The 57,671-nt window shown below is 59.2% G+C and carries 49 protein-coding genes; 35 read left to right on the top strand and 14 right to left on the bottom strand.

Features of this window, described 5'->3' with window-relative positions:
• Positions 1-140 precede the first annotated feature (140 nt).
• The 27 genes from QMX93_RS07415 to QMX93_RS07285 all read left to right on the top strand — a co-directional run bounded on the left by QMX93_RS07415 (position 141) and on the right by QMX93_RS07285 (position 35,896).
• Positions 141-416: an HU family DNA-binding protein gene (locus QMX93_RS07415; protein WP_003213368.1), complete on the top strand. Its 276-nt coding sequence runs from the start codon at positions 141-143 to the stop codon at positions 414-416.
• 641 nt (positions 417-1,057) lie between these two features.
• Positions 1,058-2,620, top strand: coding sequence for a type VI secretion system protein TssA (gene tssA, locus QMX93_RS07410; protein WP_212545369.1), 1,563 nt, complete (start codon positions 1,058-1,060; stop codon positions 2,618-2,620).
• Positions 2,621-2,652: 32 nt separating this feature from the next.
• A complete protein-coding gene (gene tssB, locus QMX93_RS07405) occupies positions 2,653-3,156 on the top strand; it encodes a type VI secretion system contractile sheath small subunit (protein WP_053125115.1) in 504 nt (167 codons plus the stop codon).
• A 26-nt stretch (positions 3,157-3,182) separates the two neighbouring features.
• A complete protein-coding gene (tssC, locus tag QMX93_RS07400) occupies positions 3,183-4,658 on the top strand; it encodes a type VI secretion system contractile sheath large subunit (RefSeq protein ID WP_042561804.1) in 1,476 nt (491 codons plus the stop codon).
• A gap of 9 nt (positions 4,659-4,667) precedes the next feature.
• Positions 4,668-5,075, top strand: a complete 408-nt coding sequence (gene tssE, locus QMX93_RS07395; RefSeq protein ID WP_053125113.1) for a type VI secretion system baseplate subunit TssE — start codon at positions 4,668-4,670, stop codon at positions 5,073-5,075.
• An 11-nt stretch (positions 5,076-5,086) separates the two neighbouring features.
• Positions 5,087-5,605: a PAAR domain-containing protein gene (locus QMX93_RS07390; RefSeq protein ID WP_212545366.1), complete on the top strand. Its 519-nt coding sequence runs from the start codon at positions 5,087-5,089 to the stop codon at positions 5,603-5,605.
• Positions 5,598-6,518 carry a hypothetical protein gene (locus QMX93_RS07385; protein WP_212550335.1) on the top strand — a complete coding sequence of 307 codons (921 nt, stop codon included), beginning with the start codon at positions 5,598-5,600 and terminating at the stop codon, positions 6,516-6,518. The genes QMX93_RS07390 and QMX93_RS07385 overlap by 8 nt, the downstream gene beginning before the upstream one ends.
• Positions 6,519-6,523: 5 nt before the next feature.
• Entirely contained in the window at positions 6,524-6,961 is a 438-nt protein-coding gene (locus QMX93_RS07380) for a hypothetical protein (protein WP_212550336.1), read from the top strand.
• A 152-nt stretch (positions 6,962-7,113) separates the two neighbouring features.
• Complete coding sequence (locus QMX93_RS07375) at positions 7,114-7,428, top strand: hypothetical protein (RefSeq protein ID WP_212545363.1); 315 nt, start codon at positions 7,114-7,116, stop codon at positions 7,426-7,428.
• A 59-nt stretch (positions 7,429-7,487) separates the two neighbouring features.
• Entirely contained in the window at positions 7,488-9,275 is a 1,788-nt protein-coding gene (gene tssF, locus QMX93_RS07370; RefSeq protein WP_053125099.1) for a type VI secretion system baseplate subunit TssF, read from the top strand.
• Positions 9,239-10,246, top strand: coding sequence for a type VI secretion system baseplate subunit TssG (gene tssG, locus QMX93_RS07365; RefSeq protein WP_053125097.1), 1,008 nt, complete (start codon positions 9,239-9,241; stop codon positions 10,244-10,246). The genes tssF and tssG overlap by 37 nt, the downstream gene beginning before the upstream one ends.
• Before the next feature lie 11 nt (positions 10,247-10,257).
• Positions 10,258-12,915, top strand: coding sequence for a type VI secretion system ATPase TssH (tssH, locus tag QMX93_RS07360; RefSeq protein WP_282354143.1), 2,658 nt, complete (start codon positions 10,258-10,260; stop codon positions 12,913-12,915).
• A 10-nt stretch (positions 12,916-12,925) separates the two neighbouring features.
• On the top strand, positions 12,926-14,446 hold the full coding sequence (locus tag QMX93_RS07355; RefSeq protein WP_053125093.1) for a sigma 54-interacting transcriptional regulator: 1,521 nt from the start codon (positions 12,926-12,928) through the stop codon (positions 14,444-14,446).
• 330 nt (positions 14,447-14,776) lie between these two features.
• Complete coding sequence (locus QMX93_RS07350) at positions 14,777-14,917, top strand: hypothetical protein (protein ID WP_053125091.1); 141 nt, start codon at positions 14,777-14,779, stop codon at positions 14,915-14,917.
• 18 nt (positions 14,918-14,935) lie between these two features.
• Complete coding sequence (gene tagH / locus QMX93_RS07345) at positions 14,936-16,132, top strand: type VI secretion system-associated FHA domain protein TagH (RefSeq protein WP_212545361.1); 1,197 nt, start codon at positions 14,936-14,938, stop codon at positions 16,130-16,132.
• Between the two features lie 5 nt (positions 16,133-16,137).
• Complete coding sequence (gene tssJ, locus QMX93_RS07340) at positions 16,138-16,638, top strand: type VI secretion system lipoprotein TssJ (protein WP_053125087.1); 501 nt, start codon at positions 16,138-16,140, stop codon at positions 16,636-16,638.
• 2 nt (positions 16,639-16,640) lie between these two features.
• Entirely contained in the window at positions 16,641-17,972 is a 1,332-nt protein-coding gene (tssK, locus tag QMX93_RS07335; RefSeq protein ID WP_212545360.1) for a type VI secretion system baseplate subunit TssK, read from the top strand.
• Positions 17,973-17,977: 5 nt separating this feature from the next.
• Entirely contained in the window at positions 17,978-18,853 is an 876-nt protein-coding gene (icmH, locus tag QMX93_RS07330) for a type IVB secretion system protein IcmH/DotU (RefSeq protein WP_053125083.1), read from the top strand.
• A 13-nt stretch (positions 18,854-18,866) separates the two neighbouring features.
• Positions 18,867-22,406 carry a type VI secretion system membrane subunit TssM gene (gene tssM / locus QMX93_RS07325; RefSeq protein ID WP_282354133.1) on the top strand — a complete coding sequence of 1,180 codons (3,540 nt, stop codon included), beginning with the start codon at positions 18,867-18,869 and terminating at the stop codon, positions 22,404-22,406.
• Positions 22,406-23,134, top strand: coding sequence for a PP2C family serine/threonine-protein phosphatase (locus QMX93_RS07320; RefSeq protein WP_053125079.1), 729 nt, complete (start codon positions 22,406-22,408; stop codon positions 23,132-23,134). The genes tssM and QMX93_RS07320 overlap by 1 nt, the downstream gene beginning before the upstream one ends.
• The gene (locus tag QMX93_RS07315) at positions 23,131-24,132 is read left to right on the top strand and encodes a serine/threonine-protein kinase (protein ID WP_282354132.1); all 1,002 of its coding nucleotides are present in this window, start codon (positions 23,131-23,133) and stop codon (positions 24,130-24,132) included. The genes QMX93_RS07320 and QMX93_RS07315 overlap by 4 nt, the downstream gene beginning before the upstream one ends.
• 28 nt (positions 24,133-24,160) lie before the next feature.
• Positions 24,161-26,641: a type VI secretion system tip protein VgrG gene (locus tag QMX93_RS07310; RefSeq protein WP_282354130.1), complete on the top strand. Its 2,481-nt coding sequence runs from the start codon at positions 24,161-24,163 to the stop codon at positions 26,639-26,641.
• Positions 26,638-30,030 (top strand): hypothetical protein, encoded by a 3,393-nt coding sequence (locus QMX93_RS07305; RefSeq protein WP_282354127.1) that lies wholly within the window; start codon positions 26,638-26,640, stop codon positions 30,028-30,030. The genes QMX93_RS07310 and QMX93_RS07305 overlap by 4 nt, the downstream gene beginning before the upstream one ends.
• A complete protein-coding gene (locus tag QMX93_RS07300; protein ID WP_282354125.1) occupies positions 30,030-31,376 on the top strand; it encodes a T6SS immunity protein Tli4 family protein in 1,347 nt (448 codons plus the stop codon). Before QMX93_RS07305 ends, QMX93_RS07300 begins: the two co-directional genes overlap by 1 nt.
• An 80-nt stretch (positions 31,377-31,456) precedes the next feature.
• Positions 31,457-32,851 carry a TIGR01777 family oxidoreductase gene (locus QMX93_RS07295; RefSeq protein WP_282354123.1) on the top strand — a complete coding sequence of 465 codons (1,395 nt, stop codon included), beginning with the start codon at positions 31,457-31,459 and terminating at the stop codon, positions 32,849-32,851.
• A 9-nt stretch (positions 32,852-32,860) separates the two neighbouring features.
• Positions 32,861-35,311 carry an alpha/beta hydrolase gene (locus QMX93_RS07290; protein WP_282354120.1) on the top strand — a complete coding sequence of 817 codons (2,451 nt, stop codon included), beginning with the start codon at positions 32,861-32,863 and terminating at the stop codon, positions 35,309-35,311.
• Positions 35,312-35,458: 147 nt separating this feature from the next.
• Entirely contained in the window at positions 35,459-35,896 is a 438-nt protein-coding gene (locus tag QMX93_RS07285) for a hypothetical protein (RefSeq protein ID WP_282354118.1), read from the top strand.
• Positions 35,897-36,028: 132 nt separating this feature from the next.
• Here QMX93_RS07285 and QMX93_RS07280 read toward each other — a convergent pair whose 3' ends face one another.
• The gene (locus tag QMX93_RS07280; protein WP_282354116.1) at positions 36,029-36,394 is read right to left on the bottom strand and encodes a DUF6124 family protein; all 366 of its coding nucleotides are present in this window, start codon (positions 36,392-36,394) and stop codon (positions 36,029-36,031) included.
• A gap of 434 nt (positions 36,395-36,828) precedes the next feature.
• On the opposite strand from QMX93_RS07280, the gene QMX93_RS07275 reads away from it, so the two are divergent.
• A complete protein-coding gene (locus QMX93_RS07275) occupies positions 36,829-37,212 on the top strand; it encodes a helicase (RefSeq protein WP_212545352.1) in 384 nt (127 codons plus the stop codon).
• Positions 37,213-37,366: 154 nt separating this feature from the next.
• Here the strand turns inward: QMX93_RS07275 and QMX93_RS07270 are convergent, their stop codons facing one another.
• From QMX93_RS07270 to exbB, 6 genes are all read right to left on the bottom strand, one after another.
• Positions 37,367-38,767 carry an aminoacyl-tRNA deacylase and HDOD domain-containing protein gene (locus QMX93_RS07270; protein WP_282354112.1) on the bottom strand — a complete coding sequence of 467 codons (1,401 nt, stop codon included), beginning with the start codon at positions 38,765-38,767 and terminating at the stop codon, positions 37,367-37,369.
• A gap of 79 nt (positions 38,768-38,846) precedes the next feature.
• The gene (gene recG / locus QMX93_RS07265) at positions 38,847-40,922 is read right to left on the bottom strand and encodes an ATP-dependent DNA helicase RecG (RefSeq protein WP_053125064.1); all 2,076 of its coding nucleotides are present in this window, start codon (positions 40,920-40,922) and stop codon (positions 38,847-38,849) included.
• A 9-nt stretch (positions 40,923-40,931) separates the two neighbouring features.
• Positions 40,932-41,861, bottom strand: a complete 930-nt coding sequence (locus tag QMX93_RS07260; protein ID WP_282354110.1) for a hydrogen peroxide-inducible genes activator — start codon at positions 41,859-41,861, stop codon at positions 40,932-40,934.
• 258 nt (positions 41,862-42,119) lie between these two features.
• On the bottom strand, positions 42,120-42,866 hold the full coding sequence (locus tag QMX93_RS07255) for an energy transducer TonB (protein ID WP_038359287.1): 747 nt from the start codon (positions 42,864-42,866) through the stop codon (positions 42,120-42,122).
• On the bottom strand, positions 42,863-43,291 hold the full coding sequence (gene exbD / locus QMX93_RS07250) for a TonB system transport protein ExbD (protein ID WP_053125060.1): 429 nt from the start codon (positions 43,289-43,291) through the stop codon (positions 42,863-42,865). Before exbD ends, QMX93_RS07255 begins: the two co-directional genes overlap by 4 nt.
• A 6-nt stretch (positions 43,292-43,297) precedes the next feature.
• Positions 43,298-44,278, bottom strand: a complete 981-nt coding sequence (gene exbB / locus QMX93_RS07245; protein ID WP_282354102.1) for a tonB-system energizer ExbB — start codon at positions 44,276-44,278, stop codon at positions 43,298-43,300.
• Positions 44,279-44,466: 188 nt separating this feature from the next.
• On the opposite strand from exbB, the gene QMX93_RS07240 reads away from it, so the two are divergent.
• A complete protein-coding gene (locus tag QMX93_RS07240; RefSeq protein WP_053125056.1) occupies positions 44,467-45,324 on the top strand; it encodes an SDR family oxidoreductase in 858 nt (285 codons plus the stop codon).
• A 211-nt stretch (positions 45,325-45,535) separates the two neighbouring features.
• On the opposite strand, the gene QMX93_RS07235 is transcribed toward QMX93_RS07240, so the two are convergent.
• The 6 genes from QMX93_RS07235 to QMX93_RS07210 form a co-directional block, all read right to left on the bottom strand.
• Positions 45,536-46,276 carry a hypothetical protein gene (locus QMX93_RS07235; protein WP_159814951.1) on the bottom strand — a complete coding sequence of 247 codons (741 nt, stop codon included), beginning with the start codon at positions 46,274-46,276 and terminating at the stop codon, positions 45,536-45,538.
• Positions 46,277-46,345: 69 nt separating this feature from the next.
• Complete coding sequence (locus tag QMX93_RS07230) at positions 46,346-46,726, bottom strand: RidA family protein (protein ID WP_003229509.1); 381 nt, start codon at positions 46,724-46,726, stop codon at positions 46,346-46,348.
• Between the two features lie 24 nt (positions 46,727-46,750).
• Entirely contained in the window at positions 46,751-48,856 is a 2,106-nt protein-coding gene (gene spoT, locus QMX93_RS07225) for a bifunctional GTP diphosphokinase/guanosine-3',5'-bis pyrophosphate 3'-pyrophosphohydrolase (RefSeq protein ID WP_282354098.1), read from the bottom strand.
• A 57-nt stretch (positions 48,857-48,913) separates the two neighbouring features.
• Complete coding sequence (gene rpoZ / locus QMX93_RS07220; RefSeq protein WP_016985812.1) at positions 48,914-49,177, bottom strand: DNA-directed RNA polymerase subunit omega; 264 nt, start codon at positions 49,175-49,177, stop codon at positions 48,914-48,916.
• Between the two features lie 167 nt (positions 49,178-49,344).
• Positions 49,345-49,965: a guanylate kinase gene (gmk, locus tag QMX93_RS07215; RefSeq protein WP_053125052.1), complete on the bottom strand. Its 621-nt coding sequence runs from the start codon at positions 49,963-49,965 to the stop codon at positions 49,345-49,347.
• A 12-nt stretch (positions 49,966-49,977) separates the two neighbouring features.
• Positions 49,978-50,841, bottom strand: a complete 864-nt coding sequence (locus QMX93_RS07210; protein ID WP_053125050.1) for a YicC/YloC family endoribonuclease — start codon at positions 50,839-50,841, stop codon at positions 49,978-49,980.
• A 270-nt stretch (positions 50,842-51,111) separates the two neighbouring features.
• Here QMX93_RS07210 and rph point away from each other — a divergent pair, with 270 nt between their 5' ends.
• The 5 genes from rph (at position 51,112) to gltS (ending at position 56,003) form a co-directional block, all read left to right on the top strand.
• A complete protein-coding gene (gene rph, locus QMX93_RS07205; RefSeq protein WP_282354093.1) occupies positions 51,112-51,834 on the top strand; it encodes a ribonuclease PH in 723 nt (240 codons plus the stop codon).
• 28 nt (positions 51,835-51,862) lie between these two features.
• Complete coding sequence (locus tag QMX93_RS07200) at positions 51,863-52,231, top strand: DUF4870 domain-containing protein (RefSeq protein WP_053125048.1); 369 nt, start codon at positions 51,863-51,865, stop codon at positions 52,229-52,231.
• A 29-nt stretch (positions 52,232-52,260) separates the two neighbouring features.
• A complete protein-coding gene (locus QMX93_RS07195) occupies positions 52,261-53,145 on the top strand; it encodes an AraC family transcriptional regulator (RefSeq protein ID WP_282354089.1) in 885 nt (294 codons plus the stop codon).
• Between the two features lie 103 nt (positions 53,146-53,248).
• Entirely contained in the window at positions 53,249-54,439 is a 1,191-nt protein-coding gene (locus QMX93_RS07190) for a Xaa-Pro peptidase family protein (RefSeq protein ID WP_282354087.1), read from the top strand.
• A 355-nt stretch (positions 54,440-54,794) separates the two neighbouring features.
• Entirely contained in the window at positions 54,795-56,003 is a 1,209-nt protein-coding gene (gene gltS / locus QMX93_RS07185; protein WP_282354085.1) for a sodium/glutamate symporter, read from the top strand.
• A gap of 80 nt (positions 56,004-56,083) precedes the next feature.
• Here the strand turns inward: gltS and QMX93_RS07180 are convergent, their stop codons facing one another.
• A complete protein-coding gene (locus QMX93_RS07180; RefSeq protein WP_007920349.1) occupies positions 56,084-56,863 on the bottom strand; it encodes an exodeoxyribonuclease III in 780 nt (259 codons plus the stop codon).
• Positions 56,864-56,945: 82 nt separating this feature from the next.
• Between QMX93_RS07180 and pyrE the strand changes: the two genes are divergently transcribed.
• Positions 56,946-57,590, top strand: a complete 645-nt coding sequence (gene pyrE / locus QMX93_RS07175; RefSeq protein ID WP_008078597.1) for an orotate phosphoribosyltransferase — start codon at positions 56,946-56,948, stop codon at positions 57,588-57,590.
• The last annotated feature ends 81 nt before the right edge of the window (positions 57,591-57,671 follow it).

Below are 57,671 nucleotides of genomic sequence, written 5' to 3'. Positions count from 1 at the left end.
GTGAGACTGGCGCAGGCTTTAACCGCGTGCCATCCTCACTCCCGTCTGCCGCAGAGTAGAGCACCTGCGGCGCCTTGGGCGCTGTTCCAACGAGGACAGCACGGACATAACAACAAAAAACCGTCAAAGGGGCTTCACTAATGCGTAAACCAGAACTCGCCGCTGCAATCGCTGAAAAAGCAGATCTGACCAAAGAACAGGCCAACCGCGTTCTCAACGCCGTTCTCGAAGAAATCACCGGCGCTCTGCACCGCAAGGACAGCGTCACGCTGGTGGGCTTCGGCACCTTCCTGCAACGCCACCGCGGCGCCCGTACCGGCAAAAACCCGCAGACCGGCGAGCCGGTGAAAATCAAGGCCAGCAACACCGTTGCGTTCAAGCCAGGCAAATCGTTGAAAGACAGCGTCAATCCTTAATTGCAACGAACTCCCTGAATAATGGGGAGAACGGTTGCGGAAAAATGGGCATACCGATTGAATCGGATGCCCATTTTTTATGCCTGATGGTTTCTACATATCGTTGTATGGCGATCGCCATTAATACTCTTGCAACAATATGCACATTGTATGCAATCCACTCGGCTGATAATCCCTTCTATATAAAAGCCATCATTGTGATGGCACTTTTTTAATTGTCTGTTGTCACGCGGCGTTTAATTGAAACAGCAATGAAGTCTTTCAGAATTTTCCTACATCGGGATTTTTCAAAACTTGTCATGCTCCGCACTGCTTCCGGCGACTCGTTCGGCTCTTGTTTTCAAGGGAGCTGGCGACCGCTCTGGATCGACGCTTTGCGGCCGGTTCGACCAGAGCGATGCTATTAAAATGGCATCGGGGATTCCCTGACGGAATATAGGGAAACCTCCTACGTGATTTAAAGAACACTTCGTCTTGTTGTTTAATCAGATGCTTGCTAGTGGCCATCATAGTGATTACGATGCGCGCACTTGAAAGAGCACAAACTCAATTGGATGAGTCCCGTACCCGCTCTTCGATACTGTCCCGCGCCGATGCAATTCCAATAGGCGCATGACCGTAATCCTTAATAAAGGCCATGGATGTCCTACTCAAGCAAACTTTCCGCTCATTACCTCGAACTCGCAAAAGTCTCTGTTTCCAAAGAGAATTTCGCGGGCGAAGACGTTCGTTTTTCGAGCGAATTCGAGGCATTGGAAAGCGAACTGAGCAAAGCCTCGTCGATGCACGAAAGCGGGCAGATCGACTGGCTGAAAATCCGCGAAAACAGCGAAAACCTGCTGCGTACTCAATCCAAGGATTTGCGTGTCGGCGCCTGGCTGACCTGGTCGTTGTACCAGCGTGAATCCTTCCCCGGGCTGCTGGCCGGCCTCGGTTTGCTGCACCATCTGTCGGAAAACAACTGGGCCGACGTCCACCCGCTCAAACCCCGCACCCGTGCCGCCGCCATCGGCTGGCTGGTGCCGCGTCTTGAGCAGGTCATTACCGAAAACATCGCGATCAAAGAGCAGTTGCCGATGTTCCGGCAGCTCTCCGATCACCTCACCGGTCTTGAAGCCGCTTGCGCTGAGCACTTGGGCGATGAGTCGCCGTTGCTGCTGCCGATCTCCCGTCGCCTGAAAACCATGATCCAGCGCGCTGCCGACAATCAGCCGGCCCCCGGTGTGGTGGGCGCAGCGGTGGCGCAGGTCAAGCAGGCCGCGACCCAGTTGCTCACTCCCGGCGCGCCGATCGATAACGAAAAAGACGCGCACAAAGCATTGCGCGCCCAGCAAGACAGCGCTCGCCCGTTGTGTGCCTGGTGGCTCAAACAGAAAGCCACCGACCTGCGCGCCTTGCGCCTCAACCGCACGCTGTTGTGGATGACCATCGACGCGGTGCCCGAGCGCAACGCCGAGCAGATCACCATGCTGCGCGGCCTGCCGGTCGACAAACTCAAGCTCTATCAGGATCGCTTCGATCAGGGCAAATACGCGGATTTGCTGGTGGAACTGGAGGCGAGCCTGGCGAAGGCGCCGTTCTGGTTCGATGGCCAGAGGATGGTCTGGGAATGTCTCCAGAACCTCAACGCCGAGCTGGCCATGCGCGAAGTGGAAATCCACTTCGCGCTTTTGGTTCAACGGCTGCCCGGCATTATCGAACTGCGTTTCCATGACGGCGCACCGTTCGCCGATCCCGCTACTCGGGCGTGGATCGCCGCTAACGTCATGCCGCATCTGCAAAGCGCCAGCGCGCCGCGCAAGGTCGAAAGTGACAACGTCGAAACCCAGCCTGCCTGGGAAAAAGCCCTCGAAGAGGTGCTGCCGATTCTGCGCAAGGAAGGCCTCAAGCCTGCCGTGCAGATTCTCAAGCAAGGACTGCAAGCCGCCCAGGGTGGGCGCGTGCGTTTCTTCTGGCAGTTCGCCCTCGCACGGTTGTGCTTCATGGCCAAGAAATACGAACTGGCCAAGAACCAGCTGGAAACCCTCGATCAGACATTACAGGACTCAGGCCTGCACGCCTGGGAGCCCGATCTTGCATTGGAAGTGCTGCATTTACTGCATAGCTGCTGCGAGTTGTTGCCGCAGAACCATGCCGTACGTGAACGCAAGGAAGAGATTTATCGCAGGCTGTGCCACCTCGATCTCGAAGTGGTACTCGAATAGGCCCCAGGGCCACAACCGCAAGGAGAAAAGCCATGGCCAAAGAAGGCTCGGTAGCCCCCAAGGAACGCATCAACGTCACCTTCAAACCCGCCACCGGCGGTGCTCAGGAAGAGATTGAACTGCCGCTGAAGCTGCTGGCAATCGGTGACTACACCCACCGCAAGGACGAACGCAAGATCGAAGATCGCAAGCCGATCAGCATCGACAAGGTGACCTTCGACGAGGTGTTGGCCAAGCAAGAGCTGAGCCTGTCGATGAACGTGCCGAACCGTCTGCAGGAAGAAGGCAGCACGGAAGAGTTGGGCGTGCAACTGCGCGTCAATTCGATGAAGGACTTCAACCCGGCCAGCCTGGTCGAGCAAGTGCCTGAGCTGAAAAAACTGATGGAACTGCGCGATGCGCTGGTGGCCCTCAAAGGCCCGCTGGGTAACGCCCCTGCGTTCCGTAAAGCCATCGAAGGCGTGCTCGCCGACGACGAATCCCGCGGTCGCGTACTCGGTGAGCTGGGCCTCAACGCCGCAGCCCCGGACGCCTGAACCCAGCAGCCAAGGAAGCCTACACAATGAGCACTAGCGCAGCACAAGAGAAAGGCGCCGCGAGCGGCGAGTACAGCATTCTCGACAGCATCATCGCCGAAACCCGTCTGACCCCGGACGACGAAGCCTACGACATCGCCAAACGCGGCGTGTCGGCCTTCATCGAAGAACTGCTCAAGCCGCAGAACAACGGTGAGCCGGTCAAGAAGGCCATGGTTGACCGCATGATCGCCGAGATCGATGCCAAGCTCAGCCGTCAGATGGACGAAATCCTGCACCACCCGGATTTCCAGGCGCTGGAATCTTCGTGGCGTGGTCTGCAGTTGCTGGTCGACCGCACCAATTTCCGCGAAAACATCAAGATTGAAATCCTCAACGTCTCCAAAGAAGACCTGCTGGACGATTTCGAAGATTCGCCGGAAGTCATGCAGTCGGGTCTGTACAAGCACATCTACACCGCTGAATACGGCCAGTTCGGTGGTCAGCCGGTGGGCGCGATCATCGCCAACTACTACATGTCGCCAAGCTCGCCTGACGTGAAACTGATGCAGTACGTGTCCAGCGTTGCCTGCATGTCTCACGCGCCGTTCATTGCTGCGGCCGGCCCGAAATTCTTCGGTCTGGAAAGCTTCACCGGCCTGCCGGATCTGAAAGATCTGAAAGACCACTTCGAAGGCCCGCAATTCGCCAAATGGCAGAGCTTCCGGACTTCGGAAGACTCCCGCTACGTTGGCCTGACCGTGCCGCGTTTCCTGCTGCGCAACCCGTACGACCCGGAAGAAAACCCGGTGAAATCGTTCGTGTACAAGGAAACCGTTGCCAACAGCCACGAGCACTACCTGTGGGGCAACACCGCTTACGCGTTCGGCACCAAGCTGACCGACAGCTTCGCCAAATTCCGCTGGTGCCCGAACATCATCGGCCCACAGAGCGGTGGCGCTGTTGAAGACCTGCCGCTGCACCATTTCGAAAGCATGGGCGAAATCGAAACCAAGATCCCTACCGAGGTTCTGGTCAGCGACCGTCGTGAATACGAACTGGCCGAGGAAGGCTTCATCTCCCTGACCATGCGCAAAGGCTCCGACAACGCGGCGTTCTTCTCCGCGAGCTCGGTGCAGAAGCCGAAGTTCTTCGGCATCAGCGCTGAAGGCAAGGCTGCAGAGCTGAACTACAAGCTCGGCACTCAACTGCCGTACATGATGATCGTCAACCGCCTGGCTCACTACTTGAAAGTGCTGCAGCGTGAGCAACTCGGTTCGTGGAAAGAGCGTACCGACCTCGAGCTGGAACTGAACAAGTGGATCCGCCAGTACGTCGCCGACCAGGAAAATCCGAGCGCCGAAGTGCGTGGCCGTCGTCCGCTGCGCGCTGCGCAAATCATCGTCAGCGACGTTGAAGGCGAGCCAGGCTGGTACCGCGTGAGCTTGAACGTGCGTCCGCACTTCAAGTACATGGGTGCCGATTTCACCCTGTCGCTGGTTGGCAAGCTGGACAAAGAGTAAGAGCGACTCATGGACGGATACGGCAGCCTTTTCGAACGCCTTAATGGCGACGCAGAAAAACGCAGTGGTTGGAGCCGCGAGGTTTCCGCCATGGCGTCCGTGGCTGCCCATCTGGCCAAAATGCTCAGCACCCGGGCCGGCAGCGTGCAAACGCTGTCCGACTACGGGTTGCCCGATCTCAATGACATGCGCCTGAGCCTGCACGACTCCCTGAGTCAGGCCCGCCTGGCCATCGAATGCTTCATCGAAGCCTACGAGCCGCGCCTGAGCAACGTGCGTGTCATTTCCCTGCCGCGTGATCACGATCAACTGCGTCTGGCCTTCAGCATCGAAGGCCTGCTGGAAGTTGATGGTTTCAAGCGACAGGTCAGTTTCGCCGCGCGCCTGGATGGCAGCGGTCAAGTGAAGGTCAACTAAGGAGATTCCCGATGTCTGGCAAACCCGCAGCACGCGTATCCGACCCCACCGCTTGCCCGCTCCCCGGCCACGGCACCAACCCGATCGCCGCCGGTTCCGGCGACGTGTTCTTCGACGGCCTCGCGGCCGCCCGCCAAGGCGATGCCTCGGCGTGTGGTGGTGCGATGGTCGGCGATCTGGCGACCACGGTTTTGATTAACGGCAAACCTGCTGCAACGGTCGGTTCGGTGGGTTCGCATGGGAACAAGGTTACGGCTGGGTCCGGGACGGTGATTATTGGCAATTCGCATACGCCGGTGACGTTTGTGCCGCCAGTTCCAATGCCTGACTATTTCAATGACTTTTTCGTTTTGAGGGACGACGAAGGTAGCCCGGTGGCAAATTACGGCTACCGATTGGAGACCGAGTCAGGTGAGATTTATGAGGGCGTGACGGACGTCAACGGCCACACCAAAGCTGTTAGCACCGGTAAAGCTTCCCAGATATTGAAAATTTCCCTGCTTCCTCCAGCAGGAGTCGCGAATGTCTAACGTTACGCCTCTGGCGGAGGCTCCTTCCACCCCTTCTACCAATCGTGAGGGGCAGGTCGCGACCGTAAAATTAGCAAAGCTTTCAACTTATGAATTCAATATAAGATCGTTTCACCCAGGGAAAACGTTTGGGTGGAGCGGCTTTTACTTCGAAGGTGATGCACGCGGCTTTTCGTTAAAGCCAAGCGGCCTCTCTGGCGCTCAAGGTACGCTAATAACTTCACGTGTATGGCATAGGTTTTTTGTAAAGCTGGCAACGAACGAAGTTGTTAATACGCAAACGGAGTCGAATGATTCCGGGAAGGCGGGTGAAGAACATACTCACTATGATGCAGAGTTAAAGCCCAAAGGCGGAAGCTGGCCATCAATTAAAAGTGAAAAGGGTGCAGTCACTACTGTTTGGGTTGATGGTGGTTACGCAGGTGAGAATCACGCTTTTCCATTTTCAGCGGAAACAAAAAAATTGACAGGAATGACATTCGTGCCAAGCCTGGACGTAAGTTACAAAGTTATAATGACGTTCGATCGAGTGGCGAAGCATTTAGATGTAGTGACATATATAACTGGTGATGGATTTCCGAACTGTGAGGCTTTTATTACTGATGCTTCTGGAAAATCTGTTTTTTTAGGTGTGCATGTTCGGAAGGCTGCAGCTCTTGTTGCGCTATTTGGTGATAAGAAGTATCCGATGATCTCTTCGGCGATTCGCATAGAAGTTGATGAAGAGGGGAACTTCAAAGGCACTCTTGGAAACGAGATGAGAAGGCGAAAGTTAAAAAAAGAAGCTCTGGAAATGCGGCCGATTGAGGAGTGGAATAATTTTTTCAAAAATCTTAGTCCGAACGATGGCCGCTGGATGGGTATCTGGGAAGAGCCTATGCCGGACGACTCTACCGAGTCGACGTTGAAATGACGTATGTGAGTTATTTTAAAACAGCGATTTGGTTGCCAATGGTGGTGTTGCCGGTTTTGCTGTTGCTTGATGCTTTATATTTTTCCAGCCCGCTACGTGGTGGGATGGAACAGTTCGTCCTTATATACGTTCTTGGTTTCGGGCTGGTGGCCTATGTGTTATTCGCGGTCTTTTCTACTCGTTTGATTTCTAGGAGAACTGAGCTTGAAGTCGTACGTCTTGCTTGGTGGGCTCCTGTAGTTTTTATCCCGTTTTATGGAGTGCCTTGGGTTGTTTATGGCATCGGATGTTTGGCGTTTGGCAGGCTAGCTGGTCTGGGTATGATGTTTTTGTGGTTAACTTATATTCCCTATGTTTTAGTGGTTGGCGCATTTTTTTCAGTTGTTACGGTTGTTGCTTTTAAAGTCTTGAGTAAGTTTTTACTGTTTTCCGAGAAGCGTTAGAGATGCTTGTGATAAGCCCTGTTATGTGGCGTATCAAAACAGGTGGCTGTTCCAAATGGTAGTAAGCTCGTGATTTGGAAATCGAGAAAGGTGAAATGATGAGTGCAGCTCTATTATATTTTTCAAATGATGAAGTATGTAGGCGCAAGCTCATGAAGCTGTCTGTCGCAATTCTTGCTGTGGCTTTGTTTTCACTGACAAACGTGTTTCCTAATGCGCTCATGATGTTGATGGATGGTGTTAACTTCATCCCGTCTGAATCCTCCATTTTTTCATTCAAGCCTTATGAGATAAATGAGGGGTCGTCGAATTACTGGATCTATGGCGAGGATGGTAAGAACTATTACTACTTCTCCTACGAGCCCGCAGCGCCTTACGTATTCATTCGTAAATCCAATGCATGTCCGTCATTTGATCGGCTTGACCATGCCACGTGGTGCGCCGCAGAAGGCGGCGGTCAAAAATGAACCGGCATTTCGGTGGCGGAGCGTTTTTTTTATGAGTTCATTTTTCAGGCAGGTACCCCGTGTCCTTTAACCACTACTACCAAAGCGAACTCACCGCACTGCGCCAACTCGGTCGCCGTTTCGCCGAGCGTAGTCCGGCGCTGGCACCGTATCTGGGGCAGGCCGGGCGGGATCCGGACGTGGAGCGGTTGCTCGAAGGCTTTGCGTTTCTCACCGGGCGTTTGCGCCAGAAGCTCGACGACGAGTTGCCGGAGCTCAGCCATTCGCTGATGCAATTGCTCTGGCCGAACTACATGCGCCCGCTGCCGGCGTTCAGCATTTTGCAGTTCGATCCGCTCAAGCGTTCGGGCCCTGCGCTGGTGGTCGAGCGTGATACGCCGGTGGAGAGCAAGCCGATCGAAGACGTGCGCTGCCGCTTCCGCACTTGCTACCCGACCGAGGTGTTGCCGCTGGATCTCGCGGCGCTGAATTACTCGGTGAAGGGCGACGGCTCGCTGCTGAGTCTGCGTCTGGAAATGAGCGCCGACGGCCACCTCGGTGAGCTTGAACTGAGCAAACTGCGTCTGCACTTTGCCGGCGAGCGTTACATCAGCCAGATGTTGTACCTGAGCCTGCTGCGCAACCTCGAAGGCATCGAGCTGATCCCGCTCGACGGCGCCGGCAAGCCGATCGATGGCGTCAGCGGCAAGCCGATGGCGTTCAAGATTCCCGGTGACCGGGTCACCCCGGTGGGCTTTGCCGAAGAAGAAGCGTTGATCCCGTATCCGCTGAACACCTTCCGTGGCTATCGCTACCTGCAGGAATACTTCGCCTTTCAGGACAAATTCCTCTTCGTCGACGTCAACGGTCTGGACATCCTCAACGCACTGCCGCAGGACACCCTCAAGCAGATGCGCGGTCTGGAATTGCGCTTCGACATTCGCAAGAGCGGCATCCTGCGCATGCGCCCGACACTGGATAACGTGAAGCTGTTTTGCACGCCGATCGCCAACCTGTTTGCCCACGATGCGTTGCCGATTCGTCTCGACGGCAAGCAGGACGAATACCTGCTGCTGCCGGCGGAATACGATCTGGAAAACTGCGGTGTGTTCTCGGTGGAAACCGTGACGGGATGGAAGCCCGGCGGCCTCGGTTATCAGGAATACGTGCCGTTCGAATCCTTCGAGCACGACCCGAGTTTCGACGTGCCCAACAGCCGTCCGCATTACAGCATTCGCCAGCGCTCTTCCTTGCTGCACGACGGCCTCGACACTTATTTGAGCTTCGGCATTCGCCACACCGAAGCCCACGAAACCCTGTCGATCGAGCTGATCTGCACCAACCAGAATCTGCCGCGCAAGCTCAAGCTCGGCGACATCTGTGTGGCCTGCGAAGAGACGCCGGAGTTCCTCAGTTTCCGCAACATCACCCCGGCCACGTCGAGCTTCGCGCCGCCGCTGAACCGAGACTTCCTGTGGAAGCTGATCAGCAACATGTCGCTTAACTATTTGTCGCTGGCCGACGTCAATGCGTTGAAGGTGATTCTGGAAACCTACGACTTGCCGCGCTACTACGACCAGCACGCAGAGAAGGTCAGCAAACGCCTGCTCGGCGGCCTGAAGAATATCAAGCACCACCACGTCGATCGCTTGCACCGTGGCTTGCCGGTACGCGGCTTGCGCACCGAGCTGACCATCGACCCCGAAGGGTATATCGGCGAGGGCGATCTGTTCGTCTTCGCTTCGGTTCTTAACGAGTTTTTCGCGCTTTACGCCAGTCTCAATTCATTCCACGAGCTGCGAGTAAAAAGCACACAGGGAGAGGTGTACCAATGGACACCACGTATGGGCCTGCAGCCCCTGCTTTAAGCGGGCTCACCAAGGCGATACGCGAGTACTCGCTGTTTCAGGCAGTGCTGCTGGTGATCGATCGGCTGCGCGAGGCACACCCGTACCTGAGCGAAGACGATTTGTACGATCAGCTGGAATTCCAGGCCAATCCGAGCCTGGGTTTTCCCGGCAGCGACGTCGATCGCGTGGAGTTTTTCGAAGAGCACGGGCAGATGCGCGCGCGCATGCGTTTCAACCTGATCGGCCTGGTCGGTTCCGGTTCGCCGCTGCCGGCGTTCTATGGCGAACAGGCGCTGGGCGATAGCGAAGACGGCAACCCGACGCGCAACTTCCTCGACCTGTTCCACCATCGCCTGCAACGGCTGATGCTGCCGATCTGGCGCAAATACCGCTACCGCGCAAGCTTCCAGAGCGGCGCGCTCGATCCGTTTTCGGCGCAGCTGTTTGCGCTGATCGGCCTCGGTGGCGAAGAGATCCGCAAAGCTAAAGAACTCAACTGGAAACGCCTGCTGCCGTACCTCGGTTTGCTCAGTCTGCGCGCGCACTCGGCGGCGCTGATCGAAGCCGTGTTGCGTTACTACTTCAAGCACGAAGACCTGGTCATCGAGCAGTGCATCGAGCGCCGCGTCGAGATTCTCGAAGAACAGCGCAATCGTTTGGGCCGCGCCAACAGCCTGCTCGGCGAAGACCTGGTGCTCGGCGAGCACGTGCGCGACCGCAGCGGCAAATTCCGCATTCACATCACCGAACTCGACTGGCAGCGATTCCATGAATTCCTGCCGATCGGTTTCGGCTACCAGCCGCTCTGCGCGCTGGTGCGGTTCACCCTGCGTGACCCGCTCGATTACGACATCCGCCTGGTGCTGCGCCAGGAAGAAATCCGCGAACTGCGCATCGGTGAGCAGAACGCCTGTCGCCTCGGTTGGACCAGTTGGCTGGGCCGCGAAAAAGCGGACGGCGTGGTGACCCTGGGCAGCAAAATTCATTAAGGACGTGAGCCATGATCAACGTAGACCTGCAACAACTCATCCAGGCGCTGGACGCCGAAACCCGTCGTGATCTGGAGCGTTCGGCCGAGCGTTGCGTCGCCCGTGGCGGCAGCAAAATCCTCGTCGAAGACTTGATGCTCGGCCTGCTCGAACGTCCGAACGGCTTGCTCGCCCGCGCGTTGCAAGACGCCGATGTCGACGCCGGTGAACTCAGCGCGGCGCTGCAATCGCGCGTCGAGCACAGCGCCTCGCGCAACCCGGTGTTCGCCCCGGAACTGGTGCAGTGGCTGCAAGATGCGTTGCTGGTGGCCAACCTCGAACTCGGTCAGACCCAGGTTGAAGACGCCGCGCTGATCCTCGCGCTGCTGCGCAACCCGATGCGTTACGCCGGCAGCCGTTATCAGCCGCTGCTCGCCAAACTGAACATTGATCGCCTGAAGGAATTTGCCCTGTCGCAACAGGAGCAACCGGCGGCCAACGGCAAACCGGCGGCGCAGGGCGAATCACTGTTGCAGCGCTTCACCCACAACCTGACCCAACAGGCCCGTGACGGCAAACTCGACCCGGTGCTGTGCCGTGACGGCGCGATTCGGCAGATGGTCGACATCCTCGCCCGTCGCCGCAAGAACAACCCGATCGTCGTTGGTGAGGCCGGTGTCGGCAAGACCGCCATCGTCGAAGGTCTGGCCTCGCGCATCGCCGCCGGTGAAGTGCCGCAAGTGCTCAAAGGCGTCGAACTGCTGTCGCTGGACATGGGCCTGCTGCAGGCCGGCGCCAGCGTCAAAGGTGAATTCGAACGTCGTCTCAAGGGCGTGATCGACGAAGTCAAAGCTTCGCCAAAACCGATCATTCTGTTTATTGACGAAGCCCACACGCTGATCGGCGCGGGCGGCAACGCTGGCGGTTCCGACGCCGCCAACCTGCTGAAACCGGCACTGGCCCGTGGCGAACTGCGCACCATCGCCGCCACCACGTGGGCCGAGTACAAGAAATACTTCGAGAAAGACCCGGCGCTGGCCCGTCGTTTCCAACCGGTGCAATTACACGAACCGACCGTCAGCGAAGCGGTGACCATCCTCCGTGGTCTGGCCCAGGTTTACGAGAAAAGCCACGGTATCTATCTGCGTGATGATGCGGTGGTCTCGGCGGCGGAATTGTCCGCACGTTACCTGGCCGGTCGGCAACTGCCGGACAAAGCCGTTGATGTCCTCGACACCGCTTGCGCCCGCGTGCGCATCAGCCTCGCCGCCGCTCCGGAAAGTCTTGAGCGCCTGCGTGGCGAACTGGCTGAAGGTGGTCGTCAGCGTCAGGCCCTGCGCCGTGACGCCGAGGCCGGTCTGCTGATCGATCACGAAGCGCTGGAGGCTTTGGAAGCACGTCTCGACGAAGCCGAAGACGAAATGGTCGCGCTGGAAACCCTGTGGACTGAACAGAAAACCCTGGCCGAGCGCCTGCTCGATCTGCGTCAGCAACTGGCCAAGGCCCGCGAAGCCGCCGCCGTTGAACCGGTGCTCAGCGTTGAAGAAGACGCCGAAGGCACCGTCATCGAAACCCTCGCCGCCGAGGTCGAAGAAGGCCAGAGCGTCGAAGCGCTGGAAGCGCAGCTCAACGAAACCCACAGCGCGTTGACTGCCGCCCAGGTCAAAGAACGTCTGGTCAGTTTCGAAGTGTGCCCGCGTCTGGTCGCCGAAGTGATCAGCGCCTGGACTGGCGTGCCGTTGGCGCAACTGGCTCGCGAGCACAACGCCAAAGTCGCCAGTTTCGCCACCGATCTGCGCACGCGCATTCGCGGTCAGGAACAAGCCGTGCACGCACTGGATCGCTCGATGCGCGCCACCGCTGCCGGCCTGAACAAACCTGATGCGCCAGTCGGCGTGTTCCTGCTGGTCGGCCCGAGCGGCGTCGGTAAAACCGAGACCGCGCTGGCCCTCGCTGATCTGCTGTACGGCGGCGACCGTTTCATCACCACCATCAACATGTCCGAGTTCCAGGAGAAGCACACCGTCTCGCGCCTGATCGGCGCACCGCCAGGCTACGTCGGTTACGGCGAGGGCGGCATGCTCACCGAAGCCGTGCGGCAGAAACCGTACTCGGTGGTGTTGCTCGATGAAGTCGAGAAGGCTGATCCGGACGTGCTCAACCTGTTCTACCAAATCTTCGACAAAGGCGTGGCCAACGACGGCGAGGGTCGCGAGATCGACTTCCGCAACACGTTGATCCTGATGACCTCGAACCTCGGCAGCGATCGCATCAGCGACCTTTGCGAAAACGGCGCGCGGCCAACCGCTGAAGTGCTCGAAGAAACCATTCGCCCGGTGCTCAGCAAGCATTTCAAACCGGCGCTGCTGGCGCGGATGAAAGTGGTGCCGTACTACCCGGTCGGCGGCCCGGTATTGCGCGAGCTGATCGAGATCAAACTCGGTCGTCTCGGCGAGCGCCTCAACCGTCGTCAGCTGGATTTCAGCTGGTGCCAGAACCTTGTCGATCACTTGTCCGAGCGCTGCACGCAAAGCGACAGCGGCGCGCGCCTGATCGATCATCTGCTCGATCAACACGTGCTGCCGCTGGTGGCCGATCGTCTGCTCGACGCCATGGCCACCGGTGAAAGCCTGAAGCGCGTGCACGCCACGCTCGACGGCGAAGCCAGTGTGACGTGCGAGTTCGCCTGAGGTGGGCGTGATGTTCACTCAAGTGCCGCAGCCGCTGGTGTATGCCGAAGCGTTGCTGGCGCAGTTCGCCAGTCTGTCGCGCGCGGCGGACGGTGCTGCGCTGCTGGGTGACTTCGTGCGCGGCTTGGCCGAGTTGAGCGGTTGCGAACTGGCGCAGTTGTATCTGCTCGACGCCACCCACACCTGCCTGGGAATGAACGCCGAATGCCTCGACGGCGCCCTGCAACCGCGTGAAGCGGCGAGCCTGCCGGCGGATTACAACGGTGAGCAACTGCTGCAATTCGCTCTGTGCCAGAACCGCGTGGTGTGCCTCGACGACTTGAGCGGCAGCCTGCACGAAACCAGTTTTCTGCCGGCGGTGGCCTCGCCGTGGCAGTCGCTGTTGTGCGTGCCGCTGGTCAATCAGCACAAGGCTGTCGAAGGCTTGCTGCTCTGCGCCAGCCGCCGTCGCACCGACCTGCAAGGCTTCGCCGATTCGCTCGGTCAGCTCGGCTCGTTCGTGCTCGGCCAACTGCATTTGCTCCAGCGTCTGCGTCAGCCTCGCGATGTGTCGGCGCCGGTGGCGCGCAGCGTGCCGAGCATCAGCGGTTACGGCTTGATTGGCAAAAGCACCGCGATGCGCCAGACCTACTCGCTGATCGGCAAAGTCCTGCACAGCCCGTACACCGTGCTGTTGCGCGGCGAAACCGGCACCGGCAAGGAAGTCGTCGCGCGGGCGATTCACGATTGCGGGCCGCGTCGCTCGCAGGCGTTCATCGTGCAGAACTGCGCGGCGTTCCCTGAAAACCTGCTGGAAAGCGAGCTGTTCGGCTATCGCAAGGGTGCCTTCACCGGTGCTGATCGCGACCGCGCCGGGCTGTTCGACGCGGCCAATGGCGGCACGCTGTTGCTCGATGAAATCGGTGATATGCCGCTGTCGCTGCAATCGAAATTACTGCGCGTGTTGCAGGAAGGCGAGATTCGTCCGCTGGGCTCCAACGACACGCACAAGATCGACGTGCGCATCATCGCCGCGACCCACCGTGATCTGTCGGTGCTGGTCAGCGAAGGCAAATTCCGCGAGGACTTGTACTACCGCCTCGCGCAATTTCCGATTGTGCTGCCGGCGTTGCGTCAGCGCGAAGGCGACATCCTCGACCTGGCGCGGCATTTCGCCGAAAAGGCCTGCGCCTATTTGCAGCGAGATCCGGTGCGTTGGTCGGACGCGGCGTTGGAGCATCTGGCGGGTTACACCTTCCCCGGCAACGTCCGCGAACTGAAAGCGCTGGTCGAACGCGCGGTGCTGTTGTGCGAGGGCGGCGAGTTGCTGGCCGAGCATTTCTCCCTGCGCATGGAGCCGATGCCCGAAGACAACAGCAGCCTGAATCTGCGTGAACGCCTGGAGCAAGTCGAGCGCACGCTATTGCTCAACTGCCTGCGCAAAAACGACGGCAACCAGACCCTCGCCGCCCGCGAACTGGGCCTGCCCCGCCGCACGCTGCTATACCGCCTCGGCCGCCTGAATATCAATTTGGGTGACTTCGATGGTTGAGCAGAAAGTGATCGCCTTGTCCCGCACTCCCACGGCCAATGAATTCCTTGAGGCTGTTGATTCCCCTGTGGCGAGGGGATTTATCCCCGATCGGCTGCGCAGCAGCCGCAGTCCGGTAGATACGGCCTCACTGAAAGACCGCGCTGGCAGGTTTTGGGGGCGCTGCGCACCCCATCGGGGACAAGTCCCCTCACCACAGGGGATCAACATTCCTCCCAAAAGTGGCTGGAGGCTGCGATCTAGAGCCTCCCAAACCAACAAATTCGCTAATAACGGCGCCGCCCGCAAGGGCCGGCGCTTTGTGCTTTGTCTACCCCTGGAGACCCTCTGATGTCTGTTCGTCACTGGCACGCTGTCCTGCTGACCCTCGTCGTTCTATGCGGCCTTGGCGGCTGTAGCGGCAACTACAAATTCAACGACAACGACTATCGCCCGCTGGGTGATCCGCAAGCGGCCAATCGCGGTAAGTGATTGCAAGGAGCAGCAAACATGGAATTGGTTTTCGAAATGCTGAACACCAAGCAATTCGTGCCCACGGAGTTGTGCCAGAAGACCTTCAAACAGGCCGGCGGCGTGATCGGGCGGGGCGAGGATTGCGACTGGATCATCCCTGACCGCAAGCGTCACCTGTCCAATCACCACGCGATTGTCAGCTACCGCGAAGGCTCGTTTTTCCTGACCGACAGCAGCAGTAACGGCATTCAGGACGGCGGCAGCGGCGCGCGTCTGCACAAGGGCGAACCGGTGCGCATCGAGCACGGCAGCACCTACGTGCTCGGCGACTTCGAGATTCGTGCGCGACTGGTGCGTGACCCGGCCACGTTCGACGGCGAAGCCGGCCGTCCGCGCGCGGCGGGCAGCATCATTCCCGACGACGCGTTTCTCGACCTCGACCCGCTCAATGCCATCGAACAGCAAGAGCGCGTGTACTCGGAAATCGACGAATTGCTGGCGCCGACCGCCAAACCCGAGGATTCCCGTCAGCGCGCCGACTACGCGCGCATCGACATGGAAAGCCTGATGGTGCCGGAGCTGATCGCCGCTCCCGTCGAGCCTGAACCCGCGCCGGCGCCGAAGCCTGTTGAACGGCAAAGCGAAGGTTTCTGGGAGCACTTCGGCGCCGCGCTGGGTGTCGACGTCAAAAGCCTCAACCACGACGAACGCGAAGCGCTGGCACTGAATGCCGCGCGTTTGCTGCGTCAGAGCGTCGGCGGTTTACAACAGAGCCTGCGCACCCGCTCGGAGCTGAAAAACGAGCTGCGTCTGGCGCAGACCATCGTCCAGGGCACCAACAAGAACCCGCTGAAATTCGCCGTCGATCCGAGCGAAGCGCTGGAGATTCTGTTGCAGCCAAGCAAGCCCGGTCATCTGCCGGCCGAGCAAGCGATCTCCCGCGCGTTCCGTGATCTACAGGCGCATCAAGTGGCGCTGCTGACCGCCAGCCGCGCCGCCGTACGCGGCACGCTGGAGCACTTCTCGCCGGAGCAATTGACCCTGCGTTTCGAGCGCGACAACAAGCCGCTGATCGCAACATCGGGTGGGCGCTGGAGAGCGTTCGGCCGTTATCACCAGGCACTGCGTCAGGACGATGACTGGAGCGAGCGCCTGTTGGCCCGCGACTTCGCTCAGGCCTACGAAGAACAGATCCGCCTGATTTCCACCCTCCACACCGACCACCAAGGATGATGCGCATGTCTCGCCGCTCGACCGCTTTTTTCCAGACGCTGACTGCGCTCACTTTGCTGGCGTTGCTCGCCGGTTGCTCGTCGCTATCGCCGTACTCGAACGTGACCAAGGTCAATCTGAAACTGACCGGCAGCGATCAGTTGAACCCCGATCTCAACGGCCGTCCTTCGCCGATCGTGGTGCGCCTGTTCGAACTCAAACACCCGGTGACCTTCGAAAACGCTGACTTCTTCAGCCTCTACGAGCGCGCCAAGGAATCCCTCAACCCGGATCTGGTGGCCACCGAAGAACTCGAACTGCGCCCGGGTGAAACCGTCGAGTTGAAGCTCAGCGTCGAGGAGGGCAGCCGCTATGTGGGCGTGCTCGCCGCTTACCGCGATCTGCCGGAAACCGAGTGGCGCTACACCGTGCAGGTCACCCCGCAGGAACTTACCGAGGCTGATCTGACCCTCGATCAGACGGGTATCCGCAACAGCCAAGAAACGCTCGCCAAGGCGGATAACTGATCATGAATACCCATAAAGTCATTTGGCAGGAAGGCATGCTGCTGCGGCCGCAGCACTTCCAGCACAACGATCGCTATTACGATCACCAGATGAAAACCCGCACCCAGTTGCTGGGCAGTTACACCTGGGGTTTCCTCAATCTGGAGATCGACCTGCAGTTCCTCAACATGGGCAAACTGGTGGTCAGCCAGGCCTCGGGGATTCTTCCGGACGGCAGCCTGTTCGAGCTCGGTGGCAACACCGAACCGCTGGCGCTGGACGTACCGCCGAACACCGGCAACACGCCGATTTATCTGGCGCTGCCGCTGGTCACCGGTAACCACATCGAGGCGCGCCGTCCGGAGCAGTCCGACGTGCTCGCACGCTTCACCGCGTACGACGCTGAAGTGGCTGACTCCAACGCCGGCGACGATTCCGCCAGCCAGGTCAGCTGCGGTCGCCCGGATTTCAAACTGATGCTCGGCGAGCAGCAGAGCGATCAGGCCTACGTAAAACTGAAAATCTGCGACGTGCTCGACACCACGCCCGACGGCGTGATCAGCCTCGATCCGGATTTCGTGCCGACCTACATTCAGGCTCACGCGTCCAGCTATCTGCTGTCGTGCCTGAAAGAAGTCATCAGCATGCTCAACCACCGTGGCGACACGATTGCCGAGCGGATTCGCTCCAACGGCAAGGTCGGCGGCGCTGAGGTTGGCGACTTCATGATGCTGCAACTGATCAACCGCACCGAGCTGCTGCTGCGTCACTACCTCGGTCTGGAGCAAGTGCACCCGGAAGAGTTGTACCGCACGCTGCTGACCATGCTCGGCGATCTGGCGACGTTCTCCGGCGAGAGCAAACGCCCGCGTCTGGACAGCCGTTATTCCCACGCCGATCAGGGCGGCAGCTTCCGCAAACTGATGGAAGCGATTCGTCAGGTGCTGTCGATGGTGCTCGAACAGCACGCCATCGAACTGATCCTGCAAGCGCGTCAGTACGGGATCATCGTTTCGCCGTTGCACGACCACAAACTGCTCGGCACCGCGTCGTTCGTGCTGGCAGCGAGTGCCAACTGCGATTCCGAAGAACTGCGCCACCGCTTGCCGGCGCACCTCAAGGTCGGCCCGGTGGAGCGCATCCGCCAACTGGTCAACCTGCATTTGCCGGGGATCAAGGTCAAACCGTTGCCGGTGGCCCCGCGGCAGATCGCGTTCCACTCCAACAAAACCTATTTCATTCTCGAACTCAGTTCCGAAGACCTGGCACAACTGGAGCGCTCCGGCGGTTTCGCGTTCCACGTGTCCGGCGAATTCGCCGAGCTTGAACTGAAATTCTGGGCCATCAGGAACTGACCGACATGATCAAGGACATGGAACACAACCAGGACGACAAAACCGTCCTGCTCGACCGTCAGGGCCACGGCCCGGCGTCGAGTCCGCTGACCGACTTCGCCGCGCCACCGCGCTTCGAACAACTGGAAGAACGGATGATCTACGCCGCGCGCCTGCGCCCGGCGGAGTCGTTCAATATCAGCCTCAATTCGCTGGTGGCCGCGTCCTCCGATTTGCTCTCGGAAGTGGTGCGCCTCAAGCACAGCGAAAGCCGCGAAGACTTGTACGCGCTCAATGAGCGCCTGACCGCCGGGCTCAAGCTGTTTGAAGTACGCGCCCTGCACAACGGCGCCGAAAGCAGCCAGGTGATGGCCGCGCGCTACGTGCTCTGCACCGTGGTCGACGAAGCCGTCGTGACCACGCCGTGGGGCAACGAAAGCGAGTGGTCGCAGATGAGCCTGCTCAGCAGCTTCCACAACGAAACCTTCGGCGGTGAGAAGTTTTTCCAGCTGCTTGATCGGCTGTCGAAAAACCCGGTCAAACACCTGCCGATGCTTGAGCTGATGTACCTGTGCCTGTCCCTCGGTTTCGAGGGCAAGTACCGCGTACAGGCACGCGGCATGCTCGAACTCGAAGGCATCCGCGACGCCTTGTACCGTCAGATTCGTCAGTTGCGTGGCGACGTGCCGCGCGAGTTGTCGCCGCACTGGGAAGGCCTCAACGATCAGCGCCGCAGTCTGGTGCGCATCGTGCCGGCGTGGATGGTGGTGTTGTTCACGCTGGTCTGTCTGGTGGTGATGTATTCGGGCTTCGCCTGGGTTCTGGGCGAGCAGCGCGACACCGTTCTGCAACCTTATCAGCCGCTTGATCCGGCCGCGGTGCAACCGCAGTCGCAGCCGTAAACAGGGACGTGTGATGAAAAAGTTTTTCAAGAAAGTCGGCGCCTTCCTGCGCCAGACCTGGGTCTGGACTCTGCTGCTGGTGCTGTTCGTGGCGCTGCTGGTGTGGTTCGTCGGCCCGCTATTGGCCGTCGATGACTACAAGTTCTGGGAGAGCCCGACCTCCCGCCTGCTGACCATTGCCGTGCTGTTCCTGATCTGGGGCCTGGTCATGGTCTTCGTCAGCTGGCGCGCCGGTATCCGCAAGAAAGCCGAAGAAGAAAGCGAAGACGGTCAGGATCGCATCCGCCGTGAAGAACTGATCGACGAAGAGCAGCAAGAGTTGAAGGCGCGCTTCAAAGACGCGCTGAAAACCCTGAAGACTTCCAGCCTCTATCGTGGCCGCAGCGAGCGCTGGCGCAGTGACTTGCCGTGGTATCTGCTGATCGGCCCGCAGGGTTCCGGCAAGACCAGCCTGCTGGACTTTTCCGGTCTGGAATTCCCGATCAACAAGATCGACCGCAAGCTGACCCGCGACACCCTCGGCACCCGTCATTGCGACTGGTACTTCGCCGACCACGGTGTGCTGATCGACACCGCTGGCCGTTACCTGACGCAGCCGGACGCCGAAGTCGACAGCAGCGCCTGGACGACCTTGCTCGAGTTGCTGCGCAAACGTCGCCGTGGCCGTCCGTTGAATGGTGTGCTGGTGACCATTCCGGTGGAAACCCTGCTCGGCGGTAGCGAGCAAGACATCGACACCCTCGCGCGTCAGGTGCGTGGCCGTCTGCAAGACGTGCATCAGAAACTGCACGTCGACGTGCCGGTGTATCTGGTGCTGAGCAAGGCTGACAAGCTGCTGGGCTTCGACGAATTCTTCGATCAGCTGAGCCGTGAAGAAAGCGATCAGGTGCTCGGCACCAGTTTCCGCAAGGATCAGGTCGGCACCGACGTCGCGGTACTGCGCAATGAATTCGAAGAGCTGCTGCGTCGCCTCAACAGCCAAGTGATCATGCGCATGCACTCCGAGCGCGACACCCAGCGCCGTGGCCGCATCCTCGACTTCCCGCATCAACTCGGGCAGATCGGCGAGCGCCTGTGCCTGTTCGTCGACATGGCGTTCACTGGCAACCGTTATCAGCGAGCCACGCAACTGCGCGGTTTCTACCTGACCAGCGCACCGCACCTGACCCAGGAAATGGATTCGGCCACCGCCGGCATCGGCGCGAGTCTGGGCATGAGCGCCGGTGTGCTACCGACGCTGCGCAGCGGTCGTTCGCGCTTCATTCACCACTTGCTCAGCCGGGTGATTTTCCCTGAGGCGGATCTGGCTGGTCTCGACAAGCGTGAACGCAGCCGCATCCATTGGGGCCAGCGTGCGTTGTACATCGGCGCACTGGCGTCGTTGGCACTGTTCGGCATCCTCTGGGCCGGTGGTTTCTCGGCCAACTACGAGCGTCTGGAAAACCTTCGTACGCTGGCGCAGAACTGGACGCAGCAACGTTCGGCACTGACCCCGCGTGATGACGCGATGGGCGTGCTGAAAACCCTCGACACCAGTTATGCCGCGACCCAGGTGTTCCCGAAAAAGGGCGACGTGTCGTACCACGAGCGTGGCGGTCTGTATCAGGGCGAAGACGTCAATCCGCCGGTCGCCGACGCCTACGAGCGTGAGCTGCAAGCGCAGTTGCTGCCACGGGTTGCTTCGCAGCTCGAAGGGCAGATCCGCGCCAACCTGCAGGATCGTGAAAAGCTGCTGAACAGCCTGCGCGCGTACCTGATGCTGAACATGAAGGATCGTCGCGACGCGGCGTGGCTCAAGGACTGGATCGCCACTGACTGGTCGCAGCGCTACACCGGCAACACCGCGGTGCAGAACGGTCTGAATACTCACCTCGAACGCCTGCTCAAGCAGCCTTTTATCTATCCGCTTAACGACCAGTTGGTCGCGCAGGCGCGGCAGGTATTGCGCAGCGAATCGCTGGCCAACGTCGTGTATCGCATGCTCCGCGAGCAGGCGCGCAATCTGCCGGAATACCGTTTCAGCCAACACCTCGGCCCACAAGGCTCGCTGTTTATCGGCACCGATTACGTGATTCCGGGCTTCTACACCCAAGAGGGTTATCAGCAGTATTTTTCGGTGCAGGGCGCGACTCTGGTCACCGACATCCTGCGTGACAACTGGGTGCTGGGCGAAGGCGCGGGCATCAGCGACATGGACTTGCGTCGTCTGATGGTCGAGCTTGAGCAGTTGTATTTCCGTGACTACGCCAACTACTGGAGCGAAGCCGTTGGCCAGGTGGCACTGCCGCCGATCAACGACGCCGGTGAAGGCGCCGAGCAACTGGCGGGCCTGACGTCGGCCAACTCGCCGGTGCTCGCCTTGCTCACGGAAGTGCGCGAGAACACCCGCTTCCAGGCTGTTGCTGACCCGGTGGATCAAGCCGCCGATGCGGCTGATGCGCTGGCCGAGCAGAAAGGCAAACTGGGCAAGGTCGGTAAACTGGCGGCCGCCGCAGCAGACAAGGCTTCGGCCCTGACCGTTGCGAAGAACCTGCCGGACACCGCGAAGAAGTCGCTGCAACGTCGCTTCGAGCCGCTGCATCGTTTGCTCGATGACAACAACGGCCCGGCCGCTGACCTGACGCCGGCGCTCAACGCGCTCAACGACCTGCAACTGCAACTGGCCAGCCTGGCCCGTTCCAGCTCGCCGGAACAAGCCGCGTTCGAACTGGCGAAAACCCGCATGAGCGGCCAGCGTGATGCGCTGACCAACCTGCGCAATGCCTCCGGTCGTCTGCCGCGTCCGCTGAGCGTGTGGTTCAACGTGCTGGCCGAAGACTCGTGGCGTCTGGTGCTTAACGATGCGTACCAATACATGAACGGCCGTTATCAAAACGAGCTGTACAGCGTGTATGGCAAAACCATCAGCAAGCGTTATCCGTTCAGCGCCACCAGCACCAGCGACGTGGCGATCGCCGACTTCCGTGAGTTCTTCAAGGATCAAGGCATCGCCGACCGGTTCTTCGACAACTACATGCGTCCGTTCGTCAGTGGCGATCCGGGCAACTACCGCATGCGTAGCGTCGATGGCCACAGCCTGCCGGTGTCCAAGGTTTACCTCGATCAGATGGCCGCCGCACTGACCATTCGCAAGAGCTTCTTCTCGATCAACCCGGCCGAGCCGACCGTGCAGTTCAAACTCGAGCCGTACACCCTCGATCCGGCGGTCAGCCGTTCCGAGTTCAAGTTCGGCGACAAGACCATCGAATACCGTCACGGCCCGATTGTGCCGGTGTCGTTCAAATGGCCGACCGATGCTGAAGACGGTCGCACCAGTCTGGTGATGGACAAGATGTCGGGGCGTCCGATCGGCATCGAGAAAAACTCCGGCCCGTGGTCGCTGTTCCGTCTGTTTGATCTGATGCAGACCGAGTATCTGAACGGTCGCGACGTGCTGGTGCTGAAAGCTGACGTGGGTGGCCTGCGCGCCAACTACCTGCTGACCAGCCAACGCTCGCCGAACCCGTTCGACATGGGCGTACTGCGCACCTTCCGTATGCCGGTGCAGCTCTGATGCTCGTGGCCAGTGCCTGGCGCAGCGCGGCGCGTACCGACCCGGGCAAGGTGCGGGCGCGCAACGAAGATGCTTTCCTCGACTCGCCACAGCAGGGGCTGTGGGTGGTCGCGGACGGCATGGGCGGTCATCAGGGTGGCGACATCGCCAGCCAGTTGATCGTCGCCAGCCTGGCTGAACTGCCGCAACACGACGACTTCGACGAGCGCCTCAAAGCCATTCGCCAGTGCCTGCATTGGGTGAACCGGCGTTTGGGGCAGGAGTTGACCGTCACCGCCGGCCGTCACGACAGCGTCATGGGCAGCACCGTTGTGGCGCTGCTGGTGGAAGGCAATCGCGCGGCCTGCATCTGGGCCGGCGACAGCCGTTGTTATCTGTGGCGCGGGCAGCGTCTGTATCAGCTGTCCAAAGACCATTCGCTGCAACAGCAACTGATCGACGAACAGAAAATGAGCGTCGATCAAGCGGCGGCGCACCCGGCGGCTCATGCCTTGACCCGAGCCGTCGGCGCGGCCGAACAACTGACCCTGGATGTCCTCGAACTCGAGGTCTATCCGGGCGACGCGTTTTTGCTTTGCAGCGATGGTTTGTACCAAGGCCTGAGCAGCGATGCCCTCGGCAACGCCCTCAGTCTCAGCGCGCCGCACGTGGCGCTGGAACGTTTGTTCGACGGCGCCTTGCGGGGCTCCGCGCGGGACAACCTGACTGCCGTGGTGATCCGCCAATGAGTGAAATCGAATCGCCAATCGATGACGTGTTGATCAGCGAAGAACAGGCCAGCAACCTGACCTACTTCGCCTTCGCCAAGTCGCACAATGCCGAACCTGCGCTGGCCCCTAAAAAGGCCAGCATCGGTGTGCTGCCCGATGTGTTGGCCGGTCGCTACCGCCTCGAGCGGCTGCTCGGGGCTGGTGGCATGGGCGCGGTTTACCGGGCGCGGGATCTGCTGCAAGAACAGTTTGGCGATCCCGACCCTTACGTTGCGCTGAAAATCCTCAGCGAAGAATTTGCCGAATCGCCGGACGCCAGTGCTTTGCTCTACAGCGAGTTCGCCCTGACCCGACGCCTGCGCCACGACAACGTCGTGCGTGCGCACACTTTTGAAGTCGACACCGACTGCCAGCGGGCCTTTATCACCATGGAATACATGCGTGGCCTGACCCTGGACAAATTGCTCTGCGAGCGGCCCCTCGGCCTGCCGTGGAAAGAACTGCGCGACATCGTCCTGCCGCTGCTCGACACGTTGGCGTATGCCCACTGTCGCGGCGTGCTGCACGGTGATCTGAAACCGAGCAACGTCATGCTCAGCGAAGACGGCCTGCGCCTCTTCGACTTCGGCCTCGGTCAAGCGGAGGAGGGTGTGCTGCCCGGCCTGCCGCATCTGAGCCGTGAACGTTTCAACGCCTGGACACCGGGCTACGCCGCCCCCGAACTGCTTGAAGGCCAGCCGTTGTCGGCCGGCGCGGACGTGTACGGCGTGGCCTGCGTGATCTACGAGCTGGCGGGCGGCAAGCCGCCGTTCCGCCGCGTGGCCTCGACCCTGGCCCGCGACGAGCACCTGGAGCGCGAGCTGCACGCGCCGAAAAACCTACCGAAACACTGCTGGCCCGCGCTGCGCAAAGCGCTGAGCTTCAATGCGGCAGAACGCAGCATCACTGCCGGCCAATTGCGTGACGCCATGAGCGCCACTTCGTCCTGGCGGCAACGCCTGCGTTTTCGGGCGTAACGGATGACATTCGAACAGGGAGCACACAATGTTCAACTCAGCTAACGAGACCCACTTCAGCCTGACGGTGGAAGACTATGTCGGCGACCTGCAAGTGCTGTCGTTCACCGGCACCGAAGGTGTCAGCCAGCCGTATCGTTTCGACCTCGAACTGGTCAGCGAAAACCCCGATCTGGATCTGGAAAAACTCCTGCACAAGCAGGCGTTTCTCGCGTTCGATCCGCAGGGCTCCGGCATTCACGGGCAGATCTATCGCGTTGCCCAAGGCGATGCCGGCAAGCGCCTGACCCGCTACAAAATCTCTATCGTGCCGCAGCTGCAATACCTGCATCACCGCACCAACCAGCGCATCTACCAGCAGATGTCGGCGCCGAAAATCATCGCGTTGATCCTCGACGAACACGGCATCAAGAGCAACGCCTACAGCTTCCAGCTCAGCCAGCCGTGCCCGGATCGCGACTACTGCGTGCAGTACGACGAAACCGACCTGCATTTCGTCCAGCGCCTGTGTGAAGAGGAAGGCATTCACTACCACTTTCAGCACAGCGAAAAAGCCCACCTGCTGGTGTTCGGCGATGACCAGACCGTGTTCCAAAACCTCGGCCAGCCGACCGCGTACGTGCAAGGCAGCGGCATGGTCGCCGACGAACCGGTGATCAAAGGCTTCAAACTGCGCCTGGAAACCCGCACCACACGCACCATGCGCCGCGACTACGACTTCGAAAAACCGCGCCTGCAAATGGAAGCCGCCTACAAACCGGATGGCGAGAGCAATGAACCGGATCTGGAGGACTACGACTACCCCGGCCGCTTCCTCGACCGCGCGCGCGGCAAGTTCCTCAGCCAGCGCGCCCTCGAACGCCACCGCGCCGACTACCGTCAGGCCGAAGGGCGCGGCGACCAGACCAAACTGGTCAGCGGCCACTTCATGGAAATGTCCGACCACCCGCGCAGCGAATGGAACGACCTGTGGCTGCTCACCGAAATCGTCCACGAAGGCAAACAGCCGCAAGTCCTCGAAGAAGGCGTGACCAGCGACACCACCAATAACAAGAACGACTTCCACCAGGGCTACCGCAACACCTTCCTCGCCACCCCGTGGGACGTGTTCTACCGCCCGGCCCTCGAACACCCGAAACCGCGCGTACTCGGCAGCCAGACCGCCATGGTCACCGGCCCCAAAGGCGAAGAAATCCACTGCGATCAATACGGCCGCATCAAAGTGCAATTCCACTGGGATCGCGAAGGCCTCGCCGACGACAAAACCAGCTGCTGGCTGCGCGTCTCCAGCTCCTGGGCCGGCGACCGCTACGGTGCCATCAGCATCCCGCGCATCGGCATGGAAGTCCTCGTCACCTTCCTCGAAGGCGACCCCGACCAACCACTGGTGACCGGCTGCCTGTACCACAAAGAAAACCCGGTGCCGTACGCCTTGCCGGCGAACAAAACCCGCAGCGTGTTCAAAACCCTTAGCTCCCCGGGTGGTGGTGGGTACAACGAACTGCGCATTGAAGACAAGAAAGGTGCGGAGCAGATCTACATCCACGCCCAGCGTGATTGGGATGAAAACATCGAGCACGACCAGAAAATTCGGGTCGGGAATGAACGTCACGACACGGTTGAGAAGAACACCTACACCGAGCTGAAAGCTGAAGAACACCGCACCACGATTGCTGATCGCAAGATTGAAGCGAAGGCTGACGATCACCTGACGGTGGGGCAGAGCCAGCACGTCAAACTGGGTACGGCGCAGCTGACCAGTGTCGGGAATGAGATCCACCTGAAGGCGGGCGACAAGATTGTGATTGAGGCGGGATCGGAGCTGACGATTCTGGGTGGGGGGAGTTTTATCAAGCTGGATGCGGGCGGTGTGACTGTTGTCGGGCCAGTGGTGAAGATCAACGCTGGCGGGTCTGCAGGGACGGGTTCAGGAATTGCAATTTTGTTGCCTGCGTTACCGGTGCTCGCGGATAAGGACAAGGCCGGAAGTCTGATGGATCGCGCGCAGGGCAACGCGCCAGTGACAGTCCCGCCGTTCGAGCCGAAGAACCTGCGCTTTGATATTCGTCTGGCCGACCGGCCGGGGGAAGGCGCCTTCGCACTGGCGAATACACCTTGGCGCATAATAAAAATGAGCGAGCCGAGCTGGAAGAAAATCGGTCGCGTACCGGAAAGCGACGTCATCGCCAAAGGCGAAACCGATGACGAAGGCAAAGTCACCCTTACCGATGCCGTTCAGAAAAAGCTATCTCTTGAATATCCACAGAATCCGGAGATGTTCTGGCTGGTGTATCCAGGCCAGTGCGTCGCGCTCAGGGCACATGCCGACAACGGCTGGTCTGAAGAACACCGTGAACTGCTGGCACTGGCAAGTATGGACTTCAGCAGCGAGCCCCACTCCAACGCCCGTCACGAACAAGCCGGTACAGACAAACTCAGCGCTTTCGAAAACTTGTCACTGACCGACGGCATTGCGCTATTCGACAAATTAAAAGGATTTAAGGCATGAGCAACTTGAACGGCGTTCAGCCCAAGCAACTGAATCAGCTCAACTCAAAAGACGGCGATGCCTACACCGCTACTTCCGCCCCCGGATGGTTCATTAAAGGCAATGCCAAATACGGCGAAGCTTTTTCACCTGAGCGCCCGGGCAACGAAGTGAAGTTTTTCACCACCGGCAGCGACTACTTCAAAGATGTTGCCAATGCGATAAAAAACGCCAAGAAGTCCATCTTCATTTCCGGTTGGCAGATTAACTACGAAGTGCGGCTGGAGGGCGAAACCCGGCTGTGGGACTGCTTGCATCATGCTTTGCACAAGGGCGCGGCACCAGACATCTACCTCATGCCCTGGCTGTCGCCGAAAGCCGCCGTTGATACCGGTGATCTGGAAACCATGGTGGCCGCGTTTGTCCTGAATGCCGGTCTCGCTAAGAAAAAAGTCTGGTGCCTGCCGGCGATCCAGCAAAGTGATATGGGCACCCTTGGCCTGTTCTTTTCCCATCACCAGAAGATGGTGGTGATCGACAACGAAATCGCCTACGTCGGTGGGATCGACCTCGCCTACGGGCGCCGCGATGACAATAACTTTCGGCTGGCCGCCGTAGGCCGAACCGCCAACGAGTTTTACAACCCGTGCATCCCGCCGCTCAAGGAAATCGAAGCCCACAAGCAATATCCGTACATGACAACCGTCGAGTTGATCGGCGCAGCCTTGATGGAGGGAGACGTGTTGAGCAAGGCCCAACGCAAGCTGGCATGGGCCAAGGACAACAAGATGTTCAACGTGCTGCGCGAGGCTAAAGCAGACGCCGGTGAATGGTTCGCCGAAAAGGGCAAGGACGGGCTGCGCTTGCTCGGTGCGGGTGCTGCGTACTCTACCGGCGGAGTGATCTACATTGCCGAGTTCATCCAACAACAGTTGACCGGAGACAATCTGGAAGGCTGGAAAAAAAGCTTGCGCCAATGGAAAACCTCGCTCGATGGCGCCGTCGGCACCATTGATCATGAAGTCCAGACGCTGCAAAAAACCGACAGTGCCATGACTGAGTTGCGCCAGGAAGCCAAATCCATCAGCGAGGCTATCGGTGTGGCGCTGAATAAGCCGGAACAAGCTTCGGCTATTCAGCAGCGTGTCGAGAACTGGCTGGCGCGCGCGCAGCAGAAAATCCCCACAGTGACCGCTGTCACTCAGCCGGGGCGTGCGAAGCTGCAAACTCAGGTCACCCGCCTCAAGGGTGAAGTGCAGACTTGGGTGGAAAATGTTGCCCCACAAGCCGATCAGCTTCAGCAAGACTTATCAGCTTGGGCTACCCAAGTCATAAAGACCGGTGGTCAACTGACAGAGAAGTTGTTGAACGAGGGCAGCGAGCTCACCAGTCTGTGGATTCAGCAAACAGGTTTGGGCGCCTTTTACGCCTGGATCAACAACACGCCTTCGCCAATCATCACGGCCAAGGCAATGACGGAATTCGAACAGATCTCCACGCCTTTTATTCTTTACTTGCACTCGGTACTCGACCGTTTGAGCGATGCTCAAACGGGCCAGCCCTATTCGTACCTGGCCGACCCGGCGACCCGACTGCTGCCGCCCGGCGGCATGATGCTCGACAGCATCAAACAACCGCGCATGCCTTGGCATGACGTGCACATGCGCCTGGAAGGCAGCTCGGTTTATGACCTGTCGCGCAACTTCATTGATCGCTGGAACAGTCTGCAGGCGCGCTTCGAAGGCAAAGTGCAGAAGATGCCGAACGCTCTGACAGGCCTGCTGAAGTTCGCTGACAAAAACCTTGAACCCGTCCCGTTCAAACCGCACTACCTCTCGCAACCCGAGCGTGTCGCTCCAAAGGGCAAAATGAGTATGCAAGTACTGCGAAGTGCTCCGCTGCGCATGCAGACCGAGGAGCGCTTGGGCGCAGGGAGAGCAGGCGCAAAGGCCCCAGCCTCAGCCCCGGCAGGCGTTCAGGCAAACTGCATGCAGGCCATGTTGCAAGCGATCTCGGGGGCGCAGCATTTCATTTATATTGAGAACCAGTTTTTTCAGAGTGCGTATGGCGAGGGGACGAAGGAGTCACCTTCTGTAGTCGATGGACCAATGCAAAGCTTGATGAGAATCTCAGGGTTACCAGGGTACGAAACCTATAAGAAACGGCTACGACTGGACGAAGTGGAAAAGGATCCTAAGCAACTACACAAAATCAACTATTTCGCATTGGCGGAGATGATACGTAACAAAGAGGCTGAGGCATTCACCCAAGGCGTCATGCAGGTTTTGACCAATCAGTCGACCGTCGAGAGCCTGAATCTCCTGCAAACACCACAAACAGCCCTGATAAACCCGCTTTGCGAAGCGCTGGCCGATCGAATCGAACGCGCGATCGAAATGGGCGAGAACTTCCATGTCTACATGGTTCTTCCCGTGCACCCCGAAGGACCGCTCAACGCGATCAACCTGATGACTCAAGTTCACCTGACGATGCAAAGCATTTCTCTGGGCCAGCAGAGCTTGATAAAACGAGTGCAGCGGGCGATGGCGATGAAGGAGCAGATGGATAGAGGCAGATCGGAATCAGAGGCTAAGGCTGGTGTAGAGTTCATCTCTGGCACAGACAAAACACTTCGAGTTTTTGAAACAATGGAGTGGAACCGTTATTTGACTCTATTGAATCTTCGCGCTTGGGAAAACCTAGATCGCCCCGTGACTGAACAAATTTATGTTCACAGTAAACTGCTGATTGCAGATGATCGTGTGGCGATACTCGGTAGTGCAAACATTAATGACCGTAGCCAGTTGGGGGGGCGAGACTCTGAACTCGCTGTCATCGTATCGGGAACTGTTTCGACGCCTGCGCCGGTGAACGGCAAAAAGCAACATCCCGTCTGCGCTGAAATCAAGGCGCTACGAAGTAAGCTCTGGAGTAAGCTATTCGCCCTTGACGTCACAGATAAAAATGTCAAAGTCCAGCCAGCTACGTTCTTGGGTAGTTTAATTGATCAACCTGCGTCACCAGAAACCTGGGAAGCGATTCAAGAGCAGGCGCAATTAAACTCTGATGAGTACACAAAGGCGTTTCCTTTTATTCCAAGCGACAACATGTCTATCTGGCCAACTTGGCAAAAGACATCCAGCAAAAATGAAACAACCAAACCAGCCGCAAATAAAAAAAATGAACTAATGCCATTCGAGTCTGAGTTTTGGAAAAAATTCAAAGCCAGCGATATGCCTGGAGAAGTTCTCGGGTTTATCACAGCTCTGCCCGTCAACTGGACAAAAAACGAAATCAATGATTCCAAATTTAATTTGACCATTCTTGCTCAAATAGAACCAAACAAACAGGACGGTGAATACATAGCTATTGCAGCTTTAACCAACAATCGAACTACGGAAAACTCCTAATGCACTCTATTAAATCAATCTACGCTCTGATCAGCTGTTGCTTTCTCTTAGCTCAAGGGGCGCAAGCAGAAACCAACACCATCACACAACAATCTAGAACAGAGTGCTTGGGTCGTTCGGTATTCGACATAAAATCAGAAATAAAATGGCATTTGCTTAATGATCAATGGACTTATACTAACGGCACCAATTTCACCACCTACTCACCGGATATAAGCTTGGCGGATAAGCAGCTCAGTTACGGCAGCGATCCAACAAATGATGCGTACGGCTTAGTCACCATTGAAGTCTCACCTAAAACCAATTTAGAGACCTTTAATGAGTTGGTCGGCAGCCATCGCCCAGACATAACAGTGGCAAAAGAGCGTGTGGTAAAAAACCAAATCGACAAAATTTCAGAAATAATGACAGGAGATTTGTCTCGCTCGGATCCCGCAAAATATAAATCACTGCAAAAGCAGCGACTCGATCTCCGCAAAACATTAACCAGAGTCAGAAAAGTAAGCACTGAACTCGTTGTGCTGCCGGACTTTATAATTCAGTTCAAAAGGGAGAATCGTCCCTACAAACATTTTGAAGTTGAATTGGAAGCCTACAAAAAAGAATTCGATACCTACCCAACAGATGAACTCTACGCCGAACAGTCCGCCTTCGACTTCGGCATGCCAGACGCCTACGGCGCTCGCTATCCCGACAAACTCATTGTGCTCTTGTGGCGTGACGACCGAATCTATCGCTTCGCATTCGGCCAACAAAGTGACTATTCCGAACACAGAAGTTCGTTCGAAAAACTACTCCCCGCCGCCCGTGACCTGCTCGCGCGGTTCCGCACCCGCGCAGAATTTGAGATACCCAAAGAGACTGGCTTTTGCCTGCCCTTCGGCTTCATCGCCGATGACGGCAAAGCCCACTATTCGATCACCATGGCTTGGCATACCACTGATAATCCGAACCTGCTTTACAGCCTGAGTTTGAGCGACGACATCGGCAAAGCCCTTAATCTGCTGCCGGTATTGACTACGCCGATCATGGGCAACCCGTTCCCAAGTGCCGGCGTCATTCGAACCTTCGGCCCTTCTAAAGTGCAAATCGGATCGCGGACAGGAATTATGGGCGGCAAGTATTACAAACCTGCGGATCCGCAAAACAATGAAACTGAAGCCACAGAGCGATTCGTCATGACCGCAGGATTGGCCAACAAGGGATATGAGCCGAGCATGGTATTGAAGGCCGAAAATTACGCTTCTACACAAGTCAGATCCTTTGAGCAAAGTAAGGAAGACTTCCTAAACATCCTGAAAAGCTTCCGCCTACAACCTGGCATGGACAGGCTGACGGGTAAGTAAAAGTAGGGGCGGTTTGAGCATTGAGTTTCACCCGTCCCCTTTAAACTCCCCATCCCCAAGGAATGCGCTCAGGACACGGAATGCCAGCCCCTTCTCCCTCGCTTCGCCCAGCCTTAGTACTCTGGCTTTACGCCGCCGCACTTGCGCACTTACTCGGCGGCCTTACCCTGACTTGGGCCGGACACTCCTGCCTGCTCGATGGCTACCTGCAATCCCTCGAACAAACGTTCTGGGGCTCGGACGCGGTGCCTGCCGCCGCCCGTGAACAACAGGTCTGGTGGATCGCGTTGTTCGGCGCGACGCTGCAAAGTTATTCGCTGTACATGCTCGCGCTGGTGCACATCGGCAATCGTTTGAAAGCGCCGATGGCGTGGGCCTGGGTGATCGCCGGCATTCTGCTGTGGGCGCCGCAGGACATTTGGTTCTCGGTGCAGAAACAGGTCTGGTCGCATCTGTGGCTCGATGGTTTTGCGTTGCTCGCGCTGTTGCCGCCGCTGGTCTGGCTGTATCGCCATGACCGTCGAAAATCCTCTGTGGATAACATTGGGCATGAGCCCAACTCTATTGCTGGCGGCGCCTTTACGCGTGTGTTGGTTACCGGCGGCACCGGGTTTATCGGTGGGGCGCTGGTTAATCAATTGCTCGATGCTGGCCATGCGGTCAGCGTGCTGACGCGGGACCGGACGAAAGCGGCGAGTCTGTTCGAGGGTCGTGCGCGGTGCGTGTGTTCGCTGAGTCAGCTTAGCGACGATGAGACTTTCGACGTGGTGATTAATCTCGCGGGTGCGCCCGTTGCCGGCCCACGCTGGACTGCCAAGCGTCAGTCGCAACTACTCGCCAGCCGGGTCGGCACCACCGAAACATTGATGACCTGGCTGAAGAACACCAAGCACAAACCCGCGCTGTGGATTCAAGCCTCAGCCATCGGTTTCTACGGCGTGCGCGATGCCAGCGAAAGCCTCGATGAACGGGCGAGCAAGGGTGACGGCTTCATGGCCGAACTCTGTGCGCGCTGGGAAGCCGCCGCGCAACCGGCTACGGAATTTGGCGTGCGTCAGGTGGTGCTGCGACTCGGCGTGGTGTTCGGACCGGGCGGTGCGCTGACGCCGTTGCTGCTGCCGTTCCGCTTAGGTTTCGGCGGGCGCATGGGCGACGGTCGGCAGATCATGAGCTGGGTGCATCGCGACGATGTGCTTCAGGTGATCGCGCGGGCTTTCAACGATGACAATCTGCGCGGCACCTACAACATGGTGGCGCCCGAAACGGTCAGTCAGGCTGCGTTCGCCGAGCAGGCCGGCAAAGTCCTCAAGCGTCCGGTGTGGTTCCACGTTCCCGCCGCGCCAGTGCGTGCAATGGCGGGGGAGATGGCGCAGTTGTTTTTCGACGGTCAGTGCGTGGTGCCGCAGCGTTTGACCGAGGCCGGCTACACCTTTCGCTTTCCTACCCTCGACGCCGCTCTGCGCGATCTGACCTGAGGATCGTCCATGAGCAAGCCGTTGATGTACCTGCTGGCCGGCAACGGCAGCGCCGCCGATTGGTGGGACGACGCACTGCCGCACTTTCAGCGCTACGACGTGGTGCCGCTGGAGTTGCCGGGCTTCGGCGCCAATCCGCAACCGCCCTGCGAGGATCTGGCCGACTACGCGCAGACCTTGCTGGCGATGACGAAGCAGGGCAGCGCGATCATGGCGGTCGGGGTCAATGCCTTGCTTGTATTGCATGCGTTGCAACGTCGGCCCGGGCACTTTTCCCGCAGCGTTTTGTTGGCGCCGGTGGGGGCGTTTTTGTGGCAGCGTCGCTTGCCGGCATTGATGTCGCCGCTGCCAATCCGCAAGACCATTCACTGGCTGCTGTCGAACAAACCCACGCTGTTCGCGCGCAAGTTTTCCAACCAGACCTGGACGCCCGCGCAGTATCAGCGCATGGGCGCCGGTTATGCGCGTTGCCGAGCGTTTGTGCCGCATTGGGATCTGGTTCGCGCGGACACGGCGTTGCCGCTGCTGGAGTGGATTACCGATCCGGTCGAACTGGTCTGGGGCGATCAGGACGCCGTGCTCGGCATCGAGCAAGCGGCGGCATGGTCGGCGATTCTCGCCCGCGCGGATCTGACCATCAGCCTCAAATCTGGTTGGGGTCATTACCCGTGGATCGACGCGCCGGCCGAATTCGCCGCGTGGCTGGAGTCGGGCGAGCGTGGGTTTGTCGCGCACACCAAGGGTGGGCGTTTGCGCTTGGCTGAGTTGGCTCGGCAACCGGTACCGGCGGCGCTGACGCTCAACGATTGCAACGATCCGCGCTTGTCAGCCTTTCTTGCTGCGCAGCCCGAGGTGACGTGGGCGGTGCGCTCCTCCAGTTACGGCGAGGATCAGGCCGATTCGGCGAATGCCGGTTTGAGCACGACCTATTTGCGCGAGCCCTCTGCCAACGTGCCGACGCGCATTGCTGAATTGACGTCTGAGGGTGTTGAGGAAGTGGTGGTGCAGCGCTTCATCACGCCAACGGTGTCGGGCATCGCATTTGTCCGGCATCTATCGGTAGAACTGGAGTGGGTAGAAGGGCATCTGGAATCGCTGGCCGATGGTCACGTCAGCCCCGCGGGGGCAACGCTTTCGCGGCTCGGCGATGCGTGGCGCAGCGGCACATTCACGCCGTCCCACGGCTTGACCGAAGACTTGCTGTGGCGCTTTCTGCAAGACGTGCTGCGCGTGTTCCACTACGTGCCCGGCGACGTCGAATGGGCCTGGGATGGCTCGCAACTGTGGCTGCTGCAATACCGACCGATCAGCGACTACGGCTGGCGCCGGCACCTGACCGCCGCGAACATCGCCGAGATCCTGCCGCCGCAACCGAGCGCACTGGTGGAATACGGCCAGCGTCGAGCCGCCGCGAGTATCCCGGCGATCATGGCGCGTTGGGATGCGCGGGTGTTGCAGGACAACGAGCCGTTCACTGCGGTGTTCGGCGGCGCGTCCTACATCAACAACGACCTTTTCCTCGCCCGACTCGCCGACTGGGGCATCAGCTCGAATAATTACGCCGGTGAGGTCGGTGGCGCAACTCCGCATCTGCCGTGGCAACCGATGAAGATGCTGCGTTCTTTGCCGTTATTTTTGCGTATGCAGCGCGAGGCTCGCGGCCATTTGATGAAGCTTGAACACGGCTTGCAGCGCTTCGATCAGGAACTGGCCGAACTCGTCGCCCAAGGTGCCGATGGCCAACAACTCGCGGACTGGTTCACCCGGTTTTACGTGTTCGTGGTGCAAGGCAATCTGTGCATCGCCACGGCACTGGCCAGCAGCGGCGGTGACGCACTGGGCCGCCCGCCGACGGCTTACGACAACCTTGAAAACAGTCCGCATCGATTGCCGTGGGAGACCGATCCGGCCACTCCTCGACCTACGGCGACTGAGCTGCCGTTACAGGCATTCCCGCAATGGCCAGGGCTGATCCGCCTCGCGCACTCGACTGGCCTGCCGGGCCTGCGCGGTTACTACCTGCAAGTGCGCGAGTGGTACCGCGACAATCTGATGCGCATTTTCTTCCGTCTGCATCACGCCATGCCACTGTCCGACCGCGAACACTGGTTTGCACCGCATCCCGACGTTCGCACCCGCGACGGCAGCTTCTGGCAGGACGGTCGCGAAGGTGCGGAGCAGGCTACCGGGTTCATGATTTATCCGGGGCATGTGCAGGGCGTTCTTGGCGAAGATATTTTGCTCGAAGACACCCTCGATCCGGGGCGACATGCGCATTACCAAACGGCGCGGGCGGTGATTGCACGGATGGGTGGGCGGCTGTCGCATGGTTCGACTCTGTTGCGCGAATTGCGCAAGCCGTCGGCGGTGATGCCACAGGTGGATCCGGCGTGGGTGGGGTGTGAGGTGTTGTATCGGGATGGTGAGTTGGAATTGATCAATTCGAAGGGCGTGAAGTGAACAGACGGTCGTTATGTATCGGCATCATGCTAACCGCCTCGGCGCTTACGGCGCATGCACGAGAAACCTGCAACCCCGATAGCTTTTCCAATCCAGACTTGATCATTTGCGGCCAGCAAAGCTTCGAGAAGGTCGATGCCTTGCTGAATGAGCAATACAAAAAAGCACTGGTCAGTTTGTCGCCTGCTGAACAGCTACAACGTCAAAGACGTGCAGAAGAAATGGGTGCGCTTCAAAGAAGGATTTTGCGAGGAGGTGTATCAAGGCACTTTCCCAGGGGGTGAGGCGCCGATCGATAGGCTTGGGTGTCTGGTGCAAACATCCAATGCACGATTGGGAGAGTTGGTTGCTCTGCAAACCGGATTATCTCTGGACGGTTTTTACAAAGCCGCCTCGGCCATGGCTGGTCAGGATCGTGAGAAAGGTCTGGCGACATCGATGGAGCGGTTGGGCGGGGCTGACTTCGACGAACCGCTTTGGAAGCAATACGCTGATGGGCACTGCGAAATGGCTGTTGAACTGTTTCGTGAAGACTTCGCTAATTGCATTATTCGTATGCGTTTTCAGTTGCCTTTGAATCGTTGACGGGTTTGAAATCTTTCCACTGTTTCGATCACATGGCGAATTCGCCACTGAAGACAGGTAGCCAGCGGTAAAGCAGGGAATTCTGAAAAGGGACCTTCGCGTCCCCTTTTTTAATCGATCTCACTTCGCGGCTTAGACTGAGACGGCCCGCGCCTCAATGTTATCCAGCGCTCCGTCCACCATCAAATGCACCCCATCCGCCATTCTGCTCAGCGCCAAGGCAACTGACCGGCGTGATCCGTCGATGTCATCGGCCAGATCTGCGGCGATGTCGCTGATGGATAGCAGGTCTTCCGATGCGTTGGCCAGCAGGGCTTCGGTGTCGACATCGTCGCAGATGTTAAAGAGGCTACCTTCGCGGCGTTTAGGCGGTTTTTTGGGGTGTGCGGGGAAGTAGTGAGCGAAGGCGCGTTCGGCGGCTTCTTTGTCGAGAGTTACTTCATCTACGGGTTCGGATGGGGTGATAGCTGCTGGGGCTTCGTGTGGTGAAGGAGTCATTGGGGTAAATCCTCTGGAGTTGGAAAAAGTTGCTCCGGAGTTCGGACTTGCACATCCGGTCACTGATTTTGCGGTGACGGATTTAGGTTAACGATGAACCTTCAACTCGCCTAGTTCACGCATGCCGCCGCGCTTTGCGGGAAATTTCCTAAGGAGTTGCAGGGGGGAAGATCAAAAGATCGCAGCCTTCGGCAGCTCCTACAGGGTTGTGTTTCGGCAGGTGTAGGAAAGGTGAAGGGTGAGACGCGGAGCGTCTCGGGATGCGTTCCCACGCGGAGCGGGGGAACGATCATGGGTGGAGCGCTGCATCGTGACTTGGTGGTCATCGTGCGGGAAATGGTCTGCATCATCTTCCAACAGCGTCAGATACTGGCGTTATCGTCCGAATCCCTTACACTGCCCCGGCCGTTCATTTTCCTTTTGAGGCTGTGCGCATGAAATTTCGTTTTCTTCTGTGGATGCTGGGTCTGTTGATGGGTAAGGCCAGTCGGACAAATCCTGCGTTCCAGCAGCAGTTGGGTGACAAGGATCTGGTGTTTCAGCTGCAGACGCTGGACGGGAAAGTGGCGCGGCATTTCGTGGTCAAGGATCAGCGCATCACCAGCAAGTCTGGCGTGGTGGCAGAGCCGGCGTTTGCGATTGCGTTTAAAGATGCGGGTTATGGCTTTGCCACGATGCAGGCGAAGAACAAGCAGCTGGCGTTTATGCAGGGGATTCAGGACAAGTCGATTCAGCTGAAGGGCAATCCGGCGCTGGTGATGTGGTTTCAGGGGTTGATGAAGTATTTGGTGCCGAGGAAGGCTAAGCCTAAGGCTTGAGACTTTGGTGACGCGGAGCCTCACGGGATGCATTCCCACGCGGAGCGTGGGAACGATCAGGGGCGGTCTGGTAGATTGAGTTGGATTTTTCGCGAGCAGGCTCGCTCCCACAGGGGGATTGTGTAAATCCTTGGGGGAGCGGGCCTGTTTTGTTTTAGCCCTGGCTGAATTGCGAGGCCAGTTCGCGCAGCAGGACTTCGGCTTCGAGGACTTTGCTGACGACGTCGTTGGCTTTTTCGCGGGTCAGGCCAACGCGTTCGAGCAGGGCGTCTGGAATGTCTTCATCCGGGCCCGAGCCAATCCCGCGTCCACGCAGCAATCGCACGGCCAGGCAGACGAGGTTCGGGTATTCGGCGTAGGCGCCGTCGTAGCTTGGGTCGTGTTGAAAGCGCAGCGCGGTGGCCAGTTCGTCCGGCATGTCCCAGTAGCGCATCAGCCACGAGCCGATCTGTTCACGGCTGATACCGAGCAGGTGTTGCTCGATGTAGCTGTGGCACAGGTGCGGGTTGACCTCCAGGTGGCGGCAGATCAGCGAGAAGTGCGGCGGGAACACGTGGGCCAGCAGCAGGTACCCGAAGTTGTGTAGCAGACCGGCGAGGTAGGTCAGGCCGGCTTCCGGGCGCTGGGCGCGCGGCATGGCGCGGGTCAGGCCTTCGATGACGGCGGCGGTGTAGATCGATTGCTGCCAGTACGGCGTCGAGTGTTGCGGATGGTCTTTTGGCAGGCTCAGGGTCTTGCCGAGGGCCAGACCCAGCGCGAGGTTGATCACCAGATCGAAACCTAGCACGCGGACGATCGCGTCTTCTACCGAGCGAATCTTGCCCGGCGAGGCGTAGTACGGCGACGCCGCCCAGCTCACCACTTGTGCGGCCAGCGCCGGGTCGGTTTCAACGACGCCGGTGATGTCGTCGATGGTGGCGTTGGGGTCGACGCGCAGCTTGATGATTTTTTGCGCGGTTTCGGCCAGCGGCGGAATCTCGATGGTCGCTTCCAGGCGCTGCTGAATGCGCCGTGCGGTGAACGCTTGCACGGCCTGGGTGATTTCCTCGCGGTCATCGTCCGGGCGGTCGAGGTTCGGGCGGATGCTGTTCAGCGCTTCGCCGAAGTTGGCGGCGCTGGCCTTGGTCAGCATGCTTTTGAAGGCTTCGCTGGTGATTTCCAGCAACACGCCCGGCTCGCCGGAGTTGATCAGCAGCTTAGGCTCGCGCAGCAGGCTTTCTTCGTAGAGGCACGGCGAACTGGTCAGTGCCGGCAGGCCTGGCAGCAGGCTCAGGCAGTGTTTGCCGAGCATCTTTTGCAGACGCTCGGTCGACACTGCGGTCAGGCGACGGCCCGTCAGTTCGGCGAGGCGATTGAGGTCGAGCAACTGGCTCTGCGGAAACAGCACCATCAGCGCGCCGACAGCGTCGTCCAGCAACACGGCTTGTACCTTGCGCGAGGCATTGAGGCCGTGGTGGTCGAGCACTTCTTCGTAGGCGATCCCGAGCTTGTCCAGCAACAGCCGAATGACAGACGGCGCGTGCGGGGATTCGGGGGCGAGAGCGGCTTCGGTCATGGTCTGTATCCGTTTTTGAAACAATGGCAGGAGTATAACCAGCTTGGTCAGAACGAGCTGTCAGAAACTGCGACGGTGCTCACACTTGGCCGTATTGCTGCCCGTGGCGCAACCAGCGGTCAAGCAACGGGCTGACGTGGGTCGGCCAGCGTTCCAGCAGCGCTTGCGCAGCATCACGAACGGCGGGTAACAAGTCGGCGTCGCGCATCAGATCCGCGACCTTGAATTGCAGCAGACCGGTCTGACGAGTGCCGAGCATTTCACCGGGGCCGCGCAGTTCGAGGTCTTTTTCGGCGATGACGAAACCGTCGTTGGTCTCACGCATGATCCCCAGACGCTGGCGACCGATCTGCGACAGCGGCGGATGGTAAAGCAGCACGCAATGGCTGGCGGCGCTGCCCCGACCGACACGTCCGCGTAACTGGTGCAATTGCGCGAGACCGAGGCGCTCGGGGTTTTCGATGATCATCAGGCTGGCGTTGGGTACGTCTACACCGACTTCGATCACCGTGGTCGCGACCAGCAGTTGCAGGTTACCGGCCTTGAACTCGGCCATGACGGCGGCCTTCTCGACGGGTTTCATGCGCCCGTGAATCAGCCCGACTTTCAACTCGCCGAGGGCGAGGGTGAGATCTTCAAAAGTGGTTTCGGCGGCCTGACAGGTCAGCTCTTCCGACTCTTCGATCAGCGTGCACACCCAATAGGCCTGACGGCCCTCGGCGCAGGCACCGCGCACGCGTTCGATGACTTCGACGCGGCGGGTGTCGGTGACCAGCACGGTGTTGACCGGGGTTCGACCGGGCGGCAGTTCGTCGAGGATCGAGGTGTCGAGGTCGGCGTAGGCGCTCATCGCCAGCGTTCGTGGAATCGGCGTCGCGGTCATGATCAGTTGATGCGGACACATGCGCCCACCGACGCCTTTCTGCCGCAGCGCCAGACGTTGCTGCACACCGAAGCGATGCTGTTCGTCGATGATCACCAGCGCCAGATTCTTGAATTTCACTTCGTCCTGGAACAGCGCGTGGGTGCCGACCACCATCGGCGTGCCGCTGGCGATCTGCTCCAGCGCGGCGACGCGGTTCTTGCCCTTGAGCTTGCCGGCCAGCCACGCCACTTCGATGCCCAGCGGTTCGAGCCAGCGCTTGAAGGTGATGAAGTGTTGTTCGGCGAGAATTTCGGTCGGCGCCATCAGCGCGACTTGATAACCGGCTTCCAGCGCTTGCAGAGCGGCGAGGGCGGCGACCACGGTTTTACCCGCGCCGACGTCACCCTGAATCAGCCGCAGCATCGGTTCATGTTGGCTGAGGTCGTAGGCGATTTCGTTGCCGACGCGCTGTTGGGCGCCGGTCGGGTTGAAGCCAAGATTCGCCAGATATTTCGGCGGCAACTTTTTCGCTTTCGGCATCGCTGGCGCGCGCAAAGAACGCATGCTTTCGCGCAGACGTTGTTGCGACAGTTGATGCGTCAGCAGCTCTTCGAAGGCCAGACGATGCTGCGCCCAGTGATGACCGAGGGCGAGTTCGTCGACGTCGGCATCGGCGGGCGGGTTGTGCAGGTAGCGGATCGCGTCGGCCAGCGGCGCCAGTTGATAGTCGCGCGCCAGTTCGGTCGGCAGCCAGTCGGGCAGGGTGTCGGGCTTGAGCATCGTCAGCGTCTGCATGCACAGCTGACGCAGGCGCGCTTGGGTCAGGCCTTCGGTCAGCGGGTAAACCGGGGTCAGGGTTTCATCCACTGGCGGTGGTTCGTCGCCGGTGATCGCGCGATATTCCGGGTGGTAGATTTCCAGGCCTGAGGCGCCGGGCCGGGCTTCGCCGTAGCAGCGAATCCGCGTGCCGCGCTTGAGCCCTTCTTTCTGCGCGTTGCTGAAATGGTAAAAGCGCAGACTGAGCCCGCCGGTGCCGTCCTGCATGCGCACGACGAGGCTGCGGCGGCGGCCCATGACCACGTCGGCGCCGCTGACGGTACCTTCGACCACGGCGTCCTGACCCGGTCGCAAATGGCCGATCGGCACCACGCGGGTGCGATCCTGATAACGCAGCGGCAGGTGAAACAACACGTCCTGGAGATTCTCCAGACCGACCTTGGCCAATTTCTCGGCCATGGCTTCACCGACACCCTTGAGTGCCGTCACCGACACTTGCGACAGCTCAGTCATGACGCTCGCTTAACCGGCCGTAACCGGTGTCGCTGGCTTGGCCACCGAGCACAGGCGAATGGAGTCGGCGAGGATTTCGATGGCTTTCGGCCGTGGGAAACTCGCACGCCAGGCGATGGCCACGGTGCGGAACGGCACCGGTGGCGACAGCGGACGCACTGCGATCACGCCGGGGGCGTAGTGATGGCTGTCAACAGCCGACAACGGCAGGATCGAGATACCCAGACCGGACGCAACCATATGGCGAATGGTTTCCAGCGAACTGGATTCGACCGTGGTGTGCTTGGCGCCGTCGTTGCCCTTGGTCAGGGTCGGGCAGGCTTCCAGCACTTGATCACGGAAGCAGTGACCTTCACCAAGCAGCAGCAGGCTCTTGTCGTTGAGCAGGCCGGCGTCGATGGATTCTTTTTTCGTCCACGGGTGCTGGGCCGGCATGAGCACGTAGAACGGCTCGTCGTACAGCGGCAGGGTCAGCACGTCGGCTTCGTTGAACGGCAGGGCGATGATGATCGCGTCGAGTTCGCCGTTGCGCAGTTTGTCGCGCAGCACGTGGGTGAAGTTTTCTTCGATGTACAACGGCATCTGCGGGGCGACCCGGTGCAGTTGTGGAATCAGGTGCGGGAACAGGTACGGGCCGACGGTGTAGATCGCGCCGACTTTCAGCGGTGCGGTCAGCTGATTCTTGCCGGCCTGGGCCAGTTCGCGGATGCCTTGGGCTTGCTCAAGAACTTTCTGCGCCTGGGCGACGATGCCTTCGCCGACCGGGGTCACGCGCACGGCGCTCTTGCTGCGCTCGAAAATCAGCACACCGAGTTCGTCTTCAAGTTTCTTCACGCCCACCGATAGGGTCGGCTGGCTGACGTGGCATTTCTCGGCCGCGTGGCCGAAATGCTGCTCTTGGGCGAGGGTAACGATGTAGCGTAATTCTGTGAGGGTCATAGCAAAGCGTCCATGAAGATGCGGGCCAAGCATACCGGCTGCAATCGATAGACGCACGTTATCAGACTGAGGGCGACATGCGACACCGGGCAATGTCGGTTTGCCGCTGGCAGATATGCAAAAGGCACCTTTCGGTGCCTTTTGGGCTTTGCGCTGACCTTGTAGGAGCCGAGCTTGCTCGCGAAGGCGGCGTGTCAGTCAGTACATCTTTCTCTGACACATCGCTTTCGCGAGCAAGCTCAGCTCCTACAGACCGCGTTAACGGCGGCGTTCGAGGGAGTAAACAAACGGTGCAACAATTTCAATCGAGCCGTTGTTCAGCATGTCAGCCGGTGGCTTTGGCAGCGGTTGTGCGCGGCGAATCATTTCCAGGGTAGCCCGGTCAAGATCAGCGTTGCCAGAGCGGCCCACCAGTTCGAACGACAGCACGTTACCTTCGGCATCCACCACGAAACGCAGACGGTTCAAGCCTTCCTTGCCGCGTGCCTGAGCACTGGCCGGGTACTTTTTGTACTTGGCCAAATGCGCGAGCAGGGTGCCTTGCCAGCTGGCTTTGGCAGCCATCTGGGCCGGCGACGGGCCTGGCGCAGGCTGGGCGGATTTCTCCGTCGGTGCCTGAGTCGGCTGGGTGTCGGCCGGTTTTTCCTCGGAAGGTTTCTCCTTCGGCGGATCGGGCAGCTTCTTCTCGACCGGCTTCGGCGGTTTAGGCTTGGGCTTCGGTTTAGGTTTCTGCACCGCGATTTCAGCTTTCGGGGCTTCGGCCAGTTTCGGAATCGGCAACTCTTCAACCGGAGCCGGTGGCTGCGGCGGTGTGACGACTTTCGGCGGAGCAGGCGGTGGCGGGGCCGGAACCGGGGCCAGCTCGACCATCATTGCCTGCGGCGGCAATTCGATGGGCGGGCGGGCGGTCCAGTTCAGCGCCAGCGCGATGGCCAGCGCATGAACGCCCAGCACCACGGCCAGGCTACCGCTGTAACGCGTCAGCTTATGGCGCGTCGTGATCATTTCTTGGCTGCCGTCTCAAGTCCTACCAGGCCGACCTTCAGGTAACCGGCGGAACGCAGGTTATCCATCACGCTCATCAGGTCGCCGTAATCCACGCCTTTGTCAGCCTGGAAGAAGATGGTGGTGTCTTTCTTGCCCTTGGTTCTGGCGTCGAGGGTGGCGCCCAGTGCTTCGGGCTTCACTTCGTCTTCGCCGAGGAACAGGCGCTGATCAGCTTTTACGCTGAGGAACACCGGTTTCTCTGGCCGCGGCGCCGGTTTGGCGGTCGAGGCAGGCAGGTCGACTTTGATGTCCACAGTGGCCAACGGAGCGGCCACCATGAAGATGATCAACAGCACCAGCATCACGTCGATAAACGGCGTGACGTTGATTTCGTGGTTCTCGGCCAGATCGTCGTCTGCGCCTTCTTTCAAATGCAGGCCCATGGCCGATTACCCCACTTTAACCATGTGCGGCTGCGAGCTGCGCTCAGGCTGGTGGTCGAGGTCGCGGCTGACCAGCAACAGGACTTCTGCCGAAGCATCGGAAACCTGCGCCTTGTAACCGGCGATCGAGCGGGCGAAGACGTTGTAGATCACAACCGCTGGAATCGCTGCAACCAGACCCAGTGCGGTGGCCAGCAGGGCTTCAGCAATACCCGGTGCCACAACGGCGAGGTTGGTGGTCTGGGTTTTGGCGATGCCGATGAAGGAGTTCATGATGCCCCACACGGTACCGAACAGACCGACAAACGGCGCGGTGGAACCGATGGTGGCGAGGACGCCGGTGCCGCTGCTCATGTTGCGACCGCAGGCTGCAACCAGACGCTCAAGACGGAAGCTGACGCGTTCCTTGATGCCTTCTTTCTCGCGGCTGTTGACCGACAGGCGCATCTCTTCCAGTGCGTCGTGCACCAGCAGGTTGGCGAGGGTGCCTTCCTTGCCGGCCGTGGCGCTGGCTTCTTTAAGGGTGGTGGCTTTCTTCAGGGCAGCGATTTCGCCACGCAGACGACGCTTGGCGCCCATCAGCTCAAAGCCTTTGGCGATCCAGATGGTCCAGGTGATGATGGAAGCGATGGCCAGACCGATCATCACGATTTTCACGATGATGTCGGCGTTCTGGTACATGCCCCACGGCGACAGGTCGTGGGCCATGCCCAGCGTGTTGTCGGCTTCGAGAACTTCAGGAACGTCGGCAGCGTCTACCGCTTGCACTGGATCGGTTGCAGTCGGTGCGGCAGCCGGGGCGGTGGCAGGCGCGTCAGCAGCAGGAGCGTGCTGTTCGGTCGCGGCCGGTGCGGCCGGTGCGGCTGGCGCTTGCGCGTCGGCGAAGGCGGCGGTCGGTGCCAGCATCAGGCTGAGCAGCAGAGCCGCCACTGCGCTCCAGGCGCGAGGTCGTTGGGTTGGCGAAGCGGGGATTTGATTACGTGTCATGCTGGCCGGACCTGAGATAGAAAAACGATGATGCTCTTCCAGGCCTCGTGAGGCCGAGAACAAAAGTGGCAGGCATTATTGCAAGTAATTCTTGTTAACAAAAGTAATAGAGTATCTTTTTTTCCTTGATTGCTAGCCGCTCGTCACTCGCCGGGCCTAGTCTGTCGCTTTCCGATGGGAGTTTTCTGATGTCTGCGCCTTCTGTTCTGATTGCCGGTTGTGGCGATATTGGTAGTCGTCTGGCCACGCAATTGCTGGCCGCTGGCTGGGAAGTCCATGGCTTGCGCCGCGATGTGTCACGTTTGCCTGAGGGTGTCATTGGTGTTGCCGGGGATCTCTTTAATGAAGATTGCCCGGACACTTGGCCGATCGGTGCGGTGGATTACCTGGTGTATTGCGCTGCTGCGACCAATCACGATGAAGCCGGGTACCGCGCGGCTTATGTGCAGGGTTTGCAGAATGTGTTGAGCTGGCTGGATGACTATGGCCAGGTGCCGGAGCGGCTGTTGTTTGTATCCAGCAGCAGTGTTTATGGGCAGATGGATGGCGAGTGGGTGGACGAAACCTCGGCGACAGTGGCCAGCGGTTTCTCCGGACGGTTGATGCTTGAGGCTGAGCAAGTCGCGCTCAAAAGCGGTATCCCGGCGAGCATCCTGCGCCTGACCGGTATTTACGGCCCTGGCCGCGAGCGTCTGCTGACGCAAGTTCGCGAGGGTTATCGCGTCGCCGTCGAGCCACCGCTGTATGGCAATCGCATTCACGCGGACGACGCGGCGGGTCTGCTGAAGTTTTTGCTCGAGGCGGATCGGCAGGGGACTGCGCTGGAGAACATCTACATCGGCGTCGACAATGCACCGGCACCGTTGGCCGAAGTGGTCGACTGGTTGCGCGAGTATCTGGGTGTGACCGAGTGGGCGGCAGAGGCGAGCGTGCGGCGCACGGGCAGCAAGCGCTGCAGCAATGCCCGGGCAAAGGCCCTCGGCTGGACGCCAACATACCCAAGCTACCGCGAAGGCTACGCCGCGATCCTCGAAGGTAAATGCTGACGGCGTAACACCACAAACCACTGTGGGAACCGATCCCCTGTGGCGAGGGGATTTATCCCCGATGGGTCGCGCAGCGGCCCCAAATCCTGCAATCGCGGTTGATCAGATAAACCGCGTACAAAGGTTTTGCGACTGCTTCGCAGCCGATCGGGGATAAATCCCCTCACCACAGAGGTTCCCACCTTGGATATTCAGTGGTTTCAGAAGGTGATTACTGTTTTTCCAGCAACCACTTGCGAGCACCCGGTGTGAACTGCGGCTGTTCATCCGCCAGCGCCGAGTTCACTGCTTGCAGGATTTCCAGCTCTTTGCCCTTGCGCACAAAGATCCAGTTATTGCCCTGACCGTTCTGTTGCAGCCACATGCTGTCGTTGCCGTTGCTCATCGACGCGCAATCGCCCGCCAGGCACAGCGCATATCGATCGGCACCCGGCAAACCGGATACCTGGCCATCGGCCTGGAACTGTACGGTGGCGCCTTCGCCTTCACCGCTGGTGATTTTCCAGCTGCCGCCCATGTAGGCGGAATACAGCGCACGCTCGAAACTCGCACCAATCGGCGCGCCTTCCGGTACCGGAATCGGTGCGCGATCGAACAGTTGCTCGGGTTCGTTATCGCCGGCGGCCTGTTGCAGTTGGCTGCCGTCGCGTTTCAGTGCGCTGGCGGAGCTGCCATAGAAGTCGACTTTCCAGGTGCCGGACTCTTCGCCGAGCAGCCGTCCTTCGACGTTCTCAAAACCGTTGGTGTAGCGGGCCTGACTGGCCTTGGTGTTGACGTCCCACTCAAGGTTCGGGCCGTAAGCCTGAAGTGCTTCGCGCAGGGGGCCGCCCTTGGCTGCAGCATTGATCGCCACCTGATTGATCCAGGTGCCGCTGATGTCACGGTCGGCAGGGTTGCTGGCGCAGCCGCCGAGGAGGAGGGCGAGCAGCGGAAGAGCTAGCGCTTTGCGCATGGTGGAATCCTTTCAAAACCTTTTCTTGCAGAGCAGTCGGCGCGGCGTTTGAAGGCCGCGCCGTGCGCATCACTCGATGACCAGAATGGCATCCATTTCAACCTGCGAACCCTTTGGCAGGGCAGCAACGCCGATGGCGGCGCGGGCCGGGTACGGCTGGTCGAAGTATTTGCCCATGATCTCGTTGACCTTGGCGAAGTGGCTCAGGTCGGTGAGGAAGATGTTCAGTTTGACGATGTCTTTGAACGAACCACCAGCGGCTTCGGCCACGGCTTTGAGGTTCTCGAACACCTGGACGGTCTGGGCTTCGAAGCCTTCAACCAGTTCCATGGTTTTTGGGTCCAGAGGAATCTGACCCGACATGTAAACAGTGTTGCCGGCCTTGATCGCCTGGGAGTAAGTACCGATGGCGGCCGGGGCCTTGTCGCTGGTGATAACAGTCTTGGTCATGTAGGACTCCTTGTTAGGGTTGCGTTATGCACGCATGCGGGTGATGCGGATCACCCCGGTCAAGGCGCGCAGTTTCTTGATCACGCGGGCCAGGTGCACTCGGTCGTGGACGCTGACCACCAACTGGACAACGCTGATGCGACCATCGCGTTCGTCCATGCTGATTTTCTCGATATTGCCGTCGGCTGCGTTGACGCTGCTGGCCAGCAGAGCGATCAGGCCGCGCTGGTGTTCCAGCTCGACGCGCAGTTCGACGTTGAATTCGCCGGTGACATCCTTGGCCCACGAGAGCTGGATGCATTTTTCCGGGTTGTGCCGTATTTCGCTGATATTGCGGCAGTTGTCGAGGTGCACGACCATGCCTTTGCCCGCCGACAGGTGCCCGACAATCGGGTCGCCCGGGATCGGCGTGCAGCACTTGGCGTAGCTCAGCACCAGACCTTCGGTGCCGCGAATCGCCAGCGGGCCTTCCGGGCTTGGCAACTGTTCGCCTTCGCCGAGCAGGCGGCGGGCGACGACGTAGGCCATGCGGTTGCCCAGGCCAATGTCTTCAAGCAAATCTTCGATCAGTTCGAGGCGGTACTCGGTGAGCATCGCTTTGACGCGTTCGGCCTGGACTTTCTCCAGCGAACTGTCGAAACCGTTGAGCACCTTGTTCAGCAGGCGTTCGCCGAGGCTGATGGACTCGGAACGGCGCTGCAGTTTCAGCGCATGGCGGATGTGCGTACGCGCCTTGCCGGTCACCACGAAATTCAGCCATGCCGGATTTGGACGAGCGCCGGGTGCGCTGACGATCTCGACCGTGGAGCCGCTTTGCAGCGGTTCGGACAGCGGTGCGAGACGACGGTTGATCCGGCAGGCGATGCAGCTGTTGCCGACGTCGGTGTGTACCGCGTAAGCAAAGTCGACCGCCGTGGAGCCTTTCGGCAGCTCCATGATCCGGCCTTTCGGCGTGAACACGTAGACCTCGTCCGGGAACAGGTCGATCTTCACGCTCTCGATGAACTCCAGCGAGTTGCCGGCACGTTGCTGCATTTCCAGCACGCCTTTTACCCACTGACGGGCGCGGGCGTGAGTGCCTTTCGGCTGCTCGTCACCACTGGATTTGTACAGCCAATGGGCGGCGATGCCGTTGTTGGCCATCTCTTCCATTTCGCGGGTACGGATCTGAATCTCGATCGGTACACCGTGCATGCCGAACAGCGTGGTATGCAGCGACTGATAGCCGTTGGCTTTAGGGATCGCGATGTAATCCTTGAAGCGCCCCGGCAACGGTTTGTACAAATTATGTACAGCGCCTAGCACGCGGTAGCAGGTATCGACCTTGTCGACGATGATCCGGAACGCGTAGACGTCCATGATCTCGTTGAAGGCCCGACGCTTGCCGCGCATTTTCTTGTAGATGCCGTAGAGGTGTTTCTGACGACCGCTGACTTCGCCCAGGATGCCGTCGATAGCGAGGCAATGGCCAAGGGATTCTTCGATCTTGTTGACGATTTCCTTGCGGTTGCCCCGGGCGCGTTTGACCGCCTGGTAGATCCGCGCGGAACGCATCGGGTGCATGGCCTTGAAGCCGAGGTCTTCGAATTCGATGCGGATCGCATGCATGCCCAGCCGGTTGGCGATGGGCGCGTAGATTTCGAGGGTTTCCTTGGCGATCCGCCGGCGTTTTTCGCCGGACAGCACTTCCAGCGTGCGCATGTTGTGCAGGCGGTCGGCGAGTTTGACCAGGATCACGCGAATGTCGCGCGCCATGGCCATGGCCATTTTCTGGAAGTTTTCGGCCTGGGCTTCGGCCTTGGTCTCGAAATTCATCTGGGTCAGTTTGCTGACCCCGTCGACCAGTTCGGCGACGGTTTCACCGAACTGCGCTTGCAGCGCTTCTTTGGCGATACCGGTGTCTTCGATCACGTCATGCAGCATCGCGGCCATCAGGCTCTGATGATCCATGTGCATGTCGGCAAGAATATTGGCCACGGCAAGAGGATGCGTGACGTACGCCTCGCCGCTGCGACGGCGTTGACCGTCATGGGCTTGTTCGGCGTAGAAATACGCTCGGCGGACCAGGTTGACCTGGTCGTTGCCGAGGTAGGTCGATAAGCGATCGGCGAGGGCGTCTATGCTCGGCATGATGATTCCTGCCGTAAGCTGTGATCCCGCGCCGTGCTACGTCGACCAGGCATAGGCTTAGACGGCCTCGTTGGACTCGTCCTCGAACGCTGCGAACAGCGGCTCATCCTGGACGATTTCTTGCTCGGCGATGAACTCGTAGCTCATCAGGCCTTCAGCGATTTCACGCAGCGCTACAACGGTAGGCTTGTCGTTTTCCCACTGAACCAGTGGCTCTTTGCCGCCGGTGGCCAGTTGACGGGCACGTTTGGTAGAGAGCATGACCAGCTCAAAACGGTTTTCCACGTGGTTCAGGCAGTCTTCAACGGTTACGCGGGCCATGGTATTCCTCGGAGCGAATGCAATATGCGCGCTGCCCGGTTGGGCGAGCGGACTCAACAGTTTAAAAAATCACCAGCGATTAGGGAAGCGCTGATTTTTTAACCAAGCCCTTCAACGCGCTGCAAGTGCCAATGTAAAGCGCTTGCAGGCCTTTTGGGAAGTGCTGATTAACCGAGCAATTCGGCCAGCAATTTGCCGTGAAGCTGTTGCTGACGCTTCTGAATTAGCTGATTGGCGCGGAAAATCGCCTTCAGATCGTCCAGCGCGTGGGCGAAATCGTCGTTGATGATCAGGTAGTCGTAGTCGACGTAGTGGCTCATTTCGCTGACCGCTTCACGCATGCGGCCGTCGATGATTTCGTCGCTGTCCTGACCACGGTTGGTCAAACGCGAATGCAGTGCTTGCAGCGACGGCGGCAGAATGAAGATCGAGCGTGCCTGCGGCATCAGCTTGCGCACTTGCTCGGCGCCTTGCCAGTCGATCTCCAGAATCAGGTCGTGACCCGCGTCGAGGGTTTGCTGCAGATGGCTTTGCGAGGTGCCGTAGAGGTTGCCGAAAACCTCGGCGCGCTCAAGGAAATCGCCGTGTTCGCCCATCTTCACAAACGCTTCGCGCGTCACGAAGTGATAGTTCACGCCGTCGACTTCGCCCGGACGCATGGCGCGGGTGGTGTGCGAAACCGAAACGCGGATCTCCGCGTTGGCGTCGGTCAAAGCCTTGACCAGACTGCTCTTGCCCGCGCCCGAAGGGGCGGAAATGATGTACAGGGTGCCGGTGCTGTGGGTCATGTCGGGGTTGCCTTACTCAATATTCTGCACTTGTTCGCGCATCTGCTCGATCAACACCTTGAGGTTGACGGCGGCTTGGGTGCTGCGCGGATCGAAGGCCTTGGAGCCCAATGTGTTGGCTTCGCGGTTGAGCTCCTGCATCAGGAAGTCCAGGCGACGCCCGGCTGCACCGCCGGACTTGAGCACCCGGCGCACTTCGATGATGTGGGTGCTCAGGCGATCCAGTTCTTCGGCCACGTCGCTCTTTTGCGCGAGGATGACCATTTCCTGTTCCAGACGCTGCGGATCCAGCTCGGCCTTCATGTCGGCGAAGCGGTCGAGGACTTTCTGGCGTTGGGTCGCGAGCATCTGCGGCACCAGTTCACGCAGGGTCACGACGTCTGCTTCGATCGATGTCAGGCGCTCGTTGATCAACCGGGCCAGCTCCGCGCCTTCGCGCTCGCGACCCGCCTTCAACTCTTTCAGACCTTGATTGAACAGGGCCAGCGCTTCGGCGTTCAGCGCCTGTGGATCGGTTGCATCGCCGACCAGCACGCCAGGCCAGGCCAGGACTTCCAGCGGGTTCAGCGCTGCCGGGTTTTTGATCAGACCAGCGATGGTTTCAGCGGCAGCAACCAGTTGCGCGGCGCGCTCGCGGTCGATTTGCAGCGCTTTGCCGGTGCTTTCTTCGGTGAAACGCAGGGTGCATTCCAGTTTGCCCCGCGACAGGCCCTGACGCAGCGCTTCACGCACCGCGCCTTCGAGGTCGCGAAAGGTTTCCGGCAAGCGCAGGTGCGGTTCCAGATAGCGACTGTTGACCGAGCGCAGTTCCCAGCTCAGGGTGCCCTGTACGCCGGCTTTCTCGACGCGGGCGAAGGCGGTCATGCTGTGCACCATGGCGGTAACCTCGCAATGCAGATCGGCGCGAAACCTGGGTTCCGCAAGCGCGATATCAATGAATTTATGCCGACTGGCAGCAAAGGCGCAGGATTGTAGCGCAGTGCGGCGAATGCGCCCAAACACACGGTGTGACAAAGGGCTGCAGCCCGTCGGTAATGCGTGTTTCAGGGCCTTCGGTCGTCGGCTCGAATTTTTAACCCGTGCCCAGTCGCGGTGCACCACTCTATAATGCTCGGCAGTTTTCCGTCCTCAGTACAGGTATCTCCTATGAAACGTCCAAGTGGTCGCGCTGCCGATCAGCTCCGCTCGATCCGCATTACCCGCAATTACACCAAACACGCCGAAGGATCGGTGCTGGTCGAATTCGGTGATACCAAAGTCATCTGCACCGTCAGCGTCGAAAACGGCGTGCCGCGTTTCCTCAAAGGTCAGGGCCAGGGTTGGTTGACCGCCGAGTACGGCATGCTGCCGCGCGCCACTGGCGAGCGTAACCAGCGTGAAGCGAGCCGTGGCAAGCAGGGCGGTCGCACTCTGGAAATCCAGCGCCTGATCGGCCGTTCCCTGCGCGCTGCGCTGGACATGTCCATGCTGGGCGACGTCACCCTGTACGTCGACTGCGACGTGATCCAGGCTGACGGCGGCACCCGCACTGCATCCATCACCGGCGCCATGGTTGCTCTGGTTGATGCGCTGAAAGTAATCAAGAAGCGCGGCGGCCTGAAGGGCGGCGACCCGCTCAAGCAAATGATCGGCGCGGTATCGGTCGGCATGTATCAGGGCGAAGCGGTACTGGATCTGGACTATCTTGAAGATTCCGCTGCCGAGACCGACCTCAACGTCGTGATGACCAGCACCGGTGGTTTCATCGAAGTGCAGGGCACCGCTGAAGGCGCGCCGTTCCAGCCGGAAGACCTCAACGCCATGCTGGAACTGGCCAAGCAAGGCATGAACGAGATTTTCGAACTGCAGAAGGCCGCACTGGCTGACTGAGCAGGTTCATAACCGCAAGGAGAGTGCGATGAGTGACGAGCAAGCGCTGCTGCCCAAACCGAGCCAGGAGGTTCGCCAATGGGCGATGTTTTGTCACTTGTCCGCTTTGCTGGGGATCTGGATTCCGTTCGGCAACCTGATCGGGCCGTTGATTCTCTGGCAGATGAAGCGTGAAAAGGATCCGTTTATCGATGCCCAGGGCAAAGAGGCGCTGAATTTTCAGATCACCGTGGCGATTGCGTCGTTGATCTGCTTCCTGCTGATGCTGCTGCTCATTGGCTTCGTCCTGATCGTGATACTGGGCATCGGCGCACTGGTGCTGACGATCATTGCCGGGGTGAAGGCCAACGAAGGCTATCCGTACCGGTATCCGTTTACCTGGCGGTTGATCAAGTAGGCTCGCGGGCCTGACAGGCGGAGTGCGCAATGGCTCAGCCGGTCTTTCCTTCTATCGAGCAGCAGACCGAGGAATGGCGGATGAAACCCGCCGCCGTGCTGACGGATCTGCAATCGACCGGCGCTGCGGTGTTCCGCTGGCAGCGTTCATCCACAGACAGCTATCACTTTGAACGTACTGAACCGCGTGAGCATGTTTTGCTCAGCGTGATGCTTGCGCCCATGCAATCGCGTGCCGCTGTTGGCGGCCGGCAGGTGTGGGATGGGCAGATTCACAGTGGTCAGGTGCGATTGCTGCAGCCCAGCCAATCCGCGAGCTGGGACACTCGTAGCGCTTTCGACATCCTTCATGTGCATTTGCCAATGCCGGCGTTGACCGCTGCGGCGCAGGAGCAAGGATTGAGCTTCGCCGGATTTCGCGGAACGCATCAGCCGCTGTATCAAAACGACAGAGTGGCTCATTTGCTGGCCCGGCAATTGGCGCTGTCCATCGGTGACAACAGTCGGGGCGCCCGTGAGCAGGCGGATCTAAGCGTTCAGGTATTGATTGCTCATTTATTGAACAGTTATGAGCTTTCGAGCACCCAGCCAAGAGTTGCCAGCCAAGGCCTGATGGATGCCTTGCGCTACATCGAGCGTCACTCCTGCGAAAAGCTCTGCATTGCCCGGTTGGCGGCAATTGCGGCGATGAGTGAATTCCACTTCGCTCGCGAATTCAAACGCGCCTTTGGCACTTCACCGCATGCCCATGTACTGGTTGTGCGCCTGCAACGGGCGCGCAACGCTTTGGAAAACTCCGCCAAGACTATTTTGGAAATTGCCCTGGAATCCGGGTTTGCCGACTCCAGCCATTTCGCCCGAGTCTTTCGTAAAGCCTATGGCATCAGCCCGACGGATTTTCGCCAGTCCCGGTAAAACTCGTGAGCAAGAAAGTACCGGCAATTGAGCAAGGATCGGCGCGACGTCAGCTCTGCCCTCGTTGAACACTGTCCGCACTTCAACGACACGGAGCCAGCCAATGGCACACCTCGGACACGCTGTGCGCGACTATCGCCTGCAACTCATGTACTCGCTGATGGATCGCGAAGGCTTTGATGCTTTGATGTTCACCCAGGCCGACTTCTTCCAGTTTGCGACCAACTTCAATACCGACGTCGAGACGTGGGAACGGCCGATTCTGTGCGTCGTACCGAGGAACGGCGCGCCGTTTGTGATCGCTCATGAGCTATCGACGCATCATTGGCGTTTCACCAAAGAAGCCGGGCATCTTTGGATCGAGGATGCACGTTTTTATGCCGAGCATCCGCGTGTGCAAAATCGCCTGCCCTTGGTCAGTCAGTGGAGTGAGCTGGTCGCACAATCTTTGCGCGATGCCGGGCTGCATCGGTCGCGCATTGGCGTCGACGCGATCACGGCGCCGTTGGCTCGCGTCGGTACTTTGCTGCCATCGTTGGTGCTGCAAAACGCGACCGAAGAGTGCCGCACGTTGCGGCTAGTCAAGCATGCCGAAGAGATCCAACTGATGCGCGAAGCCTGTGCGTTGACGGATTGGTTGCAGGATCGCTACCGGGAAAACATCCGCCCCGGACGATTGGTGCAGGAGCTGGACATGAGCATGGCGGCACTGTTTGTCGAAGAAGCGGCCAATCGATTCCCCGGAGAGGATGTGCAGTGCATCGAGTTTTTCACCCTGTCCGGCCCGGCGAGCTGTGCACCCCACGGCGATGGTCGGCAGTGCGGCGCGCGGATCGAGAAGGGTCATGGTCTGGTGAACATCATCATTCCGCGTATCAACGGTCTGATCATCGAGAACGAGCGCACCTGGTTTTGCGGCAAGCCATCGGCGCGGCAGGTTCAGTTGTATGAGGCGGCACGGGAAGCCAATGAGGCGGCGTGCGAAGCGGCGGTGACGGGCAATCCGGTTTGCGCGATTGATGCGGCGGCTCAAGGGGTTTTCGAGCGGCATGGAGTGGCGGACTTGATCATCCATCGCACCGGCCATGGACTTGGGCTGGTCGGCCATGAGTTTCCCCACGACATGGCGTTCAACACGCGTGCGCTGATGGGTGGCGAAGTGTATTCGGCTGAGCCGGGGATTTTTCAGTGGGGGCTGGGTGGCTTTCGGATCGACGACACGGTGGTGATTGGCGACACGCCAGACATCCTGACGCGCGCGCCCCGAGACATCTCCAGTCAGACAATTCTCTGATTAATAAAAATGCCCGTGTTTCACCTACGGGCATTTACATGAATGCAACGGGATTAGTTTCTTTGGGATGTAGGAATAATCTATTGCCGATGAATGGTAGTCATCTAGTTATATATTTTTCGCTCTTACATGTTTAGTCACAACTGCACTGCCTTGGTGCTGGCTCCGTCCTTGGCATCGACGATGGACGATTGTTAAAGTTGCCCGGCGTTATGTTTCTCTTGAAATATTTCGATATATTCAAGCCATCGAAGGTTCTTGAATTCCACAGCAATCAGTGTTGAGACAATCAGCCGATTCACGGCGCGCGCTCAGGAAAAGAGCTCGTCCCTGAATATAGCCAAGAATAATCAAAATGATTCAGCTCGATTTTTACGGAACACTCGTGGCCGCTTCCTTAGTACTTTTGCTGGGGCGTGGTTTAGTTACTCGCGTTGGATTTCTGCGCAATTACAATATTCCCGAACCGGTTGCCGGGGGTCTGGTAGTCGCATTGGTTCTGTTGTTAATGCGAACGCTGGATATTGAAGTGCGCTTCGATACTTCGCTGCAAACGCCTTTGATGTTGGCGTTCTTTGCCACCATTGGTTTGAGTGCAGACTTCGCCAGCCTGAGAAAGGGCGGGCGCGTGGTGGGGATATTTCTGTTGGCGGTCGCCGGGCTGCTGGTGGTGCAGAACGCGATGGGCATCGGCCTCGCGACAATGCTCGGGCTTGACCCGCTGATGGGCCTACTCACCGGTTCGATCACTCTGGCGGGCGGTCACGGTACGGGCGCTGCGTGGGGCACGGTGTTCAGTGAGAAATACGGTTTGGCTTCTGCCTCTGAACTGGCGATCGCCTCGGCGACTTTTGGTCTGGTGCTGGGCGGTTTGATTGGTGGGCCGGTGGCTCGCCTGTTGATCAAACGGGTTGAGGTGCCCGGTTGCCAGAATCAGCAAGCGCCACGGCTCCCCAAGGGTTTTGAACAGCCGAACAAAGAGCGCTCGATAACGCCGTTTTCATTTATCGAAACACTCGCCCTGATCGCGGTTAGCCTGCTGGTCGGCAATCTGCTGAACGGTTGGCTGCAAGGCAGTGCGCTCGAGTTGCCGACCTTTGTTTGTGTGCTGTTTGTCGGTGTGTTGCTGCGCAACGGCCTCTCGGCGCTGGGCCTGTATCAGGTGTTCGAGCGTGAAGTGTCGGTGCTGGGCAATGTCAGCCTGTCGCTGTTCTTGGCGATTGCCTTGATGTCGCTGAAGCTGTGGGATCTGGCGGCGCTGGCGTTGCCGATCTTCATCATTCTGGCAGTGCAGACATTGGTCATGGCGCTGTTTGCGATTTTCGTGACGTTCCGCATGATGGGCCGCAACTACGATGCGGCGGTGCTGGCCGCAGGGCATTGCGGTTTTGGTCTCGGTGCCACGCCGACGGCGATCGCCAACATGCAGGCGGTGACGCAGCGTTACGGGCCTTCGCAGATTGCGTTTCTGGTGGTGCCGATGGTTGGTGCGTTCTTCATCGACATCATTAACGTCATCGTGATCAAGCTGTACCTGGCCCTGCCGATGTTTGTCGCGCTCTGAGGTTCAGCCCGCTTTAGGCTGGCGCACAAAAAATGCCCGTATCTCGCGATACGGGCATTTTTTTGACTGCGAAACGACGCTTAGATGGTCAGCGTCCAGTCGTAGTCGACGATCAGCGGCGCGTGCTGCGAGAACCGTGGCTGACGTGGCAGGCGTGCGCTGCGTACAAAGCGGCGCAGGCCCGGGGTCAGGATCTGGTAGTCGAAGCGCCAGCCCAGATTGAGCATCTCGGCCTGCTCGTTGTCCGGCCACCAGCTGTACTGGTCGCCTTCACGGCTGACTTCGCGCAGGGCATCGACATAACCCATGTTGCCGACAATCTCGTCCATCCAGGCGCGTTCCGGCGCCAGGAAGCCCGGGGATTGCTGGCTGTCGCGCCAGTTCTTGATGTCGAGCTTCTGCTGCGCCACGTACAGCGAGCCACAATAAATGTACTCGCGGCGTTTGCGTCGCTGTTTGTCCAGGTACTTGCCGAAGTCGTCCATGAGCTTGAACTTCTGGTTCAAGTCCTCATCGCCGTTCATCCCCGAGGGGAGCAGCAAGGTGGCAATACTGACTTTGTCGAAATCTGCTTGCAGGTAGCGCCCGTAGCGGTCGGCCGTCTCGAAACCGAGACCGCTGATGACAGCCTTCGGTTGCAACCGCGAATACAAAGCCACGCCGCCTTGGGCAGGGACTTCAGCATCGCAGGCATAAAGGAAGTAGCCATCCAGTTGGAAGGCTGGGTCATCCAGTTCAAAGGCGGAGGCACGGGTGTCCTGCAGGCAGATGACGTCGGCATTCTGAGCTTGCAGCCAACTGAGCAAACCGCGCTCGACTGCCGCCTGAATACCATTGACGTTCACACTGATGATCCGCATAAATGGCCCCAAAAATCGCGTGCGTGTATGATACACGGCGTCAAGCTAATTAGCTAAATCCGTGGTATTTGGGGTTTTTTTCATGCAAGCGTATCAGCGCGATTTCATTCGTTTTGCCATCGATCGCGGCGTTTTGCGCTTCGGTGAGTTCACCCTGAAGTCCGGGCGCACCAGTCCTTACTTCTTCAACGCCGGCCTGTTCAACTCGGGCTCGGCCCTGGCGCAACTGGGGCGTTTCTACGCTGCAGCCATCGCCGAAAGCGGCATTCCCTTCGACGTTCTGTTCGGCCCGGCCTACAAAGGCATCCCGCTGGCGGCCACCACCGCCGTCGCATTGGCCGAGCATCACGACCGTGACCTGCCATGGTGCTTCAACCGCAAGGAAGCCAAGGCCCACGGCGAAGGCGGCAGCCTGGTTGGCGCGCCGCTGACCGGCGACGTGCTGATCATCGACGACGTGATCACCGCTGGCACCGCGATCCGTGAAGTGATGCAAATCATTGCTTCGCAGGACGGCGCCAAGGCTGCCGGCGTGCTGATCGCGCTGAACCGTCAGGAGCGTGGCAATGGCGAGTTGTCGGCGATTCAGGAAGTCGAGCGTGATTTCGGCATTCCGGTGATCAGCATTGTTTCGCTGAATCAGGTGCTGGAGTTCCTGGCTGACGATCCACAGCTCAAGCAGCACTTGCCGGCCGTGGAAGCGTACCGCGCCCAGTTTGGCGTCTGATACGACATCATTCTGTAGGAGCTGCCGAAGGCTGCGATCTTTTGATCTTAAAAACAGAATCAAAAGATCGCAGCCTTCGGC

Origin of the sequence: Pseudomonas sp. PS01303, from assembly GCF_029959385.1 — a bacterium.
In the GTDB taxonomy this organism is placed as follows: domain Bacteria; phylum Pseudomonadota; class Gammaproteobacteria; order Pseudomonadales; family Pseudomonadaceae; genus Aquipseudomonas; species Aquipseudomonas rustica.
The sequence above is the reverse complement of the archived record's forward strand: the minus strand, read 5'-3'. Positions and strand labels throughout refer to the sequence as shown.

Bases quoted from the DNA above. Each gene is read 5' to 3' on its own strand.
- QMX93_RS07415 (WP_003213368.1), top strand. From the start codon at position 141: ATGCGTAAACCAGAACTCGCCGCTGCAATCGCTGAAAAAGCAGATCTG.
- tssA (WP_212545369.1), top strand. From the start codon at position 1,058: ATGTCCTACTCAAGCAAACTTTCCGCTCATTACCTCGAACTCGCAAAA.
- tssB (WP_053125115.1), top strand. From the start codon at position 2,653: ATGGCCAAAGAAGGCTCGGTAGCCCCCAAGGAACGCATCAACGTCACC.
- tssC (WP_042561804.1), top strand. From the start codon at position 3,183: ATGAGCACTAGCGCAGCACAAGAGAAAGGCGCCGCGAGCGGCGAGTAC.
- tssE (WP_053125113.1), top strand. From the start codon at position 4,668: ATGGACGGATACGGCAGCCTTTTCGAACGCCTTAATGGCGACGCAGAA.
- QMX93_RS07390 (WP_212545366.1), top strand. From the start codon at position 5,087: ATGTCTGGCAAACCCGCAGCACGCGTATCCGACCCCACCGCTTGCCCG.
- QMX93_RS07385 (WP_212550335.1), top strand. From the start codon at position 5,598: ATGTCTAACGTTACGCCTCTGGCGGAGGCTCCTTCCACCCCTTCTACC.
- QMX93_RS07375 (WP_212545363.1), top strand. From the start codon at position 7,114: ATGAAGCTGTCTGTCGCAATTCTTGCTGTGGCTTTGTTTTCACTGACA.
- tssG (WP_053125097.1), top strand. From the start codon at position 9,239: ATGGACACCACGTATGGGCCTGCAGCCCCTGCTTTAAGCGGGCTCACC.
- tssH (WP_282354143.1), top strand. From the start codon at position 10,258: ATGATCAACGTAGACCTGCAACAACTCATCCAGGCGCTGGACGCCGAA.
- QMX93_RS07355 (WP_053125093.1), top strand. From the start codon at position 12,926: ATGTTCACTCAAGTGCCGCAGCCGCTGGTGTATGCCGAAGCGTTGCTG.
- QMX93_RS07350 (WP_053125091.1), top strand. From the start codon at position 14,777: ATGTCTGTTCGTCACTGGCACGCTGTCCTGCTGACCCTCGTCGTTCTA.
- tagH (WP_212545361.1), top strand. From the start codon at position 14,936: ATGGAATTGGTTTTCGAAATGCTGAACACCAAGCAATTCGTGCCCACG.
- tssJ (WP_053125087.1), top strand. From the start codon at position 16,138: ATGTCTCGCCGCTCGACCGCTTTTTTCCAGACGCTGACTGCGCTCACT.
- tssK (WP_212545360.1), top strand. From the start codon at position 16,641: ATGAATACCCATAAAGTCATTTGGCAGGAAGGCATGCTGCTGCGGCCG.
- icmH (WP_053125083.1), top strand. From the start codon at position 17,978: ATGATCAAGGACATGGAACACAACCAGGACGACAAAACCGTCCTGCTC.
- tssM (WP_282354133.1), top strand. From the start codon at position 18,867: ATGAAAAAGTTTTTCAAGAAAGTCGGCGCCTTCCTGCGCCAGACCTGG.
- QMX93_RS07320 (WP_053125079.1), top strand. From the start codon at position 22,406: ATGCTCGTGGCCAGTGCCTGGCGCAGCGCGGCGCGTACCGACCCGGGC.
- QMX93_RS07315 (WP_282354132.1), top strand. From the start codon at position 23,131: ATGAGTGAAATCGAATCGCCAATCGATGACGTGTTGATCAGCGAAGAA.
- QMX93_RS07310 (WP_282354130.1), top strand. From the start codon at position 24,161: ATGTTCAACTCAGCTAACGAGACCCACTTCAGCCTGACGGTGGAAGAC.
- QMX93_RS07305 (WP_282354127.1), top strand. From the start codon at position 26,638: ATGAGCAACTTGAACGGCGTTCAGCCCAAGCAACTGAATCAGCTCAAC.
- QMX93_RS07300 (WP_282354125.1), top strand. From the start codon at position 30,030: ATGCACTCTATTAAATCAATCTACGCTCTGATCAGCTGTTGCTTTCTC.
- QMX93_RS07295 (WP_282354123.1), top strand. From the start codon at position 31,457: ATGCCAGCCCCTTCTCCCTCGCTTCGCCCAGCCTTAGTACTCTGGCTT.
- QMX93_RS07290 (WP_282354120.1), top strand. From the start codon at position 32,861: ATGAGCAAGCCGTTGATGTACCTGCTGGCCGGCAACGGCAGCGCCGCC.
- QMX93_RS07285 (WP_282354118.1), top strand. From the start codon at position 35,459: ATGAGCAATACAAAAAAGCACTGGTCAGTTTGTCGCCTGCTGAACAGC.
- QMX93_RS07280 (WP_282354116.1), bottom strand. From the start codon at position 36,394: ATGACTCCTTCACCACACGAAGCCCCAGCAGCTATCACCCCATCCGAA.
- QMX93_RS07275 (WP_212545352.1), top strand. From the start codon at position 36,829: ATGAAATTTCGTTTTCTTCTGTGGATGCTGGGTCTGTTGATGGGTAAG.
- QMX93_RS07270 (WP_282354112.1), bottom strand. From the start codon at position 38,767: ATGACCGAAGCCGCTCTCGCCCCCGAATCCCCGCACGCGCCGTCTGTC.
- recG (WP_053125064.1), bottom strand. From the start codon at position 40,922: ATGACTGAGCTGTCGCAAGTGTCGGTGACGGCACTCAAGGGTGTCGGT.
- QMX93_RS07260 (WP_282354110.1), bottom strand. From the start codon at position 41,861: ATGACCCTCACAGAATTACGCTACATCGTTACCCTCGCCCAAGAGCAG.
- QMX93_RS07255 (WP_038359287.1), bottom strand. From the start codon at position 42,866: ATGATCACGACGCGCCATAAGCTGACGCGTTACAGCGGTAGCCTGGCC.
- exbD (WP_053125060.1), bottom strand. From the start codon at position 43,291: ATGGGCCTGCATTTGAAAGAAGGCGCAGACGACGATCTGGCCGAGAAC.
- exbB (WP_282354102.1), bottom strand. From the start codon at position 44,278: ATGACACGTAATCAAATCCCCGCTTCGCCAACCCAACGACCTCGCGCC.
- QMX93_RS07240 (WP_053125056.1), top strand. From the start codon at position 44,467: ATGTCTGCGCCTTCTGTTCTGATTGCCGGTTGTGGCGATATTGGTAGT.
- QMX93_RS07235 (WP_159814951.1), bottom strand. From the start codon at position 46,276: ATGCGCAAAGCGCTAGCTCTTCCGCTGCTCGCCCTCCTCCTCGGCGGC.
- QMX93_RS07230 (WP_003229509.1), bottom strand. From the start codon at position 46,726: ATGACCAAGACTGTTATCACCAGCGACAAGGCCCCGGCCGCCATCGGT.
- spoT (WP_282354098.1), bottom strand. From the start codon at position 48,856: ATGCCGAGCATAGACGCCCTCGCCGATCGCTTATCGACCTACCTCGGC.
- rpoZ (WP_016985812.1), bottom strand. From the start codon at position 49,177: ATGGCCCGCGTAACCGTTGAAGACTGCCTGAACCACGTGGAAAACCGT.
- gmk (WP_053125052.1), bottom strand. From the start codon at position 49,965: ATGACCCACAGCACCGGCACCCTGTACATCATTTCCGCCCCTTCGGGC.
- QMX93_RS07210 (WP_053125050.1), bottom strand. From the start codon at position 50,841: ATGGTGCACAGCATGACCGCCTTCGCCCGCGTCGAGAAAGCCGGCGTA.
- rph (WP_282354093.1), top strand. From the start codon at position 51,112: ATGAAACGTCCAAGTGGTCGCGCTGCCGATCAGCTCCGCTCGATCCGC.
- QMX93_RS07200 (WP_053125048.1), top strand. From the start codon at position 51,863: ATGAGTGACGAGCAAGCGCTGCTGCCCAAACCGAGCCAGGAGGTTCGC.
- QMX93_RS07195 (WP_282354089.1), top strand. From the start codon at position 52,261: ATGGCTCAGCCGGTCTTTCCTTCTATCGAGCAGCAGACCGAGGAATGG.
- QMX93_RS07190 (WP_282354087.1), top strand. From the start codon at position 53,249: ATGGCACACCTCGGACACGCTGTGCGCGACTATCGCCTGCAACTCATG.
- gltS (WP_282354085.1), top strand. From the start codon at position 54,795: ATGATTCAGCTCGATTTTTACGGAACACTCGTGGCCGCTTCCTTAGTA.
- QMX93_RS07180 (WP_007920349.1), bottom strand. From the start codon at position 56,863: ATGCGGATCATCAGTGTGAACGTCAATGGTATTCAGGCGGCAGTCGAG.
- pyrE (WP_008078597.1), top strand. From the start codon at position 56,946: ATGCAAGCGTATCAGCGCGATTTCATTCGTTTTGCCATCGATCGCGGC.